Origin of the sequence: Idiomarina sp. H2, assembly GCF_004364275.1 — a bacterium.
Taxonomy (GTDB): Bacteria; Pseudomonadota; Gammaproteobacteria; order Enterobacterales; family Alteromonadaceae; genus Idiomarina; species Idiomarina loihiensis.
This window is the reverse complement of the sequence record NZ_SNZY01000001.1, coordinates 288358-344325: the sequence shown is the minus strand read 5'-3', so window position 1 is coordinate 344325 and position 55968 is coordinate 288358. Positions and strand designations below refer to the sequence as shown.

Annotated in this window: 63 protein-coding genes and 5 tRNA genes (2 of these 68 cut by a window edge); 27 read left to right on the top strand and 41 right to left on the bottom strand. The window is 46.6% G+C overall.

Annotated elements, in window-relative coordinates:
• Window positions 1-105 carry the 3' portion of a proline--tRNA ligase gene (locus DET62_RS01745; RefSeq protein WP_011234137.1) on the top strand. 1599 nt of this gene lie to the left of the window's left edge, so the window shows 105 of its 1704 coding nt (coding positions 1600-1704); its start codon lies beyond the left edge, outside the window; it ends in the stop codon at window positions 103-105.
• Window positions 106-184: 79 nt separating this feature from the next.
• Here the strand turns inward: DET62_RS01745 and gpt are convergent, their stop codons facing one another.
• Together gpt and DET62_RS01735 are read right to left on the bottom strand one after the other, a co-directional pair.
• A complete protein-coding gene (gene gpt / locus DET62_RS01740) occupies window positions 185-670 on the bottom strand; it encodes a xanthine phosphoribosyltransferase (protein WP_034820335.1) in 486 nt (161 codons plus the stop codon).
• Between the two features lie 7 nt (window positions 671-677).
• The gene (locus DET62_RS01735) at window positions 678-1970 is read right to left on the bottom strand and encodes an NCS2 family permease (protein WP_110012563.1); all 1293 of its coding nucleotides are present in this window, start codon (window positions 1968-1970) and stop codon (window positions 678-680) included.
• 108 nt (window positions 1971-2078) lie between these two features.
• Here DET62_RS01735 and DET62_RS01730 point away from each other — a divergent pair, with 108 nt between their 5' ends.
• The gene (locus tag DET62_RS01730; RefSeq protein ID WP_011234139.1) at window positions 2079-2399 is read left to right on the top strand and encodes a 2Fe-2S iron-sulfur cluster-binding protein; all 321 of its coding nucleotides are present in this window, start codon (window positions 2079-2081) and stop codon (window positions 2397-2399) included.
• A 12-nt stretch (window positions 2400-2411) separates the two neighbouring features.
• Here DET62_RS01730 and DET62_RS01725 read toward each other — a convergent pair whose 3' ends face one another.
• The 5 genes from DET62_RS01725 to prmB are packed head-to-tail and all read right to left on the bottom strand — an operon-like array spanning window position 2412 to window position 6269.
• Window positions 2412-3554: an ATP-NAD kinase family protein gene (locus DET62_RS01725; protein ID WP_110012564.1), complete on the bottom strand. Its 1143-nt coding sequence runs from the start codon at window positions 3552-3554 to the stop codon at window positions 2412-2414.
• 2 nt (window positions 3555-3556) lie between these two features.
• The gene (locus tag DET62_RS01720; RefSeq protein WP_110012565.1) at window positions 3557-3685 is read right to left on the bottom strand and encodes an entericidin A/B family lipoprotein; all 129 of its coding nucleotides are present in this window, start codon (window positions 3683-3685) and stop codon (window positions 3557-3559) included.
• Between the two features lie 20 nt (window positions 3686-3705).
• Window positions 3706-4245: an elongation factor P hydroxylase gene (locus DET62_RS01715; protein ID WP_110012566.1), complete on the bottom strand. Its 540-nt coding sequence runs from the start codon at window positions 4243-4245 to the stop codon at window positions 3706-3708.
• Window positions 4246-4251: 6 nt separating this feature from the next.
• Window positions 4252-5340 carry a chorismate synthase gene (gene aroC / locus DET62_RS01710; protein ID WP_110012567.1) on the bottom strand — a complete coding sequence of 363 codons (1089 nt, stop codon included), beginning with the start codon at window positions 5338-5340 and terminating at the stop codon, window positions 4252-4254.
• Window positions 5340-6269, bottom strand: a complete 930-nt coding sequence (gene prmB / locus DET62_RS01705; RefSeq protein WP_110012568.1) for a 50S ribosomal protein L3 N(5)-glutamine methyltransferase — start codon at window positions 6267-6269, stop codon at window positions 5340-5342. The genes aroC and prmB overlap by 1 nt, the downstream gene beginning before the upstream one ends.
• Before the next feature lie 86 nt (window positions 6270-6355).
• Between prmB and smrB the strand changes: the two genes are divergently transcribed.
• Window positions 6356-6919 (top strand): endonuclease SmrB, encoded by a 564-nt coding sequence (gene smrB / locus DET62_RS01700; RefSeq protein ID WP_011234145.1) that lies wholly within the window; start codon window positions 6356-6358, stop codon window positions 6917-6919.
• 3 nt (window positions 6920-6922) lie between these two features.
• Here smrB and sixA read toward each other — a convergent pair whose 3' ends face one another.
• The 3 genes from sixA to DET62_RS01685 are packed head-to-tail and all read right to left on the bottom strand — an operon-like array spanning window position 6923 to window position 8203.
• Window positions 6923-7405: a phosphohistidine phosphatase SixA gene (gene sixA, locus DET62_RS01695; RefSeq protein WP_011234146.1), complete on the bottom strand. Its 483-nt coding sequence runs from the start codon at window positions 7403-7405 to the stop codon at window positions 6923-6925.
• The gene (locus tag DET62_RS01690; protein WP_110012569.1) at window positions 7402-7779 is read right to left on the bottom strand and encodes an RnfH family protein; all 378 of its coding nucleotides are present in this window, start codon (window positions 7777-7779) and stop codon (window positions 7402-7404) included. The genes sixA and DET62_RS01690 overlap by 4 nt, the downstream gene beginning before the upstream one ends.
• Window positions 7757-8203, bottom strand: coding sequence for a type II toxin-antitoxin system RatA family toxin (locus tag DET62_RS01685; RefSeq protein ID WP_110012570.1), 447 nt, complete (start codon window positions 8201-8203; stop codon window positions 7757-7759). The genes DET62_RS01690 and DET62_RS01685 overlap by 23 nt, the downstream gene beginning before the upstream one ends.
• A gap of 106 nt (window positions 8204-8309) precedes the next feature.
• Between DET62_RS01685 and smpB the strand changes: the two genes are divergently transcribed.
• On the top strand, window positions 8310-8789 hold the full coding sequence (gene smpB, locus DET62_RS01680; protein ID WP_034820895.1) for an SsrA-binding protein SmpB: 480 nt from the start codon (window positions 8310-8312) through the stop codon (window positions 8787-8789).
• Here smpB and DET62_RS01675 read toward each other — a convergent pair.
• From DET62_RS01675 to queE, 15 genes are all read right to left on the bottom strand, one after another.
• Window positions 8731-9243: a hypothetical protein gene (locus DET62_RS01675; RefSeq protein ID WP_011234150.1), complete on the bottom strand. Its 513-nt coding sequence runs from the start codon at window positions 9241-9243 to the stop codon at window positions 8731-8733. The two genes, smpB and DET62_RS01675, sit on opposite strands and share 59 nt — an antisense overlap.
• The gene (locus DET62_RS01670) at window positions 9197-9589 is read right to left on the bottom strand and encodes a DUF192 domain-containing protein (RefSeq protein WP_110012571.1); all 393 of its coding nucleotides are present in this window, start codon (window positions 9587-9589) and stop codon (window positions 9197-9199) included. Before DET62_RS01670 ends, DET62_RS01675 begins: the two co-directional genes overlap by 47 nt.
• Window positions 9586-10374, bottom strand: coding sequence for a type II secretion system F family protein (locus DET62_RS01665; RefSeq protein WP_243734817.1), 789 nt, complete (start codon window positions 10372-10374; stop codon window positions 9586-9588). Before DET62_RS01665 ends, DET62_RS01670 begins: the two co-directional genes overlap by 4 nt.
• A complete protein-coding gene (locus DET62_RS01660; protein WP_110012572.1) occupies window positions 10371-11222 on the bottom strand; it encodes a type II secretion system F family protein in 852 nt (283 codons plus the stop codon). Before DET62_RS01660 ends, DET62_RS01665 begins: the two co-directional genes overlap by 4 nt.
• Window positions 11204-12427, bottom strand: coding sequence for a CpaF family protein (locus DET62_RS01655; RefSeq protein WP_110012573.1), 1224 nt, complete (start codon window positions 12425-12427; stop codon window positions 11204-11206). The genes DET62_RS01660 and DET62_RS01655 overlap by 19 nt, the downstream gene beginning before the upstream one ends.
• Window positions 12424-13638 carry a pilus assembly protein N-terminal domain-containing protein gene (locus tag DET62_RS01650; protein WP_110012574.1) on the bottom strand — a complete coding sequence of 405 codons (1215 nt, stop codon included), beginning with the start codon at window positions 13636-13638 and terminating at the stop codon, window positions 12424-12426. Before DET62_RS01650 ends, DET62_RS01655 begins: the two co-directional genes overlap by 4 nt.
• Window positions 13623-14330 (bottom strand): SAF domain-containing protein, encoded by a 708-nt coding sequence (locus DET62_RS01645; protein WP_110012575.1) that lies wholly within the window; start codon window positions 14328-14330, stop codon window positions 13623-13625. Before DET62_RS01645 ends, DET62_RS01650 begins: the two co-directional genes overlap by 16 nt.
• Window positions 14331-14514: 184 nt before the next feature.
• A complete protein-coding gene (locus tag DET62_RS01640) occupies window positions 14515-15021 on the bottom strand; it encodes a hypothetical protein (protein ID WP_110012577.1) in 507 nt (168 codons plus the stop codon).
• A gap of 107 nt (window positions 15022-15128) precedes the next feature.
• The gene (locus tag DET62_RS01635; RefSeq protein WP_110012578.1) at window positions 15129-15629 is read right to left on the bottom strand and encodes a hypothetical protein; all 501 of its coding nucleotides are present in this window, start codon (window positions 15627-15629) and stop codon (window positions 15129-15131) included.
• Window positions 15630-15631: 2 nt separating this feature from the next.
• Window positions 15632-16168 (bottom strand): hypothetical protein, encoded by a 537-nt coding sequence (locus DET62_RS01630; RefSeq protein WP_110012579.1) that lies wholly within the window; start codon window positions 16166-16168, stop codon window positions 15632-15634.
• Entirely contained in the window at window positions 16158-17381 is a 1224-nt protein-coding gene (locus tag DET62_RS01625; protein WP_110012580.1) for a Tad domain-containing protein, read from the bottom strand. The genes DET62_RS01630 and DET62_RS01625 overlap by 11 nt, the downstream gene beginning before the upstream one ends.
• Complete coding sequence (locus DET62_RS01620; RefSeq protein WP_110012581.1) at window positions 17378-17656, bottom strand: pilus assembly protein; 279 nt, start codon at window positions 17654-17656, stop codon at window positions 17378-17380. The genes DET62_RS01625 and DET62_RS01620 overlap by 4 nt, the downstream gene beginning before the upstream one ends.
• Window positions 17657-17810: 154 nt before the next feature.
• The gene (locus DET62_RS01615) at window positions 17811-18110 is read right to left on the bottom strand and encodes a type II toxin-antitoxin system RelE/ParE family toxin (RefSeq protein ID WP_110012582.1); all 300 of its coding nucleotides are present in this window, start codon (window positions 18108-18110) and stop codon (window positions 17811-17813) included.
• Entirely contained in the window at window positions 18107-18346 is a 240-nt protein-coding gene (locus DET62_RS01610; RefSeq protein WP_110012583.1) for an addiction module protein, read from the bottom strand. The genes DET62_RS01615 and DET62_RS01610 overlap by 4 nt, the downstream gene beginning before the upstream one ends.
• Window positions 18347-18501: 155 nt before the next feature.
• Window positions 18502-19203 carry a 7-carboxy-7-deazaguanine synthase QueE gene (gene queE / locus DET62_RS01605; RefSeq protein ID WP_243734818.1) on the bottom strand — a complete coding sequence of 234 codons (702 nt, stop codon included), beginning with the start codon at window positions 19201-19203 and terminating at the stop codon, window positions 18502-18504.
• A gap of 32 nt (window positions 19204-19235) precedes the next feature.
• Here queE and queC point away from each other — a divergent pair, with 32 nt between their 5' ends.
• Window positions 19236-19892, top strand: coding sequence for a 7-cyano-7-deazaguanine synthase QueC (queC, locus tag DET62_RS01600; RefSeq protein WP_110012584.1), 657 nt, complete (start codon window positions 19236-19238; stop codon window positions 19890-19892).
• A gap of 15 nt (window positions 19893-19907) precedes the next feature.
• Here the strand turns inward: queC and nagZ are convergent, their stop codons facing one another.
• Complete coding sequence (gene nagZ / locus DET62_RS01595) at window positions 19908-20900, bottom strand: beta-N-acetylhexosaminidase (RefSeq protein ID WP_110012585.1); 993 nt, start codon at window positions 20898-20900, stop codon at window positions 19908-19910.
• A gap of 133 nt (window positions 20901-21033) precedes the next feature.
• On the opposite strand from nagZ, the gene DET62_RS01590 reads away from it, so the two are divergent.
• Entirely contained in the window at window positions 21034-22395 is a 1362-nt protein-coding gene (locus DET62_RS01590; RefSeq protein ID WP_110012586.1) for a S41 family peptidase, read from the top strand.
• 31 nt (window positions 22396-22426) lie between these two features.
• Here the strand turns inward: DET62_RS01590 and DET62_RS01585 are convergent, their stop codons facing one another.
• From DET62_RS01585 to hemA, 10 genes are all read right to left on the bottom strand, one after another.
• Complete coding sequence (locus tag DET62_RS01585) at window positions 22427-24766, bottom strand: acyl-CoA dehydrogenase (protein WP_110012587.1); 2340 nt, start codon at window positions 24764-24766, stop codon at window positions 22427-22429.
• Between the two features lie 63 nt (window positions 24767-24829).
• Window positions 24830-25456, bottom strand: coding sequence for a TetR/AcrR family transcriptional regulator (locus DET62_RS01580; RefSeq protein WP_011234169.1), 627 nt, complete (start codon window positions 25454-25456; stop codon window positions 24830-24832).
• Between the two features lie 114 nt (window positions 25457-25570).
• Window positions 25571-27064 (bottom strand): TrkH family potassium uptake protein, encoded by a 1494-nt coding sequence (locus tag DET62_RS01575; protein WP_228757926.1) that lies wholly within the window; start codon window positions 27062-27064, stop codon window positions 25571-25573.
• 4 nt (window positions 27065-27068) lie between these two features.
• Window positions 27069-27914 carry a 3-deoxy-8-phosphooctulonate synthase gene (gene kdsA, locus DET62_RS01570; protein ID WP_110012589.1) on the bottom strand — a complete coding sequence of 282 codons (846 nt, stop codon included), beginning with the start codon at window positions 27912-27914 and terminating at the stop codon, window positions 27069-27071.
• A gap of 12 nt (window positions 27915-27926) precedes the next feature.
• Complete coding sequence (locus DET62_RS01565) at window positions 27927-29198, bottom strand: DUF819 family protein (RefSeq protein WP_110012590.1); 1272 nt, start codon at window positions 29196-29198, stop codon at window positions 27927-27929.
• Between the two features lie 15 nt (window positions 29199-29213).
• Window positions 29214-29588 carry a SirB2 family protein gene (locus DET62_RS01560; RefSeq protein ID WP_011234173.1) on the bottom strand — a complete coding sequence of 125 codons (375 nt, stop codon included), beginning with the start codon at window positions 29586-29588 and terminating at the stop codon, window positions 29214-29216.
• A 24-nt stretch (window positions 29589-29612) separates the two neighbouring features.
• On the bottom strand, window positions 29613-31085 hold the full coding sequence (locus DET62_RS01555) for a DUF3369 domain-containing protein (RefSeq protein WP_110012591.1): 1473 nt from the start codon (window positions 31083-31085) through the stop codon (window positions 29613-29615).
• A gap of 2 nt (window positions 31086-31087) precedes the next feature.
• Entirely contained in the window at window positions 31088-31933 is an 846-nt protein-coding gene (gene prmC / locus DET62_RS01550; RefSeq protein WP_110012592.1) for a peptide chain release factor N(5)-glutamine methyltransferase, read from the bottom strand.
• Window positions 31930-33021, bottom strand: coding sequence for a peptide chain release factor 1 (gene prfA, locus DET62_RS01545; RefSeq protein WP_110012795.1), 1092 nt, complete (start codon window positions 33019-33021; stop codon window positions 31930-31932). The genes prmC and prfA overlap by 4 nt, the downstream gene beginning before the upstream one ends.
• Before the next feature lie 7 nt (window positions 33022-33028).
• Window positions 33029-34300, bottom strand: coding sequence for a glutamyl-tRNA reductase (gene hemA, locus DET62_RS01540; protein ID WP_110012593.1), 1272 nt, complete (start codon window positions 34298-34300; stop codon window positions 33029-33031).
• Window positions 34301-34432: 132 nt separating this feature from the next.
• Here hemA and lolB point away from each other — a divergent pair, with 132 nt between their 5' ends.
• From lolB to ychF, 6 genes are all read left to right on the top strand, one after another.
• Window positions 34433-35059, top strand: coding sequence for a lipoprotein insertase outer membrane protein LolB (gene lolB, locus DET62_RS01535; protein ID WP_110012594.1), 627 nt, complete (start codon window positions 34433-34435; stop codon window positions 35057-35059).
• Window positions 35050-35910 carry a 4-(cytidine 5'-diphospho)-2-C-methyl-D-erythritol kinase gene (gene ispE, locus DET62_RS01530; protein ID WP_110012595.1) on the top strand — a complete coding sequence of 287 codons (861 nt, stop codon included), beginning with the start codon at window positions 35050-35052 and terminating at the stop codon, window positions 35908-35910. Before lolB ends, ispE begins: the two co-directional genes overlap by 10 nt.
• Before the next feature lie 15 nt (window positions 35911-35925).
• Window positions 35926-36873: a ribose-phosphate pyrophosphokinase gene (locus DET62_RS01525; RefSeq protein WP_016341307.1), complete on the top strand. Its 948-nt coding sequence runs from the start codon at window positions 35926-35928 to the stop codon at window positions 36871-36873.
• A gap of 138 nt (window positions 36874-37011) precedes the next feature.
• A complete protein-coding gene (locus DET62_RS01520) occupies window positions 37012-37677 on the top strand; it encodes a 50S ribosomal protein L25/general stress protein Ctc (protein ID WP_011234181.1) in 666 nt (221 codons plus the stop codon).
• A 14-nt stretch (window positions 37678-37691) separates the two neighbouring features.
• Window positions 37692-38288 carry an aminoacyl-tRNA hydrolase gene (pth, locus tag DET62_RS01515; RefSeq protein ID WP_034820237.1) on the top strand — a complete coding sequence of 199 codons (597 nt, stop codon included), beginning with the start codon at window positions 37692-37694 and terminating at the stop codon, window positions 38286-38288.
• A 6-nt stretch (window positions 38289-38294) separates the two neighbouring features.
• On the top strand, window positions 38295-39386 hold the full coding sequence (gene ychF / locus DET62_RS01510; protein WP_011234183.1) for a redox-regulated ATPase YchF: 1092 nt from the start codon (window positions 38295-38297) through the stop codon (window positions 39384-39386).
• A gap of 44 nt (window positions 39387-39430) precedes the next feature.
• On the opposite strand, the gene DET62_RS01505 is transcribed toward ychF, so the two are convergent.
• Genes DET62_RS01505 through DET62_RS01490 form a run of 4 tightly spaced genes read right to left on the bottom strand, consistent with a single transcriptional unit; the run spans window position 39431 to window position 43658 of the window.
• Window positions 39431-39838, bottom strand: a complete 408-nt coding sequence (locus DET62_RS01505; RefSeq protein WP_110012596.1) for a group 1 truncated hemoglobin — start codon at window positions 39836-39838, stop codon at window positions 39431-39433.
• Between the two features lie 9 nt (window positions 39839-39847).
• Window positions 39848-40702 carry a DUF3034 family protein gene (locus DET62_RS01500; protein WP_110012597.1) on the bottom strand — a complete coding sequence of 285 codons (855 nt, stop codon included), beginning with the start codon at window positions 40700-40702 and terminating at the stop codon, window positions 39848-39850.
• Complete coding sequence (locus tag DET62_RS01495; RefSeq protein ID WP_110012598.1) at window positions 40699-43002, bottom strand: EAL domain-containing protein; 2304 nt, start codon at window positions 43000-43002, stop codon at window positions 40699-40701. The genes DET62_RS01500 and DET62_RS01495 overlap by 4 nt, the downstream gene beginning before the upstream one ends.
• Window positions 43002-43658 (bottom strand): methylamine utilization protein, encoded by a 657-nt coding sequence (locus tag DET62_RS01490; protein ID WP_243734819.1) that lies wholly within the window; start codon window positions 43656-43658, stop codon window positions 43002-43004. The genes DET62_RS01495 and DET62_RS01490 overlap by 1 nt, the downstream gene beginning before the upstream one ends.
• A gap of 192 nt (window positions 43659-43850) precedes the next feature.
• Between DET62_RS01490 and DET62_RS01485 the strand changes: the two genes are divergently transcribed.
• The 7 genes from DET62_RS01485 (at window position 43851) to DET62_RS01455 (ending at window position 46560) form a co-directional block, all read left to right on the top strand.
• Window positions 43851-45233: a class II fumarate hydratase gene (locus DET62_RS01485; protein ID WP_110012599.1), complete on the top strand. Its 1383-nt coding sequence runs from the start codon at window positions 43851-43853 to the stop codon at window positions 45231-45233.
• Window positions 45234-45257: 24 nt separating this feature from the next.
• Entirely contained in the window at window positions 45258-45926 is a 669-nt protein-coding gene (locus tag DET62_RS01480) for an SDR family oxidoreductase (protein WP_110012600.1), read from the top strand.
• A gap of 144 nt (window positions 45927-46070) precedes the next feature.
• Window positions 46071-46147 (top strand) — tRNA-Met (locus tag DET62_RS01475).
• Window positions 46148-46166: 19 nt separating this feature from the next.
• A tRNA-Leu gene (locus DET62_RS01470) sits at window positions 46167-46251 on the top strand.
• 21 nt (window positions 46252-46272) lie between these two features.
• Window positions 46273-46347, top strand: a tRNA-Gln gene (locus DET62_RS01465).
• Window positions 46348-46384: 37 nt separating this feature from the next.
• A tRNA-Gln gene (locus DET62_RS01460) sits at window positions 46385-46459 on the top strand.
• A 14-nt stretch (window positions 46460-46473) separates the two neighbouring features.
• Window positions 46474-46560 (top strand) — tRNA-Leu (locus DET62_RS01455).
• A 77-nt stretch (window positions 46561-46637) separates the two neighbouring features.
• Here DET62_RS01455 and DET62_RS01450 read toward each other — a convergent pair.
• Window positions 46638-47780 (bottom strand): FAD-dependent oxidoreductase, encoded by a 1143-nt coding sequence (locus DET62_RS01450; RefSeq protein ID WP_110012601.1) that lies wholly within the window; start codon window positions 47778-47780, stop codon window positions 46638-46640.
• A 106-nt stretch (window positions 47781-47886) separates the two neighbouring features.
• On the opposite strand from DET62_RS01450, the gene DET62_RS01445 reads away from it, so the two are divergent.
• From DET62_RS01445 to leuS, 8 genes are all read left to right on the top strand, one after another.
• On the top strand, window positions 47887-48756 hold the full coding sequence (locus tag DET62_RS01445; RefSeq protein WP_011234191.1) for a DMT family transporter: 870 nt from the start codon (window positions 47887-47889) through the stop codon (window positions 48754-48756).
• A gap of 79 nt (window positions 48757-48835) precedes the next feature.
• Window positions 48836-50275, top strand: coding sequence for a tRNA (N6-isopentenyl adenosine(37)-C2)-methylthiotransferase MiaB (miaB, locus tag DET62_RS01440; RefSeq protein ID WP_011234192.1), 1440 nt, complete (start codon window positions 48836-48838; stop codon window positions 50273-50275).
• 15 nt (window positions 50276-50290) lie between these two features.
• Window positions 50291-51280: a PhoH family protein gene (locus DET62_RS01435; RefSeq protein ID WP_110012602.1), complete on the top strand. Its 990-nt coding sequence runs from the start codon at window positions 50291-50293 to the stop codon at window positions 51278-51280.
• On the top strand, window positions 51280-51771 hold the full coding sequence (gene ybeY, locus DET62_RS01430; protein ID WP_011234194.1) for an rRNA maturation RNase YbeY: 492 nt from the start codon (window positions 51280-51282) through the stop codon (window positions 51769-51771). Before DET62_RS01435 ends, ybeY begins: the two co-directional genes overlap by 1 nt.
• Window positions 51768-52655, top strand: coding sequence for a CNNM family magnesium/cobalt transport protein CorC (corC, locus tag DET62_RS01425; RefSeq protein ID WP_034820206.1), 888 nt, complete (start codon window positions 51768-51770; stop codon window positions 52653-52655). Before ybeY ends, corC begins: the two co-directional genes overlap by 4 nt.
• Window positions 52655-54166, top strand: a complete 1512-nt coding sequence (gene lnt / locus DET62_RS01420; protein ID WP_110012603.1) for an apolipoprotein N-acyltransferase — start codon at window positions 52655-52657, stop codon at window positions 54164-54166. The genes corC and lnt overlap by 1 nt, the downstream gene beginning before the upstream one ends.
• Before the next feature lie 88 nt (window positions 54167-54254).
• Entirely contained in the window at window positions 54255-54452 is a 198-nt protein-coding gene (locus DET62_RS01415) for a hypothetical protein (RefSeq protein WP_011234197.1), read from the top strand.
• A gap of 36 nt (window positions 54453-54488) precedes the next feature.
• Window positions 54489-55968, top strand: partial view of a leucine--tRNA ligase gene (leuS, locus tag DET62_RS01410; RefSeq protein WP_110012604.1) — the 5' portion only. The gene runs 1097 nt beyond the window's last position; only the first 1480 of its 2577 coding nucleotides appear in the window; it begins with the start codon at window positions 54489-54491; its stop codon lies beyond the right edge, outside the window.

Sequence of the window (55968 nt, the reverse complement as noted above, 5' to 3'; positions counted from 1 at the left end):
CGTAACCTTGATGAAAACCAGGTTGAGTACCAAAGCCGTAAAGGCGGAGAGAAGCAGAAAATCAATTTAGATGACTGCATTAGCTTCATACAGCAACAACTCTAACTTATGCCGTTAATAAAAATGGCCTGATAGTTTTCGCTATCAGGCCATTTTTTTGCCTTAATTTTTTAACGAGAGAGTCTTAAGACTCCTGACCCGCTAAAGGCTCAATGTAGTGTAAGTGCATATCCCACGGGAAGTGGATCCAGGTGTCCTGGGCTAAGTCGGCAACAAAATCGTCGACCATTTCCATACCACTGGGTTTTGCGTAAACCGTCACAAACTTAGCTTTCGGCAAGCGTTCCCGCAGAAACTTCAGCGTATTGCCGGTATCCACTAAGTCATCAACGACCAGAAAACCTTCGCCGTCTTCGGTTGCCGTTACGTCTTTCATTACCTGCAAGTCGTCACGCTGTTCGGTGTGGTCATATGAGCTTACAGCAACACAGTCGACAACTCGAATATTAAGCTCGCGCGACACAATTGCCGCCGGAACCAAGCCACCACGGCTAACCGCAATAATACCTTTATATTGCTCCGCCGGTAATTGCCGACGCGCTAGTTCACGCGTTGCGCGGTGCAACTCTTCCCATGATACAAAAAACTCGCGGTTTGAATGCCATCCCATAATTTCGTTACCCTAACCAAATAAATTTAGCGACAAAAAGTGCGCCCAAGAAAACGACGCTTGGTGTTAAATCCTGATAGCGTCCGCCCAGTAATTTCACCACAACGTAACTAATAAACCCTAGTGCAATGCCGTCGGCTATCGAGAATGTCAGTGGTGTCATCAATAAAACCACTGTTACCGGCGCGGCCTCAGTAATGTCGTCCCATTCTACGTCTTTCAGCGTAAACAGCATTAGCACCGCAACGTAAATAATTGCACCTGCGGTTGCGTAAGCAGGGATCATACCAGCCAACGGCGCAAAGAACATGGCCAATAAAAATAAAATACCAACAACCACCGCGGCAAGCCCCGTTTTACCACCTGATGCCACACCGGCAGCTGACTCAATATAGCTGGTGGTGGTTGAGGTACCCAGCATGGAACCAGCAACGGTTGCAGTGCTGTCTGCCATTAATGCTTTATTCAAGCGCGGCATTTCCCCATTGGCTTTTGCCAACCCAGCTTTCTGCGCCACTGCCAGTAAAGTGCCGGACGTATCAAACAGATCTACAAACAAGAAAGCAAAAATAACCGACAACATGCCAATATCAAAAGCCGCTGCTAAATCCATTTGCATAAAGGTTGGCAGCAAGCTCGGTGGTGCAGACACAATACCATTATATTCAACCAGCCCGGTTGCCCAGGCAATAACGGTTACCAGCAAAATACTGATTAAAGCCGCGCCCTGCACTTGTCGCGCAACTAACCCAATAATAAGAAAGAAGCCCGCGGCTGCAAGCAATACTGAAGGCTCAGACAAAGAGCCTAAAGTCACCATGGTGTCGTCATTGGCAACAATAATATTGGCGTTCTGCAAACCAATTAGCGCCAGAAAAGCCCCAATACCCGCAGCAATAGCCAAACGCAATGTGGTTGGAATGGACTTTATTATCCATTCACGAACACGCAAAGCCGACAGCAAGAAAAATAAACAACCGGAAAAAAACACCGCTCCAAGAGCCGTCTGCCAAGTGTAACCCATGCTAAAAACAACGGTGTAGGTGAAAAAAGCATTTAGCCCCATGCCCGGCGCCAGAGCTACCGGATAATTTGCCCACAGCCCCATGACCAGACAGCCAATAGCCGCAGCCAGACAGGTAGCGACAAATACGGCGCCGTAATCCATACCGGTTTCACTTAAAATGGACGGGTTAACAAAGATAATGTAAGCCATAGTCAGAAAGGTTGTGAGCCCGCCAATAACCTCAGACTTAACCGAACTACCACTAGCTTTAATTGAAAACAGCTTTTCCAGCATGAGCAACCTTGAAAGTTTAGCGTTGTGGTTAAAGGGCAGGTATTTTATCCTAACCGCCACAGAATTTGTTGCTCACTTTTTATTTTTTAACAGGACACAGAATTTATCATGCCAACCGTTTACTTTGTTGATGCCGATGGTAACCAATTTGAAGCTACTGTCGATGCAGGAACCAACGTTATGGAAGCCGCTGTCGAAAACTTTATTGACGGCATTATTGGCGAATGTGGCGGCGTTATGTCGTGCGCAACTTGCCATTGTTACATACCGCCAGAATGGCAAAGCAAAATTCCTGCCCCATCGGAGCAGGAAGAAGACATGATAGATATGGTTTTAGAGCCGCAGGACAATAGCCGCTTAAGCTGTCAGATAGAAATAACGGACGAATTAGACGGCTTAGTTGTGCACATGCCGAAAACTCAGTTCTAAATAAGCCTGAAATTAATTTACGGCTGCCACCGGCATAAGAACTTCGTCGTGGTAGCCGGTAATAACCCGAATAGTGCCTGAGAGTTCACGGTCTAGTTCCGAGTCGCCGGTATCGACGCGTAGTGGTTTGCTATTCAGTGCCTGCAACTTAGTTTTAGTGGCAACCACCCAAATGTTCTCTTTACCAATATGCCGAATAACCCGTGGACTTAATTGCTGATTTCCACGACCAAATAAATGCCCCTGCCCGCCAATTAAGGTTATAACCAATTTAATACTTCCAGTTTCGCGCTGAGCCACTTCTTCGTATAAACGGTTTTCGGTTACGTCGCTGGCTAACAGGTTATTCTGTTGGACTAAGTCGACACCGAGCAAAGTATTCTCGTGCCCCATGGACTGCATAATAGCTTCTACTGTAGAGCCAGACCCCATGACTAAAAGCTCGTCGTCAATGCGCTCTGTTACTTCAGCCGCAATATCATCCAGTACCATCTCGTCGCTTTCTTTACCGCCCATTTTTACCGCCTGAACATATTCAAGTTCGGCCGGTACCGACATTTCACCAAAACGTCGGGCTTTTACGGTACCTTTTCTAAAGGCTTCTTCGTCAATATCCATTACATCGGCATTATGAATACTGGATAACTCGCCCTGCAGGATCTTTTCAATAACCCGCCCGGCACCAGTTGGACTAATAGCGTAAACGCCTGAATGAATTTTAACGCCGGCCGGTATACCCAGAACTAACTGTTGTTCGGGAACCACCTGATAAATATCCCGCGCAGTGCCGTCTCCGCCGGCGAATAAAAGAATATCGATGTTATGAGTCACAATTTCAGACACCGCTTTTTTTGTGTCTTCTGGTGAGGATGGCGTTTCAGCAGCCTTATAGACCGAGTCAAACGAAAAACCCAGAGCTTCCAGGCTATCCGCGCCCATTTCATTGGCGGCAGTAACAAAATGAAGTTGCTGTTTGTATGGTTGCAAAAGTTCTAATGCGGTTTCAGCTCTTCTAGCGGCCTTTTTCTCAACCCCGGCCGCTAATGCTTTTTGCCGAATATCGGCGCCATCGCTTCCCTTTAAAGCTAAAGCGCCACCAATACCCGCATACGGGTTAATAATAAAACCAACGGTTAATCTACTACTTGTTTCCATTACTACTCGTCATCAGCCTCATCTTCTATCGCTTCACCGGCATTTTGTAAGTCGCGGCCAGCGCCTTCTATTGTTTCACAAGCGCTTAACCCTAGTATTGCAACGGTTACTAACAATGCTCTTAAAAACATAGATAACTCCTTATTCATGACTAAAAATTAACGGACTGACCGTTTGGCCAGCTACAATTAAAGTCGTGACAGAGTGCTTTTGCAAACTTTGCAGCGCGTGGCGGTATGGTATTTTCTTCCAGTAAACGGTTTAACTGTGCAGCCACTTTTTCTGTGAACGCCTGCCTGTCTACTTCAACGCCATTCAAATTATCCACACTTACCTGAAACGGAAAGCCACAACACAAAGAAAACAGCCATTCCAGAGCCTGCGGTTTTTGCTCAACCTGCTCAAAGGACTGCTGCTGAGCTTGGTCACGTCCGTCAGGTTCATACCAGTAGCCATAGTCAAACAGCTTTCGCCGCGCTTCACCCGCTATACACCAATGAGCGGTCTCGTGCAGCGCTGAGGCAAAAAAACCATGAGCAAACACTACTTTATGCGGTTCACCCGCTTTTGTTGCTGGTTGATAATACGGTTCATCGTCACCGGCAAACAGTATGGTGTTGTAATCTTCGCTGAAACAGCGCTTAAAAATCTCAATTAAGCGCTCATAATGGTGTTCTGACGTCTGACTCATATTCGCTTAGCGACTAATATCCGGCGTTTCAGTTTGCGCTGTTAAATTATGCGCCCGCTGGCGTAACCAATGGTCGGCTAAAACCAGGCTGGTCATAGCTTCAACAATAGGTACCGCACGTATACCGACACAGGGGTCGTGACGGCCTTTCGTTACTATGGCCTGTTCGTTACCCCAACGGTCAATTGTACGCCCGCTAATGGCAATACTTGAGGTTGGTTTCAGTGCGATATCAGCAAAAATTGGCTGCCCACTGCTAATACCGCCTAAGACACCGCCCGCGTGGTTCGATAAGAAACCGTCCGGCGTCATTTCATCACGGTGTTCGCTGCCACGCTGGCTTACCACCTCAAAACCATCGCCAACACTCACCGCCTTTACCGCATTAATGCTCATCAGTGCTTTGGCTAAATCAGCATCCAGCCTGTCAAAAACCGGTTCGCCCCAACCCGGTGGCACACCGGTAGCCTGCACCCGAATTTTTGCTCCAATTGAGTCGCCTTCTTTTTTCAGCTGACGAATAAGCTCCTGCATAGCTTCAACCGCATTGGCGTCTCCGCAAAACAGTTCATTCTCGCGTACCTGCTGCCAGTCAATGTTACTAGCAACAACATCGCCCATTTGCGTTAATGCCGCCTGAACCTGTATACCCTGCTGCCGTAGTAATTTATCGGCTATAGCACCAGCCGCCACCCGCATTGCGGTTTCACGCGCTGAAGAACGACCGCCACCGCGATAATCCCGCACACCGTACTTATGTTGGTAGGTGTAATCGGCATGGCCGGGCCGGAAGGTATCTTTTATGTCAGAGTAATCCTGGCTGCGCTGGTCAGTGTTTTCAATCAGCAAACCAATAGAGGTGCCGGTTGTCACGCCTTCAAATACCCCGGAGAGGATCTTGACTTGATCGGCCTCACGACGTGCTGTGGTATAGCGGTTTTGTCCTGGCTTACGCCGGTCTAAGGCGTCTTGTAAATCGGCTTCGGTTAGCTCTAATCCCGCCGGACAACCGTCAACAACTGCACCCAGCGAAGGCCCGTGGCTTTCACCAAAGGTGGTAATTTTGAATAACTGACCAAAACTGTTTCCTGGCATTAGCTGGCCTTAGTTTCCCGTTGTTTATGTTCAATTAATTGCTGTTTTGTCAGCAAAAATACCCCGTCGCCGCCATTGGCAAACTCAAGCCACATAAACGGCGTTTTCGGATACTTTTCAGCTAAAGCCGGCATTGAATTGCCCACCTCACAAACAAACAGGCCGCCGTCGTTCAACAAGTCCGAAGCCTGCATCAGCATTTTGTCTACCAAAATTAAGCCATCTTCACCGGCCGCCAACCCAAGTTCCGGTTCATGGTGATACTCAGGTGGTAAATCAGTCATATCTTCGGCATCGACATACGGAGGATTGGTAACAATTAAATCGTATTTTTCGGCTTTTACTGCATCGAATAAGTCCGACTGAATGGGCGTCACTCTATGAGTTAAACCGTGCTGTTCAATGTTGAACTCAGCCACTTCCAGCGCTTCGGTGGAAATATCCAGCGCATCGACTTCGGCTTCAGGAAACGCATAGGCACAGGCTATGGCAATACAGCCACCGCCGGTGCATAAGTCCAGAACACGGTGCGGGGCTTCGACTAACCAAGTCTGAAAGCCATTTTCAATAAGCTCGGCTATTGGAGAGCGTGGCACCAGAACCCGTTCGTCGACATAAAATGGTAATCCGGCAAACCAGGCCTGATGAGTCAGATACGCAGCCGGAATGTGTTGCTCAACGCGTTGCTTTAATAACTCAACAAATTCTTGTTTCTCTGAGTTGAGCATACGGCAATGACCCATAGCGGCTAACTGAGTCGTTGTTAGCTGTAGCACGAAGCTTAATAAAGCCCGGGTTTCATCAATTGGGTTGTCGGTGCCATGACCATAATACACGTCAGACTGGTTTAGCTGAGTAACGCTCCAGCGAGTAATGTCGTCAATGCTTACTAACTCTTGAATGGCTTGTTCCAGATTACGCACTTGCAAAGGCTGTCTCCCGACCACTGAATGTTTTATACTGAATAAACTTAATGCCTTAAAGATACCTTAATTCAGCGCGGTTTTCATCAATCATGGTTGCAAACAAACGTCAGTCATCATCACTTTCTGAAGACGATATCGAGCTTTTTCGTGAAGCCGCGAAAGGTGCTGCCCGCATAAAGCAGGACAAACTGCCGCCGGAACCACCAAAAATTGCTGAATTACGGAAGCGCCGACAGCTATCGCAAGACCCCAGCGCCCAGCAAATTGCCGACGCCAGTCGCTCGGCCAGTCATTATTTTTCCGATGATTTTGAAGCGCACTTTGCCGACGGCCCGGTACGTTTTTCCGCGGAGGGTGAGTCGGGGTATTTGGTTAAGCAATTACGCCGGGGAGACTACACGCCCGAGTTACTACTGGACTTACACGGCATGACGTTAGCCACGGCGCGCCAGGAGTTAGCGGCGTTATTACTGGCATGTGAGCGCGAACACATAGACTGTTGCTGCATTATGCACGGGCACGGCAGTGGTAAATTAAAGCAGCAGTTGCCACACTGGCTGGTGCAGCATCCGCATGTTCGGGCGTTTCATCAAGCGCCGCTAGAATGGGGTGGCGCAGCGTCGCTATTGGTACTGTTAAAAGTAGCGAGCTAGCAGTTAGCCAGCACACCGCTCTGCTATTAATAGTTGCTGAAACTTGCCGCGTAAGGTTTCCGGCGAAAAGTCGACAACCGCAATACCCGCTGTCGGAAAAATAGGAGGCTGCACGCTGGCATCCAGCTCATGCACTAAATAACTCACTAGCGGCATGTGCGACACCAACACCACACTCTCGTAGCCGTGCTGTTGAATTTCTGCAGCAAGCCAACTGACAACCGAACCGGCATGACCATCGGGGGTAATATCATCGCAATTTTGCTTCTGCCCGGTTTTCAGATGCGACAATAAAATAGAAGCCGTTTGCTGAGCACGCAAATACGGGCTGACATAAACACAGTCTACTTTCGGTTGCTTGTCTATGAGCCAATTGGTTGTGGTTATAACTTCGCGCTCGCCATTTGTGGTTAAGCGACGCTCGCGATCGGAGTAACTGCCCTTGGGGTAGTTTGCTTCACCGTGACGCATAATATACAGCTTCATTCTGGCTTGGACTCCTCAGCCTGCGCTCGACGTTTTGCGTCTGGTCGGCCACCGGTTACCCGATCTGCCCGGCCGGACTGCTTAGCTTCTTCCGCACGACGTTTACGTACGGCTTTTGGATCGGCAATTAGCGGACGATAAATTTCAATGCGGTCACCGTCTCGCGGTTGTGCATTTAATTTCACCGTCTTATTCCAGATACCCACTTTTTGCTGTTCAAGATCAATTTCCGGAAACTGCTCGAACACGTCCGACATGCGTATGCACTCTTCCACCGTTGCACCTTCTTGCGGATGCACGGTTAACAGCACTTGCTTGTCAGGGGTAGCGTAAGCCACTTCAATAGTTAATTTATTGCCCATGCTGGTTTCCATACACCTGCTCCGCCCTTTTGACAAAGGCATCGACCATACGGGAAGTCACTTCTTTAAATATTTTACCAAAGGCCATGCCCAGCAAGCGACTGGAAAACTCAAAGTCCAGCTTAAGCTCAACTTTACAGGCGTCTTCGGACAGTGGCGTAAATACCCAGCCACCAGTTAATTTTTTAAATGGTCCGTCTACCAGGTCCATATCTATACGTTCGGGTTCGTGCAGCGTATTACGGGTGGTAAAGGTTTTGCTGATACCCGCCTTGCTTATGTCTAACGCAGCCACTTTTTGTTGGCTGGAGGACTCCAGCACCCGCGCGGCAGCACATCCGGGCACAAACTCCGGGTACGCTTCAACGTGGTTAACGAGGTCGAACATTTGTTTGGCGCTGTACGAAACTAAAGCACTTTTCTCGATACTCGGCATTTTTTTACCTACGACTAAAATCAACTGCGCAATAATAACGCAACCAGAAGCGCTTTGAAGCCCTTAAAGCAATTTTCTTTTCAGTGCGCATAGGTATAATGGGGCTATGAGTAAAAAGAAACCACAACAATCATCCAATACCATCGCTCGTAATAAAAAAGCGCGGCATGAATACTTCCTTGAAGACAAGTTCGAGGCAGGTGTTAGTTTGCAAGGCTGGGAAATTAAGAGCATACGGGCTGGCAAGGTCAACATTAGCGACAGCTACGTCATTATTAAAAATGGCGAGGCTTACCTTTTGGGTGCCGAAATTCAGCCTCTTAACCAAGCCTCAAGCCACGTTTATTGCGAGCCAGACCGCAGTCGTAAACTGCTGCTAAAGCGCCGCGAGCTGGATAAGCTTATTGGCGCCTCAGAGCGTGAGGGCTATTCCATAGTTGCCACAACCATGTACTGGAAAGGCCCGTGGGCAAAACTGGAAATATTTTTAGCCCAGGGTAAAAAGTCACATGACAAACGCGACACTATTAAAGAGCGCGACTGGCAACGCCAGAAGGCTCGGATAATGAAGCATTCGGTGCGTTAGTTGGAACTTCAGGTGCGTCATTCAGGCGTGCCTGTTGAAGTTTCAATAGTTGATTGAGCAACCTTTCGAGCTCTCCGTCAAAGGTATCCAGCTCAACCCGGGCATCCATAAGAATGTTGGTGGTCTGACGTAAATTAAGTAATGCCAGATTGAACCACACATTCCGATCAGAAGAATTAAGTCTCAGGGATTGCCCGTAAGCTGATTCGCTAGCTTTAAAACGATACTGTCTAAAGTAAATGTTACCGAGTAGCGCCCAACTTTTATCCGTCCCTAACCCCTTACGGTGTAACCATTGCAAATGCTGTTCCGCTGATAAGAGATCGCCATTTTTATACCAGTTAATGGCGGTATCCAGGCTCTGTTCCCTAACTTGCCTCTCTTCTACTGTCGCGCTACAGCCTTGATTAATTAAGCTCAATAGCAATACAGCAATCAAAATGCTTGTTTTCATTTAGCTCTCCATGCTTGTTTATAAACTTTAATCTCTTTCCAACCCATTTTTCTAAAGGCCAAAAGTTTCCAGCAGCCATTTCAATTAATCCGTGAGCTCCTTTAAAGCGAGCGATTTCATTGGGACAAATGAATCGACGAACCTCTATAATTTGATTTCCTTTGTCGAGGGCCACAACATCAATTGGCTCTTTCATTCCCCAAGTGTGTATTGACCTACAAAATGGAAACCAAAAGGCCATCTCTGGCGTTGGTTGCTGCTCGCCCAGCATGCCAATTAACCTTCGATGAAACTTTTTCATGGCCTTCACCTTGGGCCATGCAATAATTTCTTTCTCACTCGTCATCCAAACCCTCCTTGGCTTATTTGAACAATAACTGGCCCGAGAATAACCAGAAAGTTTACGGGAAAAAAACAAGTTACTAGTGGAAAAAGGAGCTTTACGGGCGCTTCTTGCGCTCTCTTCTCCGCTGAGTTTAGTAGATCCTGTCTTAATTGGTTAGCATAAAACCTTAACGACTTGGTTAGGCTAGTTCCTTGCTGATATCCTTTTATTAACATCGAACTCCACTCATGGATCTGCTTCGCATCATACCGTTCAGATAGTTCATACATTGACTGAGCAAAACTTGTCCCTCGTCGCAACCGACTGAGCATCGATGTGATCTCCCGCGCCAGCAGAAGATCGCTGCACGACGCAGATACCTTTTCTAAAGCGGAAATTAACGGAATACCTGAAGCAATCATCATAGAAATTAGATCACAAAAATCAGGAAGTTGGCGAACTATCGCTTTATTGTTTTTTAGAGCTAACTGTCTTCTCTTATTTATTACCATTAGTAGTAAGAGAACATAAGCAATACTTAAAAGCCAAACCCCAGAAAGCAGAGAGATAGAGACAGATACACATGCCATAAAAACCCAGAAGCAAAATGATCGCGCGGCTCCCTTTAGGAGCTCTACTTCCAGATAACGAACAGTCAACCTTTTGACATTTTCCGGTAACACGGACCAAATTTTTGATATTGCATAATCAAGCTTTTCCCCAAGCGCCAGTATCTGCCAAACCGCGACGACTAAAAATGAAAAACTAAGAGTAGCTAGAAATGTTAAGACGGCAACTATAATCATTTTTCATCTTCCGGATGCATAATTCGCTTAACCATCCATCCACCAATAATCATCAATATAAGGGCGACTATAAGCATAAAAATACCAACCCGTGACTCAGTGAAAAGCGCTGTATGTTCTGGTTTCATCGAACTTAAAAGAAAATACAATCCAACTGGCATCATAACGAGAATTTTAGCCTGCATTCTGGCTTGTGAAGTCAGCGTTATCTGCCGCTCTTTAATGTGCTGCTGTTGTTGGAGGTTATCAGCCAACCGTAGAAATAAATCCGACTGTTGCCCTCCACTTTTCAAACCTAAAACTAAAGATTGAACCACGAGTTTAATGGGGAAAACAGGAACTCTACGCTGCCAGTCTTCCAGGCAATCTGTTAAGGGCTTACCCACTTTTTCCTGTCTCAATAGCTCGTCCACCTCTTGTCCTAACGGAGGTAATAACGTTCCTTTTAAATTCTTCAAAGCTGCTCCGACACTCGTACCGCTTCTTAACTGGTTACTGAGCCCAATCAACATACCGGGCAACTGTTTTTCAATTTTTATGTAACGTTGCTTTTTAAAATGACGATAAACAAATGGCGGAGCCAACAAAGTCAGAATAAACGTCGCTACTGCCCAGGTTCTATTAACATAAAACCATACGATTAGAGGCGATAAGAGTGTGACTACCAGATAACTTCTAACCAAAATTGTTACCGGCATTCTCAAGAAAAATTCTTCTAGAGAGCGCACTGTCGATAGCGTTAGTTTCTCTTCAAGTTTCTGATATCGTTTTGGTGTTAAATGCGAAAAGATCCATAGCCAGCAGAGTCCACTGCAAACGATTAAGAGCGCTAATCCGAAGATAAACATAATCCATCTCCCATAAGTGACTCCCAGACCTCTTGGCGAACATCGTCACCTTGCTCATCTGCGAACTTACATAACGTCTTATTGCTTACTAATGATTGAGTCATATTGCTTCTTTCAAATAGTGGCGACAGCTGTAAAACATTATCGTCTATACCCGTAACTTCACTGATACTAAGCACTGATCTTCTTCCATCAGAAAGACGCGCTATCTGAACGACAATATTAACTGCACTGGCTATTTGTTGTCGTAACGCAGAAATAGGAAGCTCTATTCCTCCCATCAAGACCATAATTTCCAAACGTCTTAAAGCATCGCGAGCGCTGTTCGCATGAACCGTGCTCAGAGATCCCGCGTGACCAGTGTTCATAGCCTGTAACATATCTAAAGCTTCCGACCCACGGCACTCGCCTACAATAAGTCGATCAGGGCGCATTCGCAGTGCATTGATAACGAGCTCGCGAATATTAATAGCGCCCGTTCCCTCCTGATTTTTGGGTCTGGCTTCAAGACTTATCAAATTATTATGATCTAATTGCAGCTCAGCCGCGTCTTCAATACTTATAATTCTTTCATATTCAGGAATTTCCTGAGATAGAATATTTAATAAGGTTGTTTTTCCCGTTCCGGTTCCACCAGAAACAATAATATTTTGGCGACAACGAACAGCAAGCTTTAAAAATTCAGCAGCTTGCTTTGTTAGTGAACCACTATCTACTAAGTCCTCGATGGTTAACGATTTCTTAGTAAACTTTCGAATAGTGAGACACGATCCTTTGGTTGCTAAAGGAGCTAGAACAGCATTTACACGAGAACCGTCTGGTAGACGAGCATCGACCATGGGGGATGCATCATCAACGTGACGACCTAAAGGCAGAACAATCTTATCGATGGTTCGCCGCAAGGAAACCTCGTTACTGAATTGTTCATCCGCTTTTTTCAACTTACCTGAGCGCTCAACATAGATCTGATCATAACTATTGACCATGATTTCAGTTACTGAATCATCTTCTAAAAGACCCTCAATAGGCCCCAGGCCAATGACTTCAGCTACTGCATCTGCTATATCTTTTCCAGACTCGCCTGTAGTTTTCTTTAAATAGGATTCAGCATAGCGCCTCAACTCACATTCGCTCATAGACTCAAAACGCGGATCTCTGGTATCTAAATGCTCTTTGAGGCTGTTAATTAAATTAACTGATATCATCGAAATGTCTCCCTTAGCTGTAAAATGGAGTCCTTCTGGTACCAGTCGTGTTTTTGCGCTAACCGTTTTTGCTTATCATGCAACCGTTCTTTAGCCGTATCCATGCGCTCAGCCGTAACCATAATAATTAATTCCGTGGTTTGCTCTCTGTTTTGCTGACTTCTGAAAGCGTTTTTCAGAATCGGTAATGAACCTAAGCCCGGTATCTGGTCATCCTGAGCTGACTCATCTGTACTTAAAAGACCAGACAAAACCAGTGTGTCTCCATCATTTGAGAGAAACACCGATTCCGTACGACGACTAAGTATGCCGGGTACACCTGAAACGGAAACAGCAGGATCAATATTGCTTAATTCGGCGTGGAGCTGCGTTTTAATTCTATTGTTATCTAAAACCACCGGCTGAATAACAAGTCTAATACCGTATTCGCGGAAAGTGACGTCCTGCATGCCCTGTGCTACAACTTGCGGAATGGGAAGCTCTCCACCTGCAAGAAAAGTTGCCTTCTCACCGCTTTGGGTAGATAGAACGGGGTTTGCCAATAATTTAGCGAGGCCACGTCGCTGCATGAGCATCAGTTGAGAATTAATTTCGGCGTCCCACTCGAACAAACCAGATAAAGAGCTCGAAAATGTAGGGCCGCTCGTTGTCCCTTGCCATCTAATTCCAAGGTCTTCGAGATACTGGCGCTTGGTTTCCAGAATATTGACTCGCAAAGTCAACATAGGAGGCTCTTCCTGAAAAGATTCAGTTAAATTTAAAATCTCTTCATGATTCTCGGAAATTCTCTCTAATTCACCGTAATGCCTTTTGGATACCTTGCCCGATAAAACTGTAAGCCCCGACTTTTCTGTTTTTCTAAGGGTTTGCTCTGCCTCAGATAAAGCTTCTAAACGCCCCTCCAGGGAGAGTTCCAGGCTAGCCGTTACAATAACCTTTAACTCTTTTAATACCTCTTCGGATTTAAGCCAGATATCAGCTTTGCCAACTCCCACCCCTCTTAGAACCGCCCTGCTATTGTCGAGCACATGAACATCTACAACACTCTCGTCACTGATAAGAATATCGCTTCCGGGTTCTATACTGATAATACGAGTCTCACCTTCTTCAAGTTGGTAAGAGCTATGATTAACCTCTGCCCTAACACTAAGTGCGACGAAAAAGAACAGAGTCACGAATAAGTAATGTTTGAACTTTACTGAACCTTCCATGGTTGCACCTTGCTTTGTTTAGAATCTTGATGCCAAATACTTGCTTGTTCCAAATGGCGGCCTCTCGCCCAGACCAACATTGGACTTCCAATAGCTCTCGTAAATGCCGCTACCTTCTCAGGCTCCACCAACAATGTCAGCGAATATGAACCATATCCCTCCTGTAATCCGTGGATATCGAAAACCTCGATTTCTTCAAAAGAAACGTATTCTCGTGAACTTTCAAAAGAATCCCCAGCAAATACAATATCGACTAGATCTCCGACTTTCAGCAACGCATTATGGTGGCCTAAATTATCCGTAGTGACCGTAATAGCGTAGTAACCGTTAGGCAGAACTTCCGACAAACCACTGTTCTGATTATTCGATAAAACTCGTTCAGAAACAGGTTCACCAGATTTAACAGAATTTCTTAGTTTCCTACCGATAATCAAACTAGCGGCGCTCTCCAAATACCACTGCTCATTGATAAGTTCGTGCGGATATTTTCGAACCAGTAAGTCGCTTACTTCAAGAAGATCTCCGGCATTAAGGTCTTTGGAAAAAACAACAACGCTACCAGCACTTCCTGAGGCCTCTTGAAGTCGTCGGGAAGTTTCTTGCTGTAGATATTGATGAATTAGAAAAACTGTCACCATAGAAATTATTGAGCTAAAAATTACGGCAAAAATCCATTTCGCCTTTTTTGTCATGAGCCTCCTCCTGGTATTAGTACTAAATAGCGCCAAATAAAATAATAAAAATCTTTCGCCTTACGACCCGTCTCAATTAAATAATCAAGGAGCGAAAATTGCTCTTCAACAATAAATAAAGTGGTCATTATTAAGAGAGAGATCAATAACCACTCTGTCGATGCCTGACCACTCTGCTTTCTTCTCATAGGACATGAACCAAAATCACATACTCACCTTGCTCGGAGAACATTAGGCGCCCCATATCTTCTTTAAAGATCCAAAAGTCATGAGGTTTCTCAATCGATTGAAAAGAATAGATTTTTTGGCTGTAAGTTAATTTCAATACGTTTTTTATATCTTTGAATTTGAACGTCGATAAATAAACCCAGACCTCTTTTCCATTTTTCTGGTTTTTTGAAATGGCATGAAAGGGCCCGTCAAGCTTAGGCTTTTCCATATGCGGAAGAATTATTTTACTTAGAATCCATGAACCATCATTTCCTTTGAAAAAAGTCCAGTTGTCTTCTCCAATTGGACAGATCCAAAAATCTCCATGAGGAGCTGGACAGTAGGAATAGAAATCTTCAATAAGACTCCAGTCTGGAACATTAGGGCTTTGTAAAAAATAAGCAGCAGCCGTCGCGTTCTGGGAAATTGGCATTTCAGACCATTCCCATTTATCAAACCCTGCAGGAATATCAGCAATCATATACGTACCTTAACTAAAGCTTTACTAATAGTTTTTTTACAGTTAAATCCACAGATTTTTAGCAAAATAATTTCCATATTTATGTAGATAAAACTTTAATATTCAAGTCATAAATAATGTGCCAAAATCACATACTCGCCTTGTTCTGAAAAAACTACGCGACCCATACCTTCTTTTAATATCCAAACGTCATTTTCTTTCTCGATAGATTGAAAAGAGTCTACTTTTTGGCTGTAATAAGACATCATTGCCGTTTGCAATGGTTTAAGCGGATATCTAGCTAAATAAATCCATATTTTTTCTCCATTATTTTCATATTCTGAAATTGGAGTAATGGGTCCCTTTAAAGATTCTTCATGTGCTGGGGACTTAGTCAATGGCATTAATATCCATTGTCCGTTTTCAACCTCAAACAACGTCCAGTCCGTGTTTTCTATTGGACAAAGCCAAAAGATTGTTTTCCCCCCAGGACAATATGGATAAAATTGACTCAACTCTTTCCAGTCAGGAGTTTCTGGTTTTCTCAAAAAAAAAGCATCAATATTGATGGATGAACTAATTGGTTGCTCAACCCAGCTCCAATCATCTAAAACTACGGGTAAATCCATAACTATTCCTTTTTGTGAAGTACTTCCTCGGGCACGACGTCCGGAGATATCGTACCGAAAACTAAATAATCGGAACTAAGCTCTTTAGCCAAAAAGAGTGAGCCAATCCCATCTTGGATTAACTCTGTTATTTCTCCCGAGAGAAGGTTGTTTACAACTAAAGACGCAGGCCTAGTTGATAGCTGCCGTCTACTTTTTGCCTGCCAACTATCTGTTAACCTACCCATTGGATAAAAAAGTTTTCTATTAATTTTTTTCAACTCTCTTAAATTTTCCCCTTGGAGCTTTACTGGAAGAAGTTTATTTAAAGGGATAAATAAATTTTCTGTATGTTTGTTTAGCCGATACTCTCCCGATAATTGAGCTTGCTCAACATCCATTACCCTGCTCCAGATATTTTTACGAGCTTCAATAAGGCTAATGGTACTGCTATTAACCGCAGGTATAAGGGCTTGATAAACAGACAAGTAAATAGCTAGCAAAATACCAATCGATAATATAAACTCAACTGTAGCTTGACCTTTACATTTAAAGCGCATCACGACCTAAAATTCCTGTTTTATCTTGATACGATAGAGAAATTAACTGAGCCTCCCAGAGCGCATTAAACAAGTTATCCGTTTCATAAAGATCATCTTTTCTAGAGAAAACTTTACCAGGACGACTAAAATGCGTTTTTGCTTTAGCATATGCGACTTGGTTACTGTCCCCCACTTTTATTATCACTGTATCCATGCTCATCTTTAAAAAGCTGCTTAGCCGCATATAGCTAAACTTTTGCGGATTCGAATTAAACGACTCCATCTGCGCTAAACCTAGTCGGGAGGCCATCGAGTTGCTTTGAAATGCGCCCCCATAACTGGAACGATGATAACGTCTTTGCTGCTGAGCTTTAGCGCCCCAGCCTAATGGCAATTGCTCCCTATAACTTCCTACAAACCATTTTCGTCCGTGAAGCGAAACGGAATCCAGCGCATGCCAGTCCCAGCCCCCATTTCTGTTTCTTGATAATTCTGTTCCACCGCGCTTAACTATTTTATGACTAAATACTTCCACCCAGTTGTACCCTCTACTTCTACTAAAAGGATCCAGACTATTTAAAGTAAGCTCTTCAAACTCTTTTGAATCCTGCTCTTTTTCAGTTTTTCGAACTTTTGTTTTACGCCACCAAAGGCTTGGAAACGGTGCTATACCTCCACCTTGATAAGCTTCCCAACTTAGATCTCCTGAATGCTTAGAAACGATATCTTGAATTAGAAGAGGCAACTCAATAACAAAGCTTGAATCTAACAGTCTCTGTGCCGCTGATATGCCTTGTATTACAGCTGACTGGAAACGGATTAAGACGCGCGCCAGTTGCTGATAACCTTCCTCGACTCGGTCGAGAATAGTAGATAACACTCTGGTTATTTGCCCGATATAAGGAATGAATGACGTTACTGTCTCTAAATTGTCCGCAGTTCGGTCTAACATAGACATGTAGCTCGCTAAACCAACCCACTGAGCTATTGCTACTTGGTTTCCAATAAGCGCACGGTTTGTTAAAGCCAAGAAATTCATTTGCCGGGACATACCAACAGCTGCGCTATAAGCCGCGTTATCAGCAACACTTTGCAAGTACCATTGACGCCGGGCGTGTTTGCCCATGTCCGTCACCGCAAAAAGCAACATTGAAACGAGTAACAAAACCCCGACCATTAAAATCAGGGTTTGTCCTTTTATTCGCGTATTGGATTTTGCCAAAGCAATCATTTCTTCTTGCCTTGCTCGGTGGCCTCGTCATAATTTCCGAGGTTTACTTCAGTATTTGCCACGGTTCCTGCGCGCCTTGACGACTGGCGAGCTCGGTTTAACTGTTGCGTAGATGATTGCCCTGTCATTTCTTGAGCAAGTCCAGCCACCTGGTTACGTATGGACTTACCAAAAAGTGAATAGACTCCGATTGCAGCAACAGCAATCAAAGCAACAATAATGATGTATTCCGTCATTCCCTGACCACGAGAACGCCAAGCTAAATGCGTATTCATAATTCCCTCCTGGCAATAGGCAACACCATAATTGGCGTTGACGTCAGGAAGTATAGAACGAGTTTTAGAGAGTCAGATCAGAAGTAGCAAATGTCTTACTCAATATTAAGATATTTATGCATCTGCGTAGAAAGTTTATGGCAGCTAAGATTTTTTAGGTGTGTAGTTTACTGTGCCACTTCATTGGCGCTTGTTTTGGATGGAAGACGGCTAATATGAGGATAAACTCAGCTTCATCGCGGTAGAGTATTCCGTGAGGAAATATCTCTAAAGGCCAGCGGCGAACCTTATGCTCAAGAATTTGCATCGCCAAAGGTTGGTTTGCAGCAGCTTTAACGGCTGTTTCTACTGCACTTTGAAACTTTCTAGCTAAGTCAGGGCTAATTTTCTGATAATAGCTCTTTTCTCGCCGAATATCTTCGCGGGCAGATTCAAGAAAGCGAACAGGTTTCAACGATCATCTGCCTTAAGGTCTTTAAATACATCTTCAGATAGGATAGCTTGCTCTTCACCCCGAATATAAGCTTCATACCTGTTATTTGCTTCAGCCACCCAGGCTTGCTCCACTTGTTGCGAATTCGAGCCAGAACGCTGTTCAAGACTCTCCAATAGGTGAACTATCAATCGGGTTTTCTCCTCTTTGGGAAGGGAAAGCGCTTCAGTTTCGAGAACTTCTGCAGATATCGTCATAACCACCTCGGTTAATATTTACTCTATAACACCCTACTATACGAGAAAGATGAAATGAAACCAGCATGCCCCACAAAATATTTCGACGCCTAAACAGCACGCGATATAAACGTTAATTATAATGGCATAGATAGGAACATCGCTTTTTTGGCAAGTTACTCAATATTAAGATATTTATGCATCTGCACGGAAAGGCGCCAGTTGCGCGCTATGCAGGTTTTCATGGCAAGCTCGGTGGCACGTGGCCGCTGGCTTATAGGTTGCAGGCAAATAATAGCGTCGGCTTTGGGTGGGCAGCGTTTTAATAAGGAATCTAACGCGTCTATGTGCTTTTGCATGGCTATGGGGTGCTTTATTTCATTAGCGCGTGCCATGCAGTCGGGGCGCACTAGGTAGCCGCCGGGCATATCCAGCTTGGGCGATACTGTTACCCAGGTGCTGTCGGTTACTTTTAGCTCAAAGGTACCGCTGGTTTCTATTTGCAACTGGTAGCCTTTGGCTTCTAAGGCTTTGCCAAGCGGCAGTAAGTCAAACATAGCGGGTTCACCGCCGGTTATTACTACATGTTTGGCTGAGTAACCTTCTTGTTCAAAGCGCGCAATAATGTCCTCGGCGGTCATTTCTGACCATTTTGCTGAGGCTTCGGTTTTTGCCATTAATGCGTCTACGCTTACCTGGTCGCTGGGGTTGGTTTCCCATGTGTGCTGAGTATCGCACCAGGGGCAGCCCACAGGACAACCCTGCAAACGCAGAAAAATAGATGGCACGCCGGTAAAGGTGCCCTCGCCTTGCAAGGTTTCAAAAATTTCGTTGATGCGGTAAGACATAGCTTCCGTTAAAATGGCTTTGGTTAACATGAGTGAATGCGGATTATACGGGGAGTTACAGCATGTCGCAAAAGGTCGTTGTTATTTATTCAGGCGGAATGGACTCTTTTACCGTTTTGCACAAAGCCCTGGCCGAGGGAAACGAGGTACTGGCACTGTCGTTTAACTACGGGCAACGCCATGTAAAAGAATTAGAAGTTGCGGCTAACGTCTGTAAACAGCATGGAATACCCCACAAAGTGGTGGATATTACCGCTATTAACTCGCTGCTGTCGGGTAGCTCGCTAACCGACGACATAGATATTCCTGAAGGCCACTACGAAGAAGAGTCAATGAAGTCCACTGTGGTGCCAAACCGCAATATGATTTTACTGTCACTGGCCATTGGTTACGCGGTGTCTGAAGAGGCCTCTGCGGTGTATTACGGTGCACATTCGGGTGACCACGCTATTTACCCGGACTGTCGGCCGGAGTTTGTACGGCAAATGGATGTAGTGAGTAAAATGGCGAACTACGAGCCTGTAGCGGTGCATGCGCCTTATTTAGACGTGGATAAAAACGCGATTTTAGCCGACGGCATTAAAATGGGCCTGGACTACAGTCAAACCTGGACTTGCTACAACGGCCGCGACAAAGCCTGTGGAAAATGCGGAGCCTGCCAGGAACGCTTAGAGGCCTTCGCCGCCAACGGCATTGAAGACCCTATTGCTTACGAATAAAAGGCTACGAATAACCTACAGCCAGCGTTGGGCTTGTTCCCAGCGCTGAGTGCGTTTTAACTCTTCGAGCGACACCGCGTTCGACGACATTAGCATTCGGTTCACGCGTTGGGCACTTTCCGGCTCAGTGGCGGGTAAGTCAGCGTCCAATACTTGCACCGCTCCGGCTCTGTCATTGCATACCAATATCATGTCACAGCCAGCCTTTAGCGCCGCCACTGCACGCTGTTCCATATCTCCGGCAACGGTTGCGCCCTGCATAGACAAATCGTCACTAAAAATAGTGCCGTTAAACTGCAGTTCACTGCGCAGTATTTGCTGCAGCCAGAACTCGCTGAAACCGGCAGGCTGCGGGTCTATTTGCGGGTAAATAACGTGAGCCGGCATTATGCCGTCTAGTTTCTGGCTTAATGACAAAAATGGCTTTAAATCGTGCGCGCGAATTTGCTCTAAGGTACGGTCGTCTTCCGGAATGGCAATGTGGGAATCGGCCTGAACAGAACCGTGCCCAGGGAAGTGCTTGCCGGTGCAGGCCATACCGGCCTCATGCATGCCTTCAATAAACGACGACGCCAGTTTAGAAATTTCCGACGGCACTGCAGAAAATGCGCGATCACCTATAACGTCACTGCAGTCGTCTACGTCCAGTACCGGGGCAAAACTGATATCAATGCCCACAGCCTGAACTTCTGCTGCCATTAGCCAGCCTAAGTCGCGCGCGGCACGCTGACGTTCGTCTTCATTTTCAATTTTTTGCAAAGAGCCCATAGAAGGTATGGCGCTAAACCCCTCACGAAAACGCTGTACCCGCCCACCTTCGTGGTCTACTGCAATAAGCAACGGCTTAGCAGCAGCGGCTCGTGCCTCACGTATTAACTCCTGCAGTTGTTCCAGCGAGGCAAAATTTCGCGTAAATAGAATGAGTCCGTTTACGGCGGGTGACGCAAGAAGTTTTTTGTCCTCGGCGGTCAGCTCTGTGCCCGCTATATCTATCATTAATTGTGCCATAACAGCAGCTGTCTCATTTCGTTTTCAATAGTCAGCAGTTTGCCATGAGTTCAGTAAAGACGCCATGTTCCCTGTTTATCTTTTCGTTCGCTGTGCTAAATTAACATTATTACAACAACAAGAGAGACGTAGTATGAAACTCGAAAAATCGCTTTTATGTATTGGTATTACTTTGGCACTGTCGGCCTGTGGCGGCTCAGACAGCGGCAGTTCTGGTAGTTCTGGTAGTTCTGGTAGTTCAAGTGGCTCCGCTGGTGGTGAAAATGACTACGCGTTTTGTTCCGCTGAATACCAAAATGAAGAGTTTTTCGAGTACATGAAAGAGGATTACTTCTGGGCAAGTCAGCTACAGGACAACTTAGATCCTGAGGCCTTTGACAACGTTTATGCGGTTCTTGAGGAATTGCGAGTACCAGAGGACACCTACAGCTACATTCTTACAGAAGAGGAATACGATGACCTGTTTGTCAGTGCGACTTACTTTGGGTTTGGTTTTTCTATGGAGCAGATTAGTGCAAGCCGGGTAAAAATTCGTTTTGTTTATGACAACTCCCCCGCCGCTGCAGCTGGCATTGCCCGAGGCGATGAACTATTGGAAATAGATGGGCAGTCGGTAGCGGACTTACTTGCCAATGGGGAGTTTAATAACGCATTGGGCCCCAACGAGAGTGGCGTCAGTAAAAGCGTTACCTGGAGACGTCCGGACGGTAGTGAAGAAACCGAACTCTTAAGTAAAGTTGAAGTAGAAACCAATACCGTTATGGGGTCTCAAACTTACACACAAAATGGAGAAACGGTTGGTTACTTTGCTCTGGACTCATTCATTAACCGCACGGGTTCAGACTTAAACACGGCATTTGATCAGTTTGCCGCCGACAACATCGACCATTTAGTCATTGATGTGCGCTATAACGGCGGTGGTTTAATTCGTTACGCTAATCAAATTTCTACTCAGACTGCCGGCAGCAATGTGCTGGGTAAAACCTTTCTGCAATACCGCTTTAACGAACAGAACAGCGACCAGAACCAGACACTCCCTTTTAGTTTGGTCGATGGTGTCGAGCAACTCGATTTAGACCGGGTGTTTGTGCTAACCACCGGCAGCAGTTGCTCGTCTTCCGAAATTATTATTAACTCGTTAAGCCCGCATATTGAAGTTGTCACTATAGGCGAACAGACATGTGGAAAGCCTGTCGGTCAGCAACCCGCCGAACTCTGCGATAAAGTCACTTTTGCCATTAACTTTGAAACGGTTAACTCAGAGGGTGAAGGGAAATACTACAATGGTCTGGCACCAACCTGTTCGGTTGAAGACCAACTGGTCGCTGACTGGGGAAGCTCAGAAGATCCATTAACAGCGGCCGCAAACACATACATTAGTACCGGCAGTTGCCCGGTAAGCTCTGCCAGCGCAGAAATAAAAAAGAGCGCTCAGGCGCGCTCTTTTGTTAAACCTATTCACAACATGAAGGATAAGCGCGAGTCCCTGCAGTAAGGCTATACGCAGGAACCCGATGCAGCAGCGGTTAATCTTTAACCGCTGCTTTTCTTATGTCGCCTTTAGCCGTGTAAAACTGGTTGTTTTCGATAATACCGGGAGCGAAACTGTCAACGCCAATGGCGGTTAAACGAAGCTCTTCGGTTTCAGCCAGCTTTTCAGCCGTGTCTTTATCGATTAAGCCTTTCTCAAGCGCCACATCGGCAAGCTCTTTGCCATTGAGGTTAGAGGACAATTCACCGCGTTTTTGCGCTTTACGCAGCGTTTTGTAAACCGACTTCATTTCCAGCATCGAAATAAAGGCTTTTTCCATGTGCCCGGTGGCATCACCAATACTGTCTTTCCAGTAGCACAGGAAGGTATGACGGTCACGAGTAACGCCCGGCTCCATCATGCTGACACTGATGTCCTGTAAAATTTCATCAGACGGCTTTTTGAAATGGTTGCCCAGTGGGAATATCAGAATACGCATTACCCACGCCATAAAGCGATTCGGGAAGTTATCAAAGAAGCCATAGAACGCATCGGCAATGCTGTATAAATGATGCTTCAGCGCATAATGAACGTAAGGTAAGTCAGCTACCTGACGGCCTTCGTCTTCAAAGCGCTTCAGTACTGCCGAGCCCATATACAAATGACTTAAAATGTCACCTAAGCGGGCTGAAATCATTTCTTTACGTTTTAAATCGCCGCCCATCATCAGCATAGAAATATCTGATGCTAAAGCTAACCCACGACTCATACGACCTAGTTTACGGTAATAATGCGCCGTTTCACCACTCACCGGAGACTCGCCAAAGCGTGCGCCACTCAGACCCAGCCATAAGCTGCCAAAGACGTTACTTGCGGCAAAACCGATATGCTTCATCAGCAAGCCGTCAAACTCACGCATGCCCTCGTCTTCATTCGGGTTAGCCGCAGCTTTCATTTCTTTAAGTACGTAGGGGTGGCAACGCGTTGCGCCCTGACCAAATATCATCAGGTTACGGGTCAGAATATTTGCACCCTCGACCGTAATAGACACTGGTGTCGCCATGTAGGCGTGGCCTAAATAGTTATGCGGACCTAATTGAATGCCTTTCCCAGCGTGAATATCCATTGCATGCTCTAATACTTCACGACCCATTTCAGTCATGTGGTATTTGGTCATGGCCGTTACTACTGAAGGGCTCTGTCCCTGGCATAAAGCCGAAATGGTCAGACGACGCATAGATTCCAGAATGTAGTTGGTACCACCAATTTTACCCATTGATGACTGCACGCCTTCAAACATACCAATTGGCATACCAAACTGCTGACGCACATAAGCGTAAGCGCCGGTCATACGCTGAGTTACGTGGCCTGATGCAGCAGCCAGTGCCGGCAGTGAGATACCGCGCCCTGCTGACAAACATTCAACCAGCATACGCCAGCCTTTACCGGCGTAGTCTGAACCACCAATAATCCATTTCAGCGGAATAAAGACGTCTTTACCAAAGGTTGTACCATTTAGAAAAGCCTGGTTCAGAGGAAAATGACGGTCGCCAATTTCGATACCTTTGTGCGATGTCGGAATTAACGCACAAGTAATACCTATTTCTTTCTTATCACCTAATAAGGCTTCCGGGTCGTAGAGTTTAAATGCCAAACCCAGAACCGTTGCTGAAGGTGCTAAGGTAATATAACGCTTCGACCAGTTAAGACGAATACCAACAACTTCTTCACCCTCGTGCTCGCCTTTACAAATGATCCCTTCATCCGGAATAGCACCAGCATCTGAGCCAGCTTCCGGTCCAGTTAAGGCAAAACACGGAATGTCGGTGCCATCAGACAGACGCGGTAACCAATAGTCTTTTTGTTCTTTGGTACCATAATGCGTCAGTAACTCGCCCGGTCCCAGAGAGTTTGGAACCATAACAGATACTGCAGCACTGATAGAACGACTGGCAATTCGTGAAACAATGTAGGAGTTTGCCGCCGGGGTGAAATCGAGGCCGCCGTAATCTTTACCAATGATCATGGCAAAGAAGCGCTCTTTGCGCAGATAATCCCAAACTTGTTTAGGCAAATCGCGATCCTGCTGCACAATTTTAAAATCATCCAGCATGTCCAGCAGCTTAGCCAGCTGGTTGTCGACAAACGCCTGTTCCTCGGCAGTAAGTTTAGGTTCAGGTACATCCAGCAGCTTCTGCCAGTCCGGGCGTCCACTGAACAGTTCTCCATCCCACCATACATCGCCCGCTTCCATGGCCTCACGCTCTGTGTCAGACATGGGTGGCAAAATGCGTTTAAAAATAGCAAAAACAGGCTTGGTCACCAGGCTGCGACGGATATCTCCGACTGCAAACACCAGTACCACCAAAACCACTAACAGAATAAAAATTTCCATGGGTATCTCCAGTGCACCATCACAATAAAAGTGTAGTCAAATCTCAAACTTACGACAGGTTGTTTACGCTTCTTCCAGCCCGCCGGAAACAAATGGGATCAAATGATCGATAACGTCCTGCGCACCCACTTTTTGATTGAATTCTGCCTCCGCAATTTCAATCAAAGCTTGTCCCGATACCTGGGCAAAAACTGCCGCTCCCAAAATAAAGTGTAGACGCCAGAACATTTGTTGCTCATCCAAATGCGGATTTGCGCGCTTTAATAAAGCCATTAAATGCTGTAATACCTCACCAAACTCCTGCTGAGTATATTTACGTAAATGGCCCTGAATTTCAGAGTAAGCAAAGCCCAGTAATCTTAAAAAGATATCGGGGCCGTGTTTATTGACCTCGGTTAACTTTGCCAAAGGTATTTTAAAGCGCTTGAACAGCTCCTCCGTTTTTAGCTCGCTCTGCTGCTCAGCCAGTTTTAACTGTTCTTCCAGCACTGGCATAAAAACAACCAAATAACGCGCCATTACGGCCTGAATAAGTGCTTTTTTTGAGCCAAAGTGATAGTTTACAGAAGCTAAGTTAACGCCTGCTTCCTGCGTAATTTGCCTTAACGAAGTTTGCTCAAACCCATCGCGGGAAAAGAGCATCTCTGCGGCATTAAGTATTTTCTTTTGAGTCGGAATTCGGGCTGCCATGAAATAAATAAACGCATGATTTAAACATGCGTTTAATCTAATTCATGTCGTTTCAGCGTGCAAGTGTTCGCTGAATTTATTTTTGGTAAGAGTGTAAACCTTTTCAGGCTGCACTTAGTGGCGCCAATAATGACGATGGAACAAAATAAGTACCGTCATAATTTCCAGACGGCCTGCCAGCATAGCAAAAACCAGCAAAAGTTTAGCTCCCCCGTCAAGGCTTGCGAAGTTTCCTGCCGGACCAATAATGTCGCCTAATCCAGGTCCAACGTTGCCCACCGCAGAAGCCGCACCAGATATTGCCGTCATAAAATCCAGATCAAATAATGATAACCCCAATGCAATAACCGCTATCAGCAAAAAGTACATAAAGCAAAAAGCGACCATTGAGCCAAGTAATGAGTCATTTACCCGACGCTCCTGATAGGTCTGGACACTGACCAGGTTAGGATGAATTAACTGGCTGAACTGTTTTCTTAATAACAGCTGCGACAACTGAAAACGAAAAATTTTCATACCGCCGGAAGTTGAACCGGTGCAGCCGCCAATAAACATTAAGTAGAAGAAAGCCATTAATGACCAACTTCCCCAGTTTCCGTAATCTTCGGTTGCGTAACCGGTTGTGGTCACAACTGACACGACATTAAATGCCGTATGCATTAATGCATCACCAAGTTCCCGTCCTTTAACTATCTGAACCAGGGTAATCAACGCAATAGCAATGAGAAGGAAGGTAACAAAAGCCCGTACCTGGCTATCTTTCCACAATGGCCCAAAGTCACCTTTTACAAAGCGAATGTAGAGCACAAAAGGTAAGGCGCCTGCCACCATAAAAATAGTGCCCGTTATCACCAAAAATGGTGTATCAGAAAAATGCCCAAAAGACGCATCGTAGTTGGAGAAGCCTGCTGTCGCTATGGTGGTCATGCCGTGCACAAAGGCATCAAAACTGCCCATGCCGCCAATTAAATACAAGCTAATAACGGCAGCCGTCAGAATGAGGTAAACCCGCCCTATTGCCAAAACCATATGGCTGGAACGCGGCATAAATTTACCCGACATATCGGAAGATTCAGCCTGGAACAGGCGCATGCCGCCAACTTGCAAAAACGGCAAAATGGCCATAGCCATAACGATAATTCCGATTCCGCCCAACCATTGCAACATAGCCCGCCACAACAGAACACTCGCGGGCAAGTCGTCCAGCCCCGAGATAACGGTGGCTCCGGTAGTTGTAATGGCTGACATGGCTTCAAACCAGGCACTGGAGAAGTCCAGATAAGGTCGAGCAAAAATAAACGGCAAGGTGGCGAATAAGCTGGCCGAAACCCAGCATAAGGAGGTCAACAAAAAAACTTGTCGTGCCCGCAGTTTGGCCTCACCCGCTGGCTGCAAAAACAGAACCAAACCAAAAACCAGACCCAGGCTGGATAATGTCAGGTAAGTCCACTGCTCTTTTTCGCCACTAACCACCGCCATAACAAAGGGCGCCAGCAAGGCGATAGAAAGCAATGCAATGAGCCCGCCAATGGCTTTCAGCAATAGCTTAATAGCCTGACGCTTATCAAGCGGAGTCTGACGCAATGACTGGCTGGCCTGCATTGACATAGTTTTAGTTAGACGTGTCTAAAGGAGCAAATGATTTCACCAAATCATCAATCGCTTTCATCTGCTGAAGGTAGGGCTCCAGAGCGTGCAGAGGCAAAGCACAGGGACCATCACATTTCGCTTCATCGGGGTTCGGGTGCGCTTCAATAAACAACCCCGCAATACCCAGCGACATACCAGAACGAGCCAGTTGCGCTGCTTGCGCGCGGCGTCCGTCAGCAGAGTCAGCTCTGCCGCCAGGACGCTGCAAAGCGTGAGTTGCGTCAAAAATAACCGGCGCCATGGGCTTCATTTCGTCCATACCAAGCATATCAACAATGAGATTGTTATAACCAAAGCTTGAACCTCGCTCACACAACATCAGCTTATCGTTACCGGCCTCGCCAAACTTTTTAATAATGTGCTTCATTTCCTGTGGCGCAAGAAACTGTGGCTTTTTAATATTAACCATAGACCCGGTTTCAGCCAGTGCTACCACCAGGTCAGTCTGACGGGCAAGAAACGCCGGTAACTGCAATACGTCAACGACTTCAGCTACCGGGGCGGCCTGATGAGGCTCGTGTACATCGGTAATTAAAGGTACGTTAAATTGCTGTTTCACTTCTTCAAAAATACGCAGCCCTTCTTCGAGGCCCGGTCCGCGAAAAGAGTGAATAGATGACCGGTTAGCTTTATCAAACGACGCTTTAAACACGTAAGGAATGCCAAGCCTGCTGGTTACCTCAACGTAATGCTCAGCAATTCGCAAAGCTAAATCACGGGATTCCAGCACATTCATCCCGCCAAATAAAACAAAGGGTTTATCATTTGCTATTTGAATGTCACCAAGCTGTAACTCTTTAATCATCATAAACTCCCGCGGTTAACTACCAACAACTCGTAGAATCTGTCCGGCGAAATACGCCATATAGGTTCCAAGCGCATAACCCATTACCGCTAATAATACACCAACCGGCGCCAATGACGGATGAAAAGCTGAAGCAACAACCGGTGCTGACGCTGCGCCACCCACATTAGCCTGACTGCCCACAGCCATATAAAATACAGGAGCACGAAGCAGTTTAGCCACGAATAACATAAGCCCGGCGTGGATTAGCATCCAGATGGCACCAATTAAGAAGTACTTAGGCGCTTCTACTATTTTGGTTACGTCCATATGCAGACCAATGCTGGCCACCAGAATGTAAACAAAAACGGAGCCTATTTTGGACGCCCCGGCGGCCTCCAAAGAACGAGCCCGGGTAAAAGAAAGTGCAATACCGCCAGCCGTGGCTAAAACAATAACCCAGAAAAACAGACTGTCCAGGCTGAACTTACTTAGTGCAGGATAATTCGTTGCTATTCCCGGAGCTATCCAGTCAGCCAGCAAATGCGCTAACCCGGCAACACCAAAACCAATAGCCAGAATCAGCATTAAATCGCGTAAGCTTGGGTTTCTGACATGCTCGGCTTCATACTGCTCCACTTTATGACGAATATTATCGATAGCGGATGTATCAGCGCCGGTGCGAGCATCAATTTTCTTAGCATTTGCTGCCATATAAAGCAGTACAGCCATCCATAAGTTGGCAACAATAATGTCTACTGTCACCATGGCTGAGAAAATATCACCGCCGACTTCATAAACTTCTTTCATGGCAGCCTGGTTTGCGCCGCCACCAATCCAGCTTCCGGCAATGGTTGTCATGCCACGCCAAACAGCATCGGGGCCAGCACCGCCAAGCATTTCAGGGAATATGGCAGACACCAGTAACAAGGCTATAGGCCCGCCAATGACAATACCAAAAGTACCGGTTAAAAATAGAATAAGAGCCTTTGACCCAAGACCCATTACGGCTTTTAAATCCAGACTTAGGGTAAGCAATACCATACAGGCGGGTAACAGATAATCCATTGCTATATCTGTTACGGCAGTTTGATTTCCGTCGACAATACCGAACGTATTCAGTAAAGACGGTATGAAATAGCAAAGCAATAAAGCCGGAACAAAGCGATAGAACTTCTTGAAGAAAGGATGCTCACTGCTATTGGTGTAAAATACAAAACCAAGGATGGTCAGCAATAAACCAATAACAACCCCATCGTTAGTGATTAAGGCATTCGTTTCCGAAACAACAGACTCAGGCGCTAACATAGGTACTCCTTTTACTTAACCGGCAATAAGTGCTTGTTTGGACACAGCCACATGCAACAGGAAGGCTATCCAGCCGCAAGCGCCAATAAAACCAAGCCAGCGCGCACCAGCTGTTTTTCCTTTCATAGCTAAGACACCAAAGCCAATATAAGCAATAACACCTATGACTTTATCAGTTAACCAGGGAACCTGAATTGGGTACATGCTTAACGTCACCATGATACCCACCGCACTGAGCAACAATAAGGTATCGTTAACGTGAGGGACTATCTTCAACCACTTCTTTTTTAATAAAGGTGAGTCAAGAAGCAGAAGCACAAAACGGAATAAAAAAAGGCTGATCGAAATCAGCACAAATAATACATGCAGGTGTTTAAAAGCAGCGTACACAGTAACCTCTTATTTTTAATTTAATTAAATGGTTCTCAACTCAGGCAGGGATTTTATAACAACATCAAGAAACTTAGGTGAATAATAGCGGCCCCGTTCATCTTTCAGGCGTACCGCAATATCGCTGTCACTAATGCCACTTTCCCACCAATCCAGCAACTGCTCGGTCAACAGAAGAACCTGAGTGCTTATCGCGATATCCGAGCCTTGTTTACCTTCGGGCAAACCCAGGCCGTCCCAGCGCTCCAGTCTTTCAATAAGTGCCCTGTGCGCATTTTGTGTTGCTTCATGCTCACCGTGACCCAGCGCTCGTAATGAGCGGGCAACTCGTTGCTGACACGTGGTTTCTACCGCTGCAGCCGCATCTGAAGCGCAATTAAGCAACGGCCGCGCTTGCGCAAATAAAGACCAGGCCAAAGCCGTTGTCTCAGCGTCTTCTGCCGCAACTTTTTGAGCTACAGCGTACGCCAGCCGGACTTCGCTATTTTGCTCCAGAATGCCATTAAAGTGGCTGGCATGGTGTAGCATAAGTTGGTCGGCTAAACGCGCCAGGAACTGATCGGAATCTTCCAGGCAAACCACGTTATCCTGTGCCAATTGCACATTTTCAGAAAACAGCTGAAGTACATGGTGATCATCAGCTGTAAGTGCTCTGGATAAGCCGCCGATAAACAAAACAGAACCGTGCGACCGGCAATGACTTCGGCAATATAACAATACAAAGTCGTCACCATAATACGAGCCATGATTCGCAATAACATGCTCTAACTCGGCTAAGGCCTTTGACGGAATAACCGAACGTAAAGTCTGACCCACACAAACCCCGGAATCTTCTCCATGAGCGGCTAACACTTTATAGGATGAGCCATCTTCATTAGAAGTAGCATACAAGGTTTGTTTGGCACCGCCGATAACCCAGCTCAACTGCTGCACTAAACCATCAACAAAACTGTTCATTGGTTGCAAAGCGTAAAGATTCGCCGAAGCGGCGATGATTTTCTCAAGCCCGTGACGACTTTGGTCAATGGACATGATATCGCGGTACGAACGCAGCGATGACATTACTGCAGTAAAAAGTTTCTGCGCAGTGAGTTCGGTTTTGGATTTGTAGTCGTTGATGTCGTAGTTAACGATAACGGTACGTTCAGGTGCCTGACCCGGCTGCCCTGTTCGCAAAATAATACGGGTAAAGTGGTTGTCGGCTTCTTCCCGAATATAACGTGCCACCTGCAGTCCGGCATCATCGGTTTCCATGACAACATCCAGCAGTAATATAGCTGCATCAGGATGCTCATCAATTAACTGCTTTGCCTCTTCACCAGAAAAAGCACTGTAAAACTTTAAGCCACGACCTAAAAAATTAAAGTCGTTGAGTGCCAGTTTGGTTACCGCATGCACCTCTGGTTCATCATCGACAATCAGAATTTTCCAGTATTCTGTCGGTAATTTTGTGGTTTGCTGGCTGGCTTCGTCAGCAAACATAAACTGATTGCTCATTATTAGTCTCTCCCCGCCCTGGCTTTTGTTCCGCCGGTAACTCGTTCTACCCTAGCATAATCCTGCCAGCGGTTAACCTTTTTGTAACCATTTTTAAACAGTAACTCCACCACGCTATCAGCCTGGCGCCATCCCTGTTCAAGTAGCAACCACCCCTGGTTTGCTAAATGATTATTGGCTTCTTTTATAATAGTCTCTATATCGGCTAAACCGTTATTTTCCGCAATTAACGCCGTCTGAGGCTCAAATCTGACATCTCCCATACTCAAGTGCGGATCGCCTGCATCAATGTAGGGAGGGTTCGATAGAATCAAGTCAAACTTAAGAGACTTTGGCACAGATTGAAACCAGTTACTGCACAAAATTTCAACATTTAAACCTAAAGCCTGACTATTCCGGCGTGCCAGTTCCACCGCGTCGCTACTTTTATCACACGCCCAAACTTGCCAGCCGGGACGTTCAGACTTCAAAGCCAGCGCAACCGCACCCGTACCCGTGCCTAAATCCAGTACGCGCGCATGCTCGGGAAGTTCAAGACTAAGCGCCGCTTCAACCAGCGTTTCAGTATCGGGACGGGGAATTAACGTGCTGTCGTTTACTTCAAGCATCAATGACCAAAACTCGCGGCGACCAGTGATATGAGCCACGGGCTTGCCTTTCTGCCGAGCTAAAATACATTCCTCATAATGGCATTGCTGCTCTTCTGTCAGCTGCTTTTCCGGCCAGGTCATAAGGTAAGTTTTTTCTTTATCCAGCACAAAGCAAAGTAAGGCAGAAACATCCGCAGCAGCATCTTCACTCTGCTTTAACTGCTGCCGCCCCCACTTTATGGCTTGCTCCAGCGTCATTGCTGTCCTTCAGACAGAGCCGCCAGTTGATCCGCCTGATGCTCAGTAATAATGGCATCCAGTATCAAATCAATATCGCCGGTTAGTACTTCATCTAACCGATACAGCGTCAGGTTAATGCGGTGGTCTGTTACCCGGCTTTGCGGGTAATTATAAGTGCGAATACGCTCCGAACGATCACCACTTCCTACCAGGTTACGACGGGTACTGTCTTCTTCTGCCTGACGTTTTTCATCTTCCAGACGTTGTATTCTTGCCTGTAAAACCGACATAGCTTTAGCCCGGTTTTTATGTTGCGAGCGCTCTTCCTGACACTCAACCACCACACCGGTTGGTATATGGGTAAGACGAATAGCAGAATCGGTTCGGTTAACGTGCTGACCACCAGCACCCGAGGCGCGGTAAGTATCGACACGTAAGTCCGCCGGGTTAATTTCAACGGCCTCGGCTTCTGGAATTTCCGGTAACACGGCAACAGTACAAGCTGAAGTATGAATACGCCCTTGCGATTCAGTTTCAGGAACACGTTGCACCCGATGCCCACCAGACTCAAACTTCATGCGTCCGTAAACACCATCACCACTCATGTGCGCAATAATTTCTTTATAACCGCCGTGTTCGCCATCACTGGCACTGACGATATTGACCTTCCAGCCATTTTTTTCAGCGTAGCGGCTATACATACGGAATAAATCGCCGGCGAATATCGACGCTTCATCACCGCCAGCTCCGGCCCGAATTTCCAAATAGCATGAACGATCATCGTTCGGGTCTTTAGGCAGCAACAGAAGTTGTAGGCGGTTTTCCAGCTCGTCTTCGGCTTTTCTTGCCTCTTTTAGCTCTTCTTCCGCCATTTCGCGCATTTCAGCGTCATCATCTTCAGCCATATCTTTTGCAGCTGCCTGATCATCCTGATTCTGGCGGTACTCTTCAAAGCAACCAACCACCTCTTCTAATTGAGAGTACTCACGCGATAATGAGCGAAAACGGTTTTGATCACTGATCACATCGGGCTCACCCAATAAAGCCTGCACTTCCTGATAACGCTCAACTAACCCTTCTAGTTTGCGTTCAATGGATGGATTCAACATGTTTTTATTTGCCTTTTGATGAGTCAGAGGATGGCTCTGACCAAAGTTGTTGCAAAACGGCCAGCGTATATTGGTCATTATTTTCGCCGGCAGATTTCAATAAGCTTGTCGGTTTATGCGTTAACTGCTGCACCAGCCTGTGACTGAATCGTTGCAGCACTTCGGCCGGGTCTTTGCCCTGCTCTATTTGCGCTAATGCTTTTTTTAACTGCTCGTCAGCTAGTGTTTTTGTGTGCGTACGGTACTCCCGCACCAGCTCTACACTATTCAGGGATTTCAGCCAGTCATTAAACTCTTTCGTTTGCTGCTGAATAATAACCTGAGCTTCACGAGCTGCCTGCTCACGGTTACGAATATTTTCGCTAATAATACTTTGAAGATCGTCAACTGTATAAAGGTAAGCGTCATCGAGTTCATTAACCTGCTCTTCAATGTCCCGCGGCACAGCCAGGTCAATTAACAGCATGGGTCTGTGGCGACGCTTTTTCAGTGCTTTTTCAATGCTGCCTTTGCCCACAATAGGCAAAGTACTAGCGGTTGAACTGACGACAATATCGGCCTGCGGTAATAACTCTGATAACTCAGACAAGCTGTGAGCCGTTGCCCCGACACGCTCAGCCATTTCGCTAGCTCGTTGCAGAGTCCGGTTTGCCACCAAAATTTCGGTGACGCCTTGTTGTTTTAAATGCTGAGCAACCAGCTCGGAAGTATCACCGGCTCCAATCAACAGCACCTTTGACTTCTGTAAGTTAGCGAAAATATGACGCGCCATAGAAACAGCAGCATATGCGACCGAAACCGCGTTTTGACCAACCGCGGTTTCATTTCTGACAGTTTTTGCTACACGAAAGGTTTGCTGAAATAAGCGTTCAAGGATACCGCCCACCGAGGCCTGACGTTTTGCGGCCTGATACGCTTGCTTCACCTGCCCCAGAATTTGTGGCTCGCCAAGCACCAGTGAGTCTAAACCACTGGCAACCGACATAAGATGAGTAATGGCCTGCTCGCCCTGAAAGTGATAATGATGATTTTCCAGCGCATTTGGTGCCAATTTGTGAAAACCGGTTAACCAGCCCAGAAGCAAGTCATCAGACACTTCACCCCGGCAATATAGCTCGGTTCGGTTACAGGTAGAGACGATAACGGCTTCTTCAACACCTTGAAGATTACGCACGGCCTGCAGCGCAGCATCAAGCTGTTCAGCACTGAACGCAACTTGCTCGCGCAAATCGACTGATGCGGTTTTATGATTAATTCCGAGAGCTGAAATGGTCATCTGACTGTGAAACTCGTTATCCCAACGCGGCCAAAATCTAAGTTGCCCGATTGTACGTGAAAGCCTTAGTCATTGAAAGTGACAGCGCTTTCTGGTCAACTAATTACATTCCGATTGCAGCAATTGAAAAATATGATTCAACGCCGACTATTCTGGGTTTACCTGGTTGTCATAACATCGTTAACCGGGTGCGCGCTGCCGACGCCATCAGAGCAAGCAAGCAGTACCGAAGTTAATCAACGTATTATTGACGCTCATCAACAAAAGCTGGAGCAGTTGCAACAGTGGTCGTTAAGTGGCCGCATGGCGGTTATTCAAAAGCAAAATAAGGAAAGGGACAGTTTTTACATTAACTGGCACTACCAGCCTCACCAACAGGTTATTCGTTTTTCTCACCCGCTAAAAGGCCAACTGGCTAAGCTGACCGTCGATGACAGCGGCGCCTTGTTAACTGACGCCGATGATCAGGAACGCTGGGCTCCTTCAGCAGACGCTTTATTATACCGTCTACTGGGTGCAGCCGTTCCCTTTGAGCAGTTACACCACTGGGTTCTGGGCAGAAAAACAAACTCACTAAAGTCTGTGAGTTATCATCAAGATGGTACCTTAGCTCAATCGATGATATTTCACCGGGGTCAAAACTGGCAGCTCAGCTGGTTCTATGATCAGGACAAAGTACAAACAGTAACCTTGCCGGAACAAATCCATCTGGAAAGTCCGGATCTACTGATAAAGGTACAAGTGAACGAATGGCAGTAAACACCTTAACGCTCCCAGCTCCGGCGAAACTCAACCTATTTTTGCATATTATCGGGCGCCGCTCCGACGGGTACCACAATTTACAGACTGTTTTTCAGTTTCTGGACTACGCCGACACTCTGAAATTCTATACCGCCGCCGACGACAAGTTTGATTTAATTGACCACGATAGCCACATTCCCCGCGACGAGAATTTAGTCTGGAAGGCGTTAACAGCGCTAAAAAAAGCATACGAAGAAAAAGGCATTACGCAACTTCCTGGCTGCTCGATTGAATTAATTAAGAGACTTCCTCAGGGTGCCGGGCTAGGTGGTGGTTCATCTAATGCGGCAACCGCACTGGAGGGGCTGAATCAGCTTTGGGGTAGCCATTTAAATAGCACTGAATTACAGGCAATAGGTCGCAAACTCGGTGCCGATGTGCCTGTGTTTATTCATGGACATGCTTGTTTTGCTGAAGGTATCGGCGATGTGTTCACTAATATAACACCGCCTACTCCGTGGTATTTAGTGGTTAAACCCAATGTTTCTATCAGTACGGCTACGTTGTTCTCTCACCCTAAGCTAGAACGCAACTGCTCGCCGGTTACCGCGGACAACTGGCAACAGCAAAAAGTCGCGAATGTGTTTGAACCAGTGGTCTGCGATCTACACACCGAAGTTGCTATGTTACGCCGTGCCTTGCTAGAATACGCCCCGACTCGGCTCACTGGCAGTGGAGCATGTCTTTTTTCAACATTCGAAACAAGACAAGCCGCAAAGGAAGCGCAACAGCAGGTTCCCAAAGAACTTTGCTCATTTATCGCTCAAGGCCAGAACCGTTCACCACTTATCCAGACATTAACCCAATAAAAGTCGAGGTATGTTGTGCCTGACATGAAACTTTTCGCCGGCAACGCCACTCCTGAGCTAGCCCAGAAAATCGCCGATCGCCTTTATATCAAACTTGGTGAAGCTTCCGTTGGTCGCTTTAGTGACGGCGAAATTAGCGTCGCCATCAATGAAAACGTCCGCGGTTCTGACGTCTTTATTCTTCAATCTACGTGTGCCCCAACCAATGATAACTTAATGGAACTCATTGTTATGGTGGATGCATTACGTCGTGCGTCAGCTGGTCGTATTACCGCAGTGATGCCTTATTTTGGTTACGCTCGTCAGGATCGCCGCGTTCGTTCAGCTCGTGTTCCTATTACGGCTAAAGTTGTTGCCGATTTCTTATCCAGTGTTGGTGTTGACCGCGTACTAACTGTCGACTTACACGCAGAACAAATTCAGGGCTTTTTTGACGTACCTGTCGATAACGTTTTTGGTACTCCGGTATTGTTAGAACACATGCGTCAGCAAAACTTCGACCATCCGGTTGTGGTCTCTCCTGATATTGGTGGTGTTGTACGTGCCCGTGCTTTTGCCAAGCTTATGGACGACACCGATTTAGCCATCATTGACAAGCGCCGTCCGTCAGCCAACGTATCGCAGGTTATGCACATAATTGGTGATGTTAAAGGCCGTGACTGCATTATTGTCGATGACATGATTGATACTGGCGGAACGCTTTGCAAAGCCGCCGAAGCACTGAAGTCTCACGGTGCAAAGCGTGTGTTTGCTTACGCTACCCACCCGGTATTTTCCGGCAATGCAGTGCAGAACATTAAAGACTCTGAAATTGACGAATTTATCGTTACCGACAGTGTTCCGCTGAGCGATGCGATGAAAGCAACGGGTAAAGTTACTCAGTTAACCTTGTCCGGTATGCTTTCGGAAGCACTGCGCCGCGTCAGTAATGAAGAATCTATTTCGGCAATGTTCGATTACTGATTGTTGTAATTACTCCCGCCCAGTGCTAGTATTGCGCGCCCTTAGAAACCGGCCTCGTTGTCGGTTTCTAAGTTTCTGGGTCAGCTCTTGGTCGCGAGTGCTGACAAATAAAAACTTTAAACATTGAGAGGCCAAATCATGGCTGAATTAGATTTTAACATCCAAGCTACCGTCCGCACGGACAAAGGGAAAGGTGCGAGCCGCCGCCTGCGTCATGAGGACAAAGTACCAGCGATTTTATACGGTGGTCAGGGCGAGCCAATCGCATTAGCGTTAGACCACAACAAAGTGAATAACATGGCCGACTACGAAGCCTTCTATTCACACATTGTGACGCTGGAATTTGATGGTAAGAAACATCAGGCAATCCTAAAAGACATGCAGCGTCACCCGTACAAGCCTAAATTGACTCACCTGGATTTCCAGCGTGTAGAAAAAGGCCACAAACTTCACACTAACTTACCTCTGCACTTCTTAAATGAAACAACTGCGAAGGGCGTTAAAGAAGAAGGCGGTGTTGTTGTTCACCACGTAAACGACGTGGAAATTACTGTACTACCGAAAGACTTACCAGAATACCTGGAAGTTGATATTGCTGAACTCAGCGTAGGTGACACCATTCACCTGACTGACTTAAAACTGCCTAAAGGCGTTGAGTTAGTTGAACTGACTAAAGGTGAAGACCACGACCAGGCGGTTGTGTCTATTACTGCTCCTCGCGTCGAGAAAGAAGAGACCGAAGAAGATACAGTAGCACCTGGCGACGTTCCTGCTGAAAACAGCAAAGACGCTGACGAAGAATAAGTCAGTCTCCTGTTATGGGAACTGAAGTAAAACTGCTTGTGGGCCTGGGAAATCCGGGCCCCGAGTATGAACGAACTCGCCACAACGCTGGTTTCTGGTTAGTCGATGACTTTTGCAGACGCCACGCGATTACGCTCTCCCCTGATGCAAAAAGCAAAGCTCTGATTGGACGCTGGCAACAAGGCGCTCATGACCTGCGCATTGTATTACCACAAAATTTTATGAACCGTAGTGGCTTCTCTGTTGCGGCTCTGGCTAACTTTTATAAAATACCGGCTAACGAAATTTTAGTGGCTTACGATGAGCTCGATTTACCACCCGGCGTTGCTAAGTTTAAGAAAGGTGGAGGTGCCGGCGGGCATAACGGAATTAAAGACATTATTGCCCAGACAGGCAGCCAGGACTTTATGCGGTTACGCATTGGTATTGGCCACCCGGGCGATAAAACGAAGGTAACTGGCTTTGTCTTAGGCAAAGCTTCAGCAAATGAACAGCGGCTTATTGATGATTGTATCGATGAAGCCAGCCGCAGTATCGACACATTAATGGCGGAAGGCTGGGGAACTGCGTTGCAGCGCCTGCATAGCTACCGCCCTGAACAGAAAGGCTAAACTCTCATGGGATTTCGATGTGGTATCGTTGGTTTACCTAACGTAGGTAAATCCACTCTCTTCAACGCACTGACCAAAGCAGGCATTGAAGCTGCAAACTTTCCATTTTGTACCATCGAACCAAACACTGGTGTTGTGCCTGTTCCTGACCCTCGCCTTGATAAGCTAGCCGCTATTGTTAACCCCGAACGAGTCATTCCAACAACCATGGAGTTTGTGGATATCGCTGGGTTAGTTAAAGGTGCTTCAAAAGGCGAAGGCTTAGGTAACCAGTTTTTAGCAAACATTCGTGAAACTGACGCTATTGGCCATGTTGTTCGCTGTTTTGAAGACGACAACATAGTGCATGTCAGCGGTGGTATCGACCCTGCCGATGACATTGACACTATTAACACCGAGCTGGCTTTAGCCGATTTAGACTCGGTTGATAAGTCTCTGTACCGTTTAAGTAAAAAAGCGAAAGGTGGGGATTCACAAGCTAAAGCCGAAATCGCCGTGCTGGAAAAGCTGAAACCGGCACTGGACGAAGGCCAAATGGCTCGTTCTGTTGAGCTAAGCAAAGATGAGCGTGCCACTATTCGTTCATACAACTTGCTAACTTTAAAGCCGACTATGTACATTGCTAATGTCAACGAAGACGGCTTTGAAAATAACCCACATCTTGACAAAGTTCGTGAAATTGCCGCAACCGAGAATGCGGTAGTCGTTCCGGTATGTGCCGCTATTGAATCAGAAATTGCCGAGCTGGACGAAGCCGATAAAGAAGAGTTTTTAAGCGAGCTGGGTCAGGACGAACCGGGGCTTAACCGCGTTATTCGTGGCGGCTATGAACTACTAAACCTGCACACTTACTTCACTGCTGGCGTAAAAGAAGTTCGCGCCTGGACAGTTAAAGTGGGTTCAACTGCACCGCAGGCAGCCGGACGCATTCATACTGACTTTGAAAAAGGCTTTATTCGTGCCGAGATTGTTGGTTATGACGACTATATAGCTAACAACGGTGAACAAGGCGCAAAAGATGCCGGGAAATGGCGTCTGGAAGGGAAAGAGTACATTGTGAAAGACGGCGATGTCATTCACTTCCGCTTTAACGTTTAAATACCGATTAGTGGCTCGCTCTCAGCGAGCCACTTTTTCCCTCATTACTCTTCAACAATATCGCCATGCATTGGCGCCAGCACGCCCAATAACTGATTCTGCGCTGAAACCGGCACATCCTCTTTTTCCATTGCAGCAATCAAGTGTTCGACTAAAGCGTTAAAATCCGCATTGTCGACTCCCATATTACGATGGGAAGTTTTCATATCCTCGCCACTGTAATCACAAGGACCACCACTTAAGTCACACACTTGTTCACTGATGAGTTTGTGCACACGCATAATATCAACACCATCAAAATGATGCGCAATACGCTCATCACCACCCACCCGGTAGAGCATTTCTTCGACGATAGTCTCTATGCCCTGCTGCTCACCCAGTTGCTGATACAGACTCTGAGCAAAGCTAAGCGGCGAAAACAACAAGGCCACCAATAACAAAACAGTTTTCATAGTCTCTCCTTAAAAGGCCGCCTGAACCGATAAATACCAACCCGTTTGATCATCCAGGCCGGCAATGGAGCCCAGATCGGTGTAGGCACCAACAACCGATACATGTTTATTCGGGAAATAAGCAACAAAAAGATCTTTCCAGTCCTGCTCTTGAGCAAAACTTAAGTTGTCCGGTTTCTGTCGATACTCAACGCCTACAGCCCAATAACGATTAATAAACGCAGCTACGGAAGCTTCAGCCAGCCACTCACGGCCATCTTCTTTATCGCCGCCAAAGCCCAGTAAGCCCAATTGGTTAGCTTTACTTGAACGCAAAGTCAGATTAGCAACCCAGGTACGGTGGAAAGGCCCGTCTAGCCAGGCTTTTGCCGCACTGACATACCAGTCGGTGCCACTGTCATCCTGAGAGCCTATCGCCGCTGGCAAGTCATAGTCGTTGTTCTTCTTATGTTGTAAACCCAGGCTTATTTGCGGTAGGTCACCATAAATTAAGTCCCCTGCCAAACGTACTTTTGCACCAACAATGCTTTGGCTCAATTCGCCGCCAATAGTGGAGAGATCAAAGGTTTGTTCAGCATACGAAAGCTCAATACGGTTGTTCCAGCTCAAACTGGCGCCCTGAACACTTAAGCGGAAATCATCAACTGAAACTTCACTTAAGTTAACCGTCGCGCCAAATTGGCCTTCACCGGCATAACTGCTTAACGTAGCCCAGGGCACTATGCCTCCGCCGCCAGAGCCTTCAAGACTACTGGTACCACCGGTCGCTAGTAATCGGGCTCCCTGATCCGCTGCTGCAGGCGGGGTTAAAGCTAGAGCACAGGTCAGCAAAAAACCGCCGCCATATAAACACTTGTTCATCATTCGTTATCATCCATTGGTTTCATATGGTTATTTAAGTAATCTATAAAGCCTGAAATTGGTAAGGGTTTGCTAAAGAAATAGCCTTGCAACTCATCGCAATGCATCGACTGCAACACTCTCCAGCTATCCTCATTTTCCACACCTTCTGCAACGACACGAAGACCTAACTCGTGAGCTAAGTGTATGGTTGAACGAACAATAGATTTGTCCTTAGACTCCTCGCTCAAATGCTGCACAAAGGCCCGGTCTACTTTCAATTCCTCTACTGGTAAACGGCGCAATTGTGCCAATGAGGAGTGCCCGGTACCGTAGTCATCAATTGATATTGAAAACCCAAGACGCTTCAATGTTTCCAGCCGGGCAATGGCTTTTTCCGGGTCTTTCATTACCGCACTTTCTGTAATTTCCAGTACCAGTAATTTTGGCAACTCAGAAAAATCAATAATGAGTTGTTCAAACAGCAAGGGTAAGGCGTCGCTCAATAAGTCGACGGTTGACAAATTGATGCTCAATTTTAAACTTCGCCCCTGCTCATGCCAGCTCTGAAGCAGTTTGGCCGACTCTCTGCACACCCAGTTGGTCAACTCTGTAATGGCTCCGGATTGCTCTGCTAACGGAATAAATTCATCCGGTCCGACAAATCCGAGCTTATCACTTTGCCATCTCAACAATACCTCAGCCCCCACCACTGAACCCGTCTGGCAATTAATTTTAGGTTGCAGTACAAGATGTAGCTCCTTATCCGCTACTGCGTCTTTAAGGGACTCGATAATTTGCAGGCGCCGCATGTATTGTTCGTCCAACCCACTTTTATATTCAACATAAAAGCTCTTCTGGAGTTTGGACTGCTGAACACTGACTTGCGCGCGACGAATAAGTAAATCGACCTCGTTGCCATGCCCAGGAAAATAAACAACACCGATATTAAAGGCCAGCCGATAATCACTGTCGCCGACTTTAAAAGGCGTATCAAGAAAAGAGTGAAGTTCTTTAATTTTGTTGTCGAGATCGAATTCGGACTTATCAGAAGCGTATAAAACAGCAAATTCGTCGCCACCGATGCGAGCCAATAATTCAGCGTTGCCACAACACCACTTCAGCCGCGCAGATAACTGACGCAGGATGTCATCACCGATTTCCTGCCCCACACTGTCGTTGAGAACTCTGAACTGATGAATATTCAACAATAACAGGCATCCGGAGCTGGTATTGCCATCTAAACGGTACTGTAACTGCTCACGGAAAAACGAACGATTCGGTAAATCGGTTAAATGGTCATGAGATGCCTGATAAGAAATTCTTTTTTCACGTTCGGAAATAGCCTTGCGCATGCTGCCAAAGGTATTCGCCAGCTCTCCGAACTCATCGTCGTTCAGCGACAACTCGGATTCGCTGTAGTCGCCTTGCTGTAATTTCCTAGCCGCTCCCGATAACTGCTGTAACGGACGGGAAACCCCTCGGGCTATAATCGCCGCTAAAAGCATAGCTATAACCAGAGCGACAATTGCAATTAAAGCAATTTGCCAATGCAGCCGTGTGAACTCGGCGGCCGCCGTTTCAAGTGACGTTGTCAATGCCAGATGAACGGCGTCACCGGAACCGGCATCAAGCACCACTTCACGCCCCGCCAGTTCCTGGCTTAACAACCAGTTATCAAGAGTATGACCGTCTTTGTTCAGGGCTTTTGCAAACGAGGACACTTGTCGGGCCTCCAGACTGGAAGCAATGACTTTTCCCGAGTTCTCGAGCCACAGGGTGATATCGGCATTAGCCAGGTTTTTTAACTCTTCTGCTAACCCCGAATCCACTTCAAAACCTAAGGTTGCCCAGGCAATAAGATTTGGAGCATTAACCGGTACTGTAACCAGTTGAAACAGTTCTCCTTCGACAACCGCCAGTTCACTGTTCGAGCCTGCCCCACTATGGCTAATACGTAGCTTATCAAAAGCATGAGATGATGCTATTTCTTCGCCCTCGGGAGTTTGCAGCACCATCAACTCAGCTTCAATACGCTCACCGTAATTGACCAAAGCTGACACTATGGTTTCCCGATCTTTTGAAGCCACCGCGCGTTTAAACCCAAAATCGTCGGTAAGAACTTCTGCCGCTTGCAACAACTGAGCGCTACGGCTATCCAGAAGCTCCCGGAAGACTCTTTCACTAACACTAAGCTCACGTTCAATGGAGCGGCCTAACTGATTCTCTGTAGCGACCCAAACTGCAGCTAACGCAACCAACAAAGCGCCAGCTACAAGCCCTGCAAGGATGAGAACTAAACGGGTTCTGAACCGTGTTATCATCAATTCCCTCTACGATTAAAGCGCTGTTCCAGCCGCGACGGCTCTTTATCTTTCTGCACCGGCGGTGATACTTGCACCTGCGCGGTTAGCTTCCCTGAATCTGAGGTTAATTGCACGCTCTGTGCTTTAGACAATTCGTCCCCCATCCAATAATGCCAAACCTTGATTTCAGCGGGCGGTTCTCTTTCTTCCAGATTAAGCTCCGCAATACCTTGTTCATTCGTTACAGCAACATCATATTCGTCACTTACCAACACATAGGCAACCATCTGGTCGTGAATATTGCACCCGAGAGTCACTATGCCAGCTTTATCAAAATTAACACTTGGCTTTTCTTTATCGGAATAAAGTTTTAACTCAAAATTCTTAGCCGCAGAGAAAGAGTAAACATGGTGTCGAATGTTATCACTGTTAGGAAAAACAACGTCAGTGCCAGGCTCTACTGCGCTAACCGTGGGCGTAAACTGCTTGTCCACCTGATCAACTACCGCCGACTGCCCAGGCACTTTGACAGACGGCTTTTCCCTCTCAATTAATAGTGCAGCATTTACCAACGGCTGACCATCTGCGGCCACAACCTCAACCCTTACGGTATCTGCAACCACGTTTTGAACCGCAGACACCATGAAAAAAACACCAACAAAAAATCGCTTCACACAGGATCCTCCACAAAATCACCATTGGGCGCACATTAGTCAACCGTAACCGAAAAAACGAAACTGCGCTATGATTGGAGTACGTATTAATGATCCACTATGGTTCATTATTGGTATTTGAAATACTCAGTGTCGACATACTAATTTCGATACGAAGCTTTTACTTTTAAGCTTATGACAGGAGGGATATTCATGAGTCAGGATTATCGCACAGAGAAAGACAGTATGGGCGAGGTCAAAGTCCCCCAAAAAGCACTTTATGCCGCACAAACTCAACGCGCCGTTGATAACTTTTCCATCAGCGGGTTAACGTTACCCTCTCAGCTGATACAAGCCATCGCAATGGTTAAAGCGAGTGCGGCCGGAGCAAACGCTAAAATCGGTCAGTTAGAAAAGGAACAGGCTGACGCCATTATTAAAGCGGCTAAAGAAATCATTAACGGTCAACACTTAGAGCACTTCCCTATCGATGTATTTCAAACCGGTTCAGGCACCAGTTCCAATATGAATGTGAACGAGGTTATTGCCAATTTAGCTAAAAAAAACGGTGTTGAAATTCACCCCAATGACCATGTGAACCAAAGCCAGTCAAGCAACGATGTTATACCTACCGCCATTCAGGTAGCGAGTGTGCTGGCTGTAGAAAAACAGTTAGAACCGGCTTTAAAAGGTCTTATTGACACCATTCGCAAGAAAGCCATTGAGCTACGCAATGTGGTAAAAACCGGCAGAACCCATTTAATGGATGCCATGCCAATGACCATGGCGCAAGAACTTGAAGCCTGGGCGGGTCAGTTGGACATTACCGCTGAACAGCTTCCACAGTTATTGCAGCGCAGCCGCGTTCTTCCTCAGGGCGGTACAGCAATAGGTACCGGAATAAATGCCCCTAAAGAATTTGCAGCTGAGTTTGCCGAACATTTGACTGAGCTTAGCGGCAGTGACTTTAAACACTCAGCGAACCCTTTTACGGGTATTGCCGGACAGGAAATCAATTTACAACTATCGGCACAACTAAATACGCTGGCGACAACCTTACTCAAAGTCAGTAACGACTTACGCTGGATGAACAGTGGACCACTGGCGGGCTTAGGCGAAATTCAGTTAACCGCATTACAACCCGGAAGCAGTATTATGCCGGGAAAAGTGAACCCGGTCATTCCGGAAGCTGTAGCTATGGTTGCCGCTCAGGTTAATGGTAACCACACCACAATTACGACAGCTGCCCAGCAAGGCAACTTCCAGCTAAACGTTATGCTGCCGGTTATTGGCTACAACTTACTACAGTCCATTAATATACTCAGTAACAGTTGTGAAGCTCTGGCAAGCAAAGCTATTGCCGACTTCGAGGTTAATGAAGAGCGACTGCAACAAGCTTTAGCGAAAAACCCTATTCTGGTAACGGCTCTTAATCCGGTCATTGGCTACAATAAGGCCGCTGAAATTGCCAAAGTAGCTTATAAAGATGGCAGAGCCATTATCGATGTTGCTGATGAGATGACCGACTTAGGTCGTGACCGGCTGGAGCAGTTGCTGGACCCGAAAAAATTAACTGAAGGTGGCGTTAGCGAATAGCGCCCCTGGTATTTGGAGTACAAAATGAGTCAACAACAGGTTTTAATTACCGGTGCAAACCGCGGCATTGGCTACGAGTTTGCGCGCCAGTACGCTGAAAAAGGCTATAAAGTTATTGCGGTTTGCCGTAACAACTCAAAGCAACTGACTGAGTTAGATGTCGATATTATTGAAGGCATTGACGTTACAAAAGCGTCAGATCTTCTTCGTCTTACGGAAAGCATCGGTGATAAAAAAATTGATGTTTTAATTAATAACGCTGGACTGCTTCATAAAGACGAACTGGGTGAACTAGACGCCGGCAATATCCGTGCTCAATTTGAGGTCAATGCGTTAGCCCCGCTACGAGTCACTGAAGCTCTGCTTAAAAACTTGACGGGCGGCAGCAAGGTGGCATTGATTACCAGTCGTATGGGTTCCATTGGCGATAATGGTTCCGGTAGTCGTTATGGTTACCGAATGTCAAAAGCCGCATTAAATGCAGCGGGCAAATCTCTGGCGCTGGACCTAAAAGATAAAGGTATTTCCGTTGTTCTGCTGCATCCGGGCTTTGTACAAACCGAGATGGTTAACCACGCCGGAGATATTCCACCGGAAACCGCAGCTGAACGTTTAATGCAACGCATTGAAGAATTGAATTTAGATACCACCGGACAGTTTTTTCATAGCAACGGAGAAAGCCTGCCCTGGTGATTTGCTGCCTTTTTAAGCAAATAACTGCTTTTTTGCTCAAACGCGCCCGTTAATATCGTTTTTTCTCAAAAATAGGTTGACGGGCTGCGGAGCGATTTGCATAATACGCGCCGCACTCACAGAGAGCGGTAAGTAAAAAGGTATGGCTACGTAGCTCAGCTGGTTAGAGCACAGCACTCATAATGCTGGGGTCGCAAGTTCGAATCTCGCCGTAGCCACCAACCTTTAACTGATTATGATGCGGACGTGGTGGAATTGGTAGACACGCTGGATTTAGGTTCCAGTGCCTCACGGCGTGAGAGTTCAAGTCTCTCCGTCCGCACCAACTCTCAGAGCCAGCTAAAATTGGGGCATAGCCAAGCGGTAAGGCAGCGGGTTTTGATCCCGCGATTCCCAGGTTCGATCCCTGGTGCCCCAGCCATTAGTTGTTTCCAAAAGTGATTGCCATCTTAGTAGGATGGGGCATAGCCAAGCGGTAAGGCAGCGGGTTTTGATCCCGCGATTCCCAGGTTCGATCCCTGGTGCCCCAGCCATACTAACTACTGTTGCGGTGGTGGCGGAATTGGTAGACGCGCTAGCTTCAGGTGCTAGTGTCCGTAAGGACGTGGGGGTTCAAGTCCCCCCCTCCGCACCACTTTATTTGAGTATAATTTTACTCAAGTAAAAGTGGAAAAACAGAAAGGCCACCTTAAGGTGGTTTTTTTGTGCCTGTTATTCGCCCACAGCCTGCTTTAACAACCAACGCTTAACCCACGGAAAAGCCGCTACTTTCAAGGATGCTGCGGTTGCAAACTGCATAACTGGATTACGACTGCGCCAACCAAACTGTATGGCATCCATCATCCTCATCATTTTCGCATTTTCGCCTTGCCGGGTCTTTTCGTATTTATCCAAAGCTACGCTTGGAGTATTTTCCTGTAGTACCTCAACCAGACAGCGAACATCGGCAAACCCCAGATTAACGCCCTGCCCGGCCATAGGGTGAATACTGTGAGCAGCATCGCCTAATAAAACAATAGAGCCTTCTTTAACGTAGTGTGCAGCATGTTTTCTCTGCAGCGCAAAACTAGCACTTTTAAGTACCCGGAAATTACCAATATGGGGAGAAAAGGTCTCTCGCAAATAAGCTTCAAGACCCGCCTTGTCTCTCTGCAGGGAGTTGATGTTGTCACGTAAGCCGTAGTCTATAAGGCAAGCTTGTTGCTCGGTCAATGGCAATAGAGCATAAGGCCCCTGCGGGCGAAAAACTTCCCAGGTTTCAGGTTCTATCGGCTTTTCCAGACTGACATTAGCTAATAAGCAACGTTGCTCGTAGTCCCAGCCCCGATAATGAAAACCAGCAAGCTGCGCCACTTTAGAATTGGCTCCGTCACAGCCCAACAACAGATCATAACTGAGCGTATCGCCCTGACTTAAAACCACTGTTTTTGTCCCGGCATTGAGTTTATCGAGCGTTTCGCCTTCTCGTAAATCAACGTGCTTAAGAGAGCGCAGTTTTGTCCATAGCGCAAGCTGCAAAGCATTATTTTCGACCATAACGCCAAGTTTGGATAAGCCCGCTTCATTCGCCTGAAAGCTCAGGTTATGGCCACTTTGCGATGTTACGCTCAGTTTCTGATAATCGAAAACCCGCTGCTGACGCACACAAACGCCAATGCCTAACTCTAGCAACCATTCCCAATTGCTGTTATTCACAGACGATATGCGTAAATCCCAATCAGGGTCTGTACCGCTGTCTTTTCCCGGAGGAAAAGGTTCAAGTAAGGTCACATTTGCACCGTGCTGCGCTAATGCCAGCGCTGCCGACGCACCAACCATTCCGCCGCCATTTATTAATACTGATAGCTGTTTCATGTACCGCGCGCTCTCTCCTCACATTCCCGCTAACCCTTATAAATAACACATCTCGTGGTGAATTTCCGTTATCATAGTCAATAAGACGATGTTCAGAGTGTTTTTTATGCAGACCAGGGAAAGTTCACAAAAAGCGGTCATTATTGCTTCTTTGCTTATTTTAAGTGCCGAAGCCAGTTTTGCAGGCGTCAGTGCGCTGGTTAAATACATCAGTCAGGATCAACCTTTCGAGCAATTGGTCTTTTTTCGTAACCTGATGGCCTTTCTCGTTCTTCTTCCCTGGTTATGGCGAAAAGGTCTTGGCAACTTAAAAACAGAACGCCTGAAACTGCACCTTATTCGTGGTGCTGCGGGCATTGCCGCTATGTACTTGTTTTTCTACGCTATTGCGACAATTCCGCTGGCGCAGGCTACTCTGGTTCTGTTGCTGTCCCCCTTTTTAATTCCAGTTATTGGCTGGCTTTGGCTACACGACTATGTGGCTAAACAAACCTGGCTGGCTATTGGGCTGGGTTTTATTGGTGTCTTTATTTTTCTCGACCCTATGAACAGCGAGCTTTCACCTGTCATCGGGTTAGCCTTTTTAGCCGCCGCATTCGCAGCCTTCACCAAAACCGTCATTCGCCGCATGTCGGACACCGAATCGACAAGTAAAATTGTATTTTATTTTTCTACTCTGGCCACCATTGCTTCAGGGCTTCCTCTGCTGTGGTTGTGGCAACCTATTCCAACTCAGCACTGGCTTGGAGTTGTTGTTATGGGCTTGCTGGCAGTTTATGGGCAATTGGCTATGACCAAAGCTTTTTCCATCGCCCCACCGGCAAAGGTTGGAGTGTTTACTTACAGCTCAGTTTTGTTCGCCGCTTTACTCGGCTACTGGTTATTTGGAGAGGAACTTGCCTGGCACATGCTGTGGGGCGCGTTAATCATTGTTGTTGCAGGCTATTTTGCCATACGAACACGGCGCAAAAGTTAATCATTTCAAACTTGGCAATCTGCTCCAATACGCGATAAAATAAGCGCCTTATACGAAATCCATCAACCATCGAGTGGTCATGAGTAAGAAGTTATATATCAAAACCTGGGGTTGCCAGATGAACGAGTACGATTCCACCAAAATGGCGGAATTGCTCCACTCAACCCACGGCTACGATGTTGCCGAAGAAGCCGAAGATGCCGATCTCATTCTTTTGAACACCTGTTCCATCCGCGAAAAAGCGCAGGAAAAGGTTTTTCACCAGTTAGGTCGCTGGAAAAACCTGAAAAAGAACAATCCGAATTTATTGATTGGTGTTGGTGGCTGCGTTGCTTCTCAGGAAGGCAATGAAATACGCGCCCGCGCGCCTTTTGTCGATATTATCTTTGGTCCTCAGACTCTGCACCGCTTACCAGAAATGGTTAATCAGGTCAGCGAGACTCATGCACCTATGGTTGACGTCTCTTTTCCTGAAATTGAAAAGTTTGACCGTTTAGCCGAGCCTAAAGCAGACGGTGCCAGTGCCTTTGTCTCTATTATGGAAGGCTGCAGCAAATATTGCTCATTCTGTGTTGTGCCCTACACACGCGGCGAAGAAGTCAGTCGCCCGGTTGACGATGTCATTTATGAAATTGCACAACTGGCGGAACAAGGCGTCCGTGAAGTAAACCTGTTAGGACAAAACGTTAACGCCTATCGCGGTGAGCATTACGACGGCGAAGTGTGCCGCTTTGCTGAATTGCTGCACCTGGTTGCGGCAATTGATGGTATTGACAGGATTCGCTACACCACATCGCATCCGGTTGAATTTACAGACGACATTACCGAAGCCTATAAAACCATTCCGGAGCTGGTCAGCCATTTACACTTACCAGTACAAAGTGGTTCAGACCGTATATTGACCATGATGAAGCGTGGTCACACGGCGTTGGAATACAAATCGAAAATTCGCGCCTTGAAAAAAGCGCGCCCTGATATCGCCATGTCATCCGATTTTATCATCGGTTTCCCCGGCGAAAGCGATGCCGATTTTGAAGCAACCATGGATCTTATCCAGAGCATTGACTTCGACATGAGCTTCAGCTTTATTTATAGTGCTCGCCCGGGAACGCCAGCGGCTGATTTACCTGACGACATTAGTGAAGAAACCAAGAAAAAGCGGCTGCAGCTATTACAGCAACGTTTGAACCAACAGTCTATGGCGCACGCTCGTCGTATGCTGGAGACGGAGCAACGCATATTGGTTACCGGACCATCGAAAAAGAACCCGATGGAGCTTACCGGACGCACTGAAAACAATCGGGTTGTAAATTTTGTTGGTCAACCCCATATGATTGGACAGTTCGTTGATGTACGTATTACCGAAGTTCTTCCTAACTCGCTACGCGGTGAGTTAATTCGGGAAGAAGCCGATATGGGGCTTCGTGTAGATACGGCACCAGAAATTATTTTGCAAAGAGGAAAATCGAGCGAGCCTGATGAATTAGGCGTTGTTCGAATGCCTCGACAAGCCAGTTAAATAAAGAGGAAACGATTGAGTCCACAAACACAGACACTTGATTTTGAGCTAGAGCCGACGGATTCACGTCGGCTTTCCAATCTCTGCGGCCCTTTAGACGAGAATCTGAAGCATATAGAGCGTCGCCTCGGCGTAGAAATAACACACCGCGGTCATCAGTTTCAGTTGATAGGTCACGCAGCCAGCGTTGCAGCCGTGCACAAATTATTACTCGACCTCTATATTGAGACGGCAACCGTAAAAGGCAAAGAAGGCCAGGTTGAACCCGAACAAGTGCACCTGGCCATTCAGCAGGCCAAAGTTCTTGAGCAAAGCGACGATCAAGGCGACCCTGCCGCTGAAAAAATGACTCACATTAAAACCAAACGCGGCTTAATTAAGCCTCGCAATCATAATCAGGCGGGTTATGTTCGTGCCATTCTGGCTCATGACGTTAATTTTGGTATTGGACCTGCCGGTACCGGAAAAACTTATCTGGCAGTAGCTTGTGCAGTAGATGCTTTGGAACGTCAGGAAGTGCGCCGTATTCTCTTAACTCGTCCGGCGGTAGAGGCGGGTGAAAAGCTGGGTTTCTTACCGGGAGACTTAGCTCAGAAAGTAGACCCTTACTTGCGCCCTCTTTATGACGCTTTATTTGAAATGCTCGGCTTTGAAAAAGTTGAAAAGCTGATTGAGCGTAACGTCATTGAGGTGGCTCCGTTAGCATACATGCGTGGTCGAACGCTGAATGATGCCTTCATTATTTTAGATGAAAGCCAGAATACCACTTGTGAACAAATGAAGATGTTCCTGACCCGTATTGGTTTTAATTCACGAGCTGTTATTACCGGCGACATCACTCAGGTTGATTTGCCCCGGGGCCAACGCTCAGGATTAAGGCATGCTATTGAGGTGCTGAATAAAGTCACGGACATCAGCTTTACCTTCTTTCAGGCCGGTGATGTCGTACGCCACCCCGTAGTGCAGCGTATCGTTCAAGCCTACGAGGAATTTGATAAAAACTAATGGCTGATTTAACACTAGACTATCAACTGGCTGACGGTATTACCAAAGCTCCAGAGGAAAACGCTGTCCACAGTTGGGTCGCAGCCACTCTGGATTATCTGCAAGAAAATGATAAAGCGGTTGAGCTAACGGTGCGCATTGCTGCATTAGAAGAAGCTCAGCAGTTGAATAATGAGTTCCGTAATAAAGATTACGCCACCAATGTTTTGTCTTTCCCCTTCAATAGCCCAGTCGAATTACCCGTCACTTTGTTAGGTGATTTGGTTATCTGTCAGAGCGTCGTTGAACGTGAAGCTGAAGAGCAACAAAAGTCAGCCATCGACCACTGGACGCATATGGTGATACACGGTACTCTCCACCTATTAGGTTACGATCATATTGAAGACGACGAAGCCGAAGAAATGGAACAAATTGAACGTAACATCTTAGCGAGTCTGGGAATATCAGACCCGTATCAAACCGCAGACAACATGGAGCTTAACACTCAATGAGCGACGACAACCCCCACTCAGCCAACGGCTCATCGGGAAAATCCTGGGCAGCGAGACTGCTGCAAGCATTCGCTGGTGAGCCGAAAAGCAGAGAAGAACTCGTCGATTTGATTCAGGACGCCGAAGACCGCGACCTGATAGACAACGATACCAGAGAAATGATTGAAGGCGTGCTCGACGTCGCTGAACTTAAAGTCCGTGACATTATGATCCCGCGCTCACAAATGGTCACCATTGATATCCACCAAGGTGTAGACGAATTCCTGCCTATCGTTATCGATTCTCAACACAGTCGTTACCCGGTTGTTACTGACAATAAAGATCACGTTGAGGGTATTCTGTTAGCAAAGGATTTGCTCAGCTACGGCTTTAATATGACCGATGAAGCCTTTTCACTGGACAAAGTTATGCGCCCGGCGGTTATTGTTCCGGAGAGTAAGCGCGTTGACGTATTGCTCAAAGAGTTCCGTTCCAACCGCTATCATATGGCGATTGTCGTTGATGAATACGGCGGAGTGTCTGGTCTGGTCACTATTGAAGACATTCTGGAAGAAATAGTTGGCGAAATTGAAGACGAAACTGATGCTCATGGTAACGACGAAAAGACCAATATTCGTCGTCTTAGCCCAAGCCGTTATTCGATAAAAGCTTTAACTACCATTGAAGATTTTAACCAATACTTTGACACCAACTTCAGTGATGAAGAACACGATACCGTTGGTGGCCTGGTCGCACACGGCTTTGGCCATTTACCGCAGGCAGGTGAAGAAGTGACGCTTGGCAACATGACCTTCCGGGTCACTAATGCAGATAAAAGACGTATTCAGCAACTGCAAGTCAGTCTCGACTCTGATACCGACACCTCGCCGGAGTCTGCACAGTAATGATGAAGCATTCAGGAAGCGTTACGCGCTCTTTGCTATTAGTGATTTGCGGCGCTCTCCTGACGCTGTCTTATTCACCTTTTCACTGGCATTGGCTGCCGTTTATCATACTGCCTATAGTGGTAAGACTGATATGGCCCCTCGCCCCTAAACGTGCATTCAGAGCGGGCTTTGTCTTCGGCATGGGTTGGTTCGGTGCCGGTTTAAGCTGGATTTACGTTAGCATCGATCAGTATGGTGGTGTTCCGGTTCCGGTTACGCTGCTTCTATTAGTACTACTCTTTGCTTATTTAGCACTGTTTCCTGCAATTGCATTTTGGTGTTGGCAGAAGCTCTCTCATCGTAAATTTGCCTGGCGCTTCAGCCTGCCTTTCTTTTGGCTTATTGCTGAGCTACTCAGAGGCTGGCTATTCACGGGCTTCCCCTGGCTAAGTCTCGGCTACAGCCAAACTGATGGTATTTTCGGTGGGTTGGCTCCGGTTATTGGTGAAACCGGTATTACGGTGGCTCTTTGGTTTACTGCCATTACTTTGGTTCTGGCGCTAAGATTCAAAAAGCCGGCGTCGCTTTTAATTCCACTTGTTTTTCTCACTTGCGCTGTCGTATTTCCTAAAATACAACCCACAGAGAGAAAAGCAGAATCTATGTCGGTATTGCTGGTACAGGGCAACATCCAACAGTCATTAAAATGGCAGGCTGAACAGCAATGGCCGAATATTCTGCGCTACCTTGATTTAACCCGTCCCAAGTTTAACCACGATCTGGTTATTTGGCCTGAATCCGCTATAACGGCACTTGAGCCCTACGCGAGTGATGTCCTCAATACAGTAGAACAGTCTGCGAGCATGAACGGCTCAGCCTTAATTACCGGTATTATTGACTACGACAGATTAAACGACGATTTTTACAACTCGGTTATAGTGCTGGACGAAGAAAGCTACAGTTACGGCAATGCTAACCGCTACCAAAAACATCAACTGCTGCCCATAGGGGAATTTGTTCCCTTTGAAGACCTTTTACGCCCGCTGGCTCCGTTATTTAACCTCCCAATGTCGTCATTTAGCCGCGGGGGATACCAACAACCTAACCTTAAAGCTAACGGTAGTAACCTGGCCATGGCAATATGCTATGAAATAGCTTTTGCAGGGCAAGTTCGTAGCAATACCTACGACGATACCGACTATCTGGTGACCATTAGCAATGACACTTGGTTTGGTGATTCACACGGCCCCTGGCAACACATGCAAATAGCGCGGATGCGTGCAATGGAGCTTGGCAAACCCTTATTGCGGGCAACGAATAATGGTGTCACAGCTGCCGTTGACGAACATGGCCAATATATAGAGCTGGCTCCGCAGTTTACCGCAACAGCATTATCTGCCGATGTTTATCCGGTTAGTGGTTCAACGTTATTTAATAAAATTGGTAACTGGGGAGCTATAATTCTGGCTCTGTTTGGCTTGTTACCTGTAATCGCTACAAAACGTACTAAGAAACACGCTCAGACATAGTCATCGGGCGCGAAAATCAGTACACTATAAAGGCTTAGCAGAACTATTCTGTTGCTGTTCTTTTCCATTTTTTCACAGGGATCTCATTATGGAAAATATATTTGACGCTATTCTTTTTGCTGTGCTTATTGCTGCAGGTGGTCTGGGACTCACTTCCTGGCTCATGTTGTTCGCCATTGATAAGTCAGAGCCTGCCGAAGTCAAACAACGCGCTGTTTTTGAAAACGGTTTTTTTGGTCTGGCCGGCATAGTCGTTGTACTTCTTATGTGGTACGCAATTAGCTAAACCGATATTTAAATTCAAACGGAATCAGCAGGAATTATGCAAGAACAATACAATCCGAGCAAAATCGAATCTGCCATGCAAAAACGCTGGCAGGAACAAGACGTATTTACGGCAAAGGAGCAGCCGGGCAAAGACAAGTTCTACTGCCTGTCTATGTTCCCCTACCCTAGCGGAAAGCTGCACATGGGGCATGTTCGTAATTATACTTTAGGTGATGTCATTAGCCGTCATCAGCGTATGCTCGGAAAGAATGTTATGCAACCTATGGGCTGGGATGCCTTTGGGCTACCTGCTGAAAATGCCGCTATACAAAATAAAACGGCACCGGCGAAATGGACTTATCAAAATATCGATTACATGCGCGAGCAGTTAAAAAGCTTAGGTTTTGGCTACGACTGGAACCGTGAGCTCGCGACTTGCTCGCCGGATTATTATCGCTGGGAACAATGGTTCTTCACTAAGCTTTATGAAAAAGGCCTGGTGTATAAGAAGAATGCGACGGTCAACTGGGACCCGGTAGACCAGACGGTGTTGGCCAATGAGCAAGTCATTGACGGCCGAGGCTGGCGTTCAGGTGCTAAAGTCGAGCAAAAAGAAATTCCTCAGTGGTTTATTAAAATAACCGATTACGCTGAAGAGCTGTTAGACGATTTGGATCAGCTTGATGGCTGGCCAGAACAGGTCAAAGCGATGCAACGTAACTGGATCGGCCGCTCAGAGGGTGTCGAAATTGACTTCAAGGTCGCCTCCTCGGAGCAGACTTTACGCGTTTATACCACCCGTCCGGACACACTTTACGGTGTTACCTACATGGGCGTTGCAGCACAGCATCCTTTAGCTACGGAAGCCGCTAAAACGAATCCTGAACTGGCTAAATTCATTGAGGAGTGCAAAAACAGCAAAGTTGCAGAAGCTGATATTGCCACCATGGAAAAGCTGGGTATGGACACCGGTATTAAAGCCGTTCACCCAATGACCGGCGAAGAAATTCCGGTGTGGGTCGCTAACTTTGTTTTAATGGATTACGGTTCCGGTGCCGTTATGGCCGTGCCTGCACATGACCAGCGCGACTGGGAGTTTGCAACGAAATACCAGTTGGAAATTCGCCCGGTAATTGAACCTCTTAGTGGCGATAGTGACATTGAAAAAGCAGCCATTACTGAGAAAGGTACCGTTATTAACTCGGGGCCGTATAACGGCATGAGCTCGGCTCAAGCCTTTGACGCTATTGCAACCGAGCTAAAAGAGAAAGGCATTGGTGAGCGTAAAATAAACTACCGTTTGCGCGACTGGGGGGTATCTCGTCAGCGTTACTGGGGAACTCCAATTCCAATGCTGAATCTGGAAAATGGTGAGTCCGTGCCAGTGCCGGAAGATCAGCTACCGGTTAAACTGCCTGAAAATGTCGTTATGGACGGTGTGAATTCACCGATAAAATCCGACCCTGAATGGCGTAAAACAGAATATAACGGCCAGCCGGCAGAACACGAAACCGATACCTTCGACACCTTTATGG

Excerpts from the sequence above, each read along its gene's own strand:
- gpt (WP_034820335.1), bottom strand. The coding sequence starts at position 670 with ATGGGATGGCATTCAAACCGCGAGTTTTTTGTATCATGGGAAGAGTTG.
- DET62_RS01735 (WP_110012563.1), bottom strand. The coding sequence starts at position 1,970 with ATGCTGGAAAAGCTGTTTTCAATTAAAGCTAGTGGTAGTTCGGTTAAG.
- DET62_RS01730 (WP_011234139.1), top strand. The coding sequence starts at position 2,079 with ATGCCAACCGTTTACTTTGTTGATGCCGATGGTAACCAATTTGAAGCT.
- DET62_RS01725 (WP_110012564.1), bottom strand. The coding sequence starts at position 3,554 with ATGGAAACAAGTAGTAGATTAACCGTTGGTTTTATTATTAACCCGTAT.
- DET62_RS01720 (WP_110012565.1), bottom strand. The coding sequence starts at position 3,685 with ATGTTTTTAAGAGCATTGTTAGTAACCGTTGCAATACTAGGGTTAAGC.
- DET62_RS01715 (WP_110012566.1), bottom strand. The coding sequence starts at position 4,245 with ATGAGTCAGACGTCAGAACACCATTATGAGCGCTTAATTGAGATTTTT.
- aroC (WP_110012567.1), bottom strand. The coding sequence starts at position 5,340 with ATGCCAGGAAACAGTTTTGGTCAGTTATTCAAAATTACCACCTTTGGT.
- smrB (WP_011234145.1), top strand. The coding sequence starts at position 6,356 with ATGGTTGCAAACAAACGTCAGTCATCATCACTTTCTGAAGACGATATC.
- sixA (WP_011234146.1), bottom strand. The coding sequence starts at position 7,405 with ATGAAGCTGTATATTATGCGTCACGGTGAAGCAAACTACCCCAAGGGC.
- DET62_RS01690 (WP_110012569.1), bottom strand. The coding sequence starts at position 7,779 with ATGGAAACCAGCATGGGCAATAAATTAACTATTGAAGTGGCTTACGCT.
- DET62_RS01685 (WP_110012570.1), bottom strand. The coding sequence starts at position 8,203 with ATGCCGAGTATCGAGAAAAGTGCTTTAGTTTCGTACAGCGCCAAACAA.
- smpB (WP_034820895.1), top strand. The coding sequence starts at position 8,310 with ATGAGTAAAAAGAAACCACAACAATCATCCAATACCATCGCTCGTAAT.
- DET62_RS01675 (WP_011234150.1), bottom strand. The coding sequence starts at position 9,243 with ATGAAAACAAGCATTTTGATTGCTGTATTGCTATTGAGCTTAATTAAT.
- DET62_RS01670 (WP_110012571.1), bottom strand. The coding sequence starts at position 9,589 with ATGACGAGTGAGAAAGAAATTATTGCATGGCCCAAGGTGAAGGCCATG.
- DET62_RS01665 (WP_243734817.1), bottom strand. The coding sequence starts at position 10,374 with ATGATTATAGTTGCCGTCTTAACATTTCTAGCTACTCTTAGTTTTTCA.
- DET62_RS01660 (WP_110012572.1), bottom strand. The coding sequence starts at position 11,222 with ATGTTTATCTTCGGATTAGCGCTCTTAATCGTTTGCAGTGGACTCTGC.
- DET62_RS01655 (WP_110012573.1), bottom strand. The coding sequence starts at position 12,427 with ATGATATCAGTTAATTTAATTAACAGCCTCAAAGAGCATTTAGATACC.
- DET62_RS01650 (WP_110012574.1), bottom strand. The coding sequence starts at position 13,638 with ATGGAAGGTTCAGTAAAGTTCAAACATTACTTATTCGTGACTCTGTTC.
- DET62_RS01645 (WP_110012575.1), bottom strand. The coding sequence starts at position 14,330 with ATGACAAAAAAGGCGAAATGGATTTTTGCCGTAATTTTTAGCTCAATA.
- DET62_RS01640 (WP_110012577.1), bottom strand. The coding sequence starts at position 15,021 with ATGATTGCTGATATTCCTGCAGGGTTTGATAAATGGGAATGGTCTGAA.
- DET62_RS01635 (WP_110012578.1), bottom strand. The coding sequence starts at position 15,629 with ATGGATTTACCCGTAGTTTTAGATGATTGGAGCTGGGTTGAGCAACCA.
- DET62_RS01630 (WP_110012579.1), bottom strand. The coding sequence starts at position 16,168 with ATGCGCTTTAAATGTAAAGGTCAAGCTACAGTTGAGTTTATATTATCG.
- DET62_RS01625 (WP_110012580.1), bottom strand. The coding sequence starts at position 17,381 with ATGATTGCTTTGGCAAAATCCAATACGCGAATAAAAGGACAAACCCTG.
- DET62_RS01620 (WP_110012581.1), bottom strand. The coding sequence starts at position 17,656 with ATGAATACGCATTTAGCTTGGCGTTCTCGTGGTCAGGGAATGACGGAA.
- DET62_RS01610 (WP_110012583.1), bottom strand. The coding sequence starts at position 18,346 with ATGACGATATCTGCAGAAGTTCTCGAAACTGAAGCGCTTTCCCTTCCC.
- queE (WP_243734818.1), bottom strand. The coding sequence starts at position 19,203 with ATGTTAACCAAAGCCATTTTAACGGAAGCTATGTCTTACCGCATCAAC.
- queC (WP_110012584.1), top strand. The coding sequence starts at position 19,236 with ATGTCGCAAAAGGTCGTTGTTATTTATTCAGGCGGAATGGACTCTTTT.
- nagZ (WP_110012585.1), bottom strand. The coding sequence starts at position 20,900 with ATGGCACAATTAATGATAGATATAGCGGGCACAGAGCTGACCGCCGAG.
- DET62_RS01590 (WP_110012586.1), top strand. The coding sequence starts at position 21,034 with ATGAAACTCGAAAAATCGCTTTTATGTATTGGTATTACTTTGGCACTG.
- DET62_RS01585 (WP_110012587.1), bottom strand. The coding sequence starts at position 24,766 with ATGGAAATTTTTATTCTGTTAGTGGTTTTGGTGGTACTGGTGTTTGCA.
- DET62_RS01580 (WP_011234169.1), bottom strand. The coding sequence starts at position 25,456 with ATGGCAGCCCGAATTCCGACTCAAAAGAAAATACTTAATGCCGCAGAG.
- DET62_RS01575 (WP_228757926.1), bottom strand. The coding sequence starts at position 27,064 with ATGTCAATGCAGGCCAGCCAGTCATTGCGTCAGACTCCGCTTGATAAG.
- kdsA (WP_110012589.1), bottom strand. The coding sequence starts at position 27,914 with ATGATGATTAAAGAGTTACAGCTTGGTGACATTCAAATAGCAAATGAT.
- DET62_RS01565 (WP_110012590.1), bottom strand. The coding sequence starts at position 29,198 with ATGTTAGCGCCTGAGTCTGTTGTTTCGGAAACGAATGCCTTAATCACT.
- DET62_RS01555 (WP_110012591.1), bottom strand. The coding sequence starts at position 31,085 with ATGAGCAATCAGTTTATGTTTGCTGACGAAGCCAGCCAGCAAACCACA.
- prmC (WP_110012592.1), bottom strand. The coding sequence starts at position 31,933 with ATGACGCTGGAGCAAGCCATAAAGTGGGGGCGGCAGCAGTTAAAGCAG.
- hemA (WP_110012593.1), bottom strand. The coding sequence starts at position 34,300 with ATGACCATTTCAGCTCTCGGAATTAATCATAAAACCGCATCAGTCGAT.
- lolB (WP_110012594.1), top strand. The coding sequence starts at position 34,433 with ATGATTCAACGCCGACTATTCTGGGTTTACCTGGTTGTCATAACATCG.
- ispE (WP_110012595.1), top strand. The coding sequence starts at position 35,050 with ATGGCAGTAAACACCTTAACGCTCCCAGCTCCGGCGAAACTCAACCTA.
- DET62_RS01520 (WP_011234181.1), top strand. The coding sequence starts at position 37,012 with ATGGCTGAATTAGATTTTAACATCCAAGCTACCGTCCGCACGGACAAA.
- pth (WP_034820237.1), top strand. The coding sequence starts at position 37,692 with ATGGGAACTGAAGTAAAACTGCTTGTGGGCCTGGGAAATCCGGGCCCC.
- ychF (WP_011234183.1), top strand. The coding sequence starts at position 38,295 with ATGGGATTTCGATGTGGTATCGTTGGTTTACCTAACGTAGGTAAATCC.
- DET62_RS01505 (WP_110012596.1), bottom strand. The coding sequence starts at position 39,838 with ATGAAAACTGTTTTGTTATTGGTGGCCTTGTTGTTTTCGCCGCTTAGC.
- DET62_RS01500 (WP_110012597.1), bottom strand. The coding sequence starts at position 40,702 with ATGATGAACAAGTGTTTATATGGCGGCGGTTTTTTGCTGACCTGTGCT.
- DET62_RS01495 (WP_110012598.1), bottom strand. The coding sequence starts at position 43,002 with ATGATAACACGGTTCAGAACCCGTTTAGTTCTCATCCTTGCAGGGCTT.
- DET62_RS01485 (WP_110012599.1), top strand. The coding sequence starts at position 43,851 with ATGAGTCAGGATTATCGCACAGAGAAAGACAGTATGGGCGAGGTCAAA.
- DET62_RS01480 (WP_110012600.1), top strand. The coding sequence starts at position 45,258 with ATGAGTCAACAACAGGTTTTAATTACCGGTGCAAACCGCGGCATTGGC.
- DET62_RS01450 (WP_110012601.1), bottom strand. The coding sequence starts at position 47,780 with ATGAAACAGCTATCAGTATTAATAAATGGCGGCGGAATGGTTGGTGCG.
- DET62_RS01445 (WP_011234191.1), top strand. The coding sequence starts at position 47,887 with ATGCAGACCAGGGAAAGTTCACAAAAAGCGGTCATTATTGCTTCTTTG.
- miaB (WP_011234192.1), top strand. The coding sequence starts at position 48,836 with ATGAGTAAGAAGTTATATATCAAAACCTGGGGTTGCCAGATGAACGAG.
- ybeY (WP_011234194.1), top strand. The coding sequence starts at position 51,280 with ATGGCTGATTTAACACTAGACTATCAACTGGCTGACGGTATTACCAAA.
- corC (WP_034820206.1), top strand. The coding sequence starts at position 51,768 with ATGAGCGACGACAACCCCCACTCAGCCAACGGCTCATCGGGAAAATCC.
- lnt (WP_110012603.1), top strand. The coding sequence starts at position 52,655 with ATGATGAAGCATTCAGGAAGCGTTACGCGCTCTTTGCTATTAGTGATT.
- DET62_RS01415 (WP_011234197.1), top strand. The coding sequence starts at position 54,255 with ATGGAAAATATATTTGACGCTATTCTTTTTGCTGTGCTTATTGCTGCA.